At 68.9% G+C, this 45550-nt stretch carries 43 protein-coding genes and 1 riboswitch (1 of these 44 only partly in view); of the genes, 20 read left to right on the plus strand and 23 right to left on the minus strand.

What is annotated here, in order from left to right:
- The 3 genes from NNZ72_RS09685 to NNZ72_RS09695 form a co-directional block, all read right to left on the minus strand.
- Positions 1–115 carry the 5' end (the start) of a c-type cytochrome gene (locus tag NNZ72_RS09685; protein ID WP_257315084.1) on the minus strand. 329 nt of this gene lie to the left of the window's left edge, so 115 of the gene's 444 nt are visible here — the first part of the coding sequence; the start codon lies at positions 113–115; its stop codon lies off the left edge, out of view.
- Positions 116–367: 252 nt separating this feature from the next.
- On the minus strand, positions 368–970 hold the full coding sequence (locus NNZ72_RS09690; protein WP_257315085.1) for a superoxide dismutase: 603 nt from the start codon (positions 968–970) through the stop codon (positions 368–370).
- 132 nt (positions 971–1102) lie between these two features.
- Positions 1103–1984, minus strand: coding sequence for a branched-chain amino acid aminotransferase (locus tag NNZ72_RS09695; protein ID WP_257315086.1), 882 nt, complete (start codon positions 1982–1984; stop codon positions 1103–1105).
- A gap of 327 nt (positions 1985–2311) precedes the next feature.
- Here NNZ72_RS09695 and NNZ72_RS09700 point away from each other — a divergent pair, with 327 nt between their 5' ends.
- From NNZ72_RS09700 to tam, 3 genes are all read left to right on the plus strand, one after another.
- Positions 2312–3364, plus strand: coding sequence for a zinc-dependent alcohol dehydrogenase family protein (locus NNZ72_RS09700; RefSeq protein ID WP_257315087.1), 1053 nt, complete (start codon positions 2312–2314; stop codon positions 3362–3364).
- Between the two features lie 64 nt (positions 3365–3428).
- Positions 3429–4079: a haloacid dehalogenase type II gene (locus NNZ72_RS09705; protein WP_257315088.1), complete on the plus strand. Its 651-nt coding sequence runs from the start codon at positions 3429–3431 to the stop codon at positions 4077–4079.
- Position 4080: 1 nt separating this feature from the next.
- Entirely contained in the window at positions 4081–4854 is a 774-nt protein-coding gene (gene tam, locus NNZ72_RS09710) for a trans-aconitate 2-methyltransferase (protein WP_257315089.1), read from the plus strand.
- A 180-nt stretch (positions 4855–5034) separates the two neighbouring features.
- Here tam and NNZ72_RS09715 read toward each other — a convergent pair whose 3' ends face one another.
- Positions 5035–5424, minus strand: a complete 390-nt coding sequence (locus tag NNZ72_RS09715) for a hypothetical protein (RefSeq protein ID WP_257315090.1) — start codon at positions 5422–5424, stop codon at positions 5035–5037.
- A 239-nt stretch (positions 5425–5663) separates the two neighbouring features.
- On the opposite strand from NNZ72_RS09715, the gene NNZ72_RS09720 reads away from it, so the two are divergent.
- The gene (locus tag NNZ72_RS09720) at positions 5664–7220 is read left to right on the plus strand and encodes a helicase HerA-like C-terminal domain-containing protein (protein ID WP_257315134.1); all 1557 of its coding nucleotides are present in this window, start codon (positions 5664–5666) and stop codon (positions 7218–7220) included.
- A gap of 237 nt (positions 7221–7457) precedes the next feature.
- Here NNZ72_RS09720 and NNZ72_RS09725 read toward each other — a convergent pair whose 3' ends face one another.
- Entirely contained in the window at positions 7458–7880 is a 423-nt protein-coding gene (locus NNZ72_RS09725) for an organic hydroperoxide resistance protein (RefSeq protein ID WP_257315091.1), read from the minus strand.
- Positions 7881–7994: 114 nt separating this feature from the next.
- On the opposite strand from NNZ72_RS09725, the gene NNZ72_RS09730 reads away from it, so the two are divergent.
- Genes NNZ72_RS09730 through NNZ72_RS09740 form a run of 3 tightly spaced genes read left to right on the plus strand, consistent with a single transcriptional unit; the run spans position 7995 to position 10797 of the window.
- Positions 7995–8495, plus strand: a complete 501-nt coding sequence (locus NNZ72_RS09730; RefSeq protein ID WP_257315092.1) for a MarR family winged helix-turn-helix transcriptional regulator — start codon at positions 7995–7997, stop codon at positions 8493–8495.
- Positions 8492–10423: a sensor histidine kinase gene (locus tag NNZ72_RS09735; RefSeq protein ID WP_257315093.1), complete on the plus strand. Its 1932-nt coding sequence runs from the start codon at positions 8492–8494 to the stop codon at positions 10421–10423. The genes NNZ72_RS09730 and NNZ72_RS09735 overlap by 4 nt, the downstream gene beginning before the upstream one ends.
- A complete protein-coding gene (locus NNZ72_RS09740) occupies positions 10420–10797 on the plus strand; it encodes a response regulator (protein ID WP_257315094.1) in 378 nt (125 codons plus the stop codon). The genes NNZ72_RS09735 and NNZ72_RS09740 overlap by 4 nt, the downstream gene beginning before the upstream one ends.
- A gap of 41 nt (positions 10798–10838) precedes the next feature.
- On the opposite strand, the gene NNZ72_RS09745 is transcribed toward NNZ72_RS09740, so the two are convergent.
- A complete protein-coding gene (locus NNZ72_RS09745; RefSeq protein ID WP_257315095.1) occupies positions 10839–11612 on the minus strand; it encodes a L,D-transpeptidase in 774 nt (257 codons plus the stop codon).
- A 240-nt stretch (positions 11613–11852) separates the two neighbouring features.
- Complete coding sequence (locus NNZ72_RS09750) at positions 11853–13469, minus strand: cisplatin damage response ATP-dependent DNA ligase (RefSeq protein WP_257315096.1); 1617 nt, start codon at positions 13467–13469, stop codon at positions 11853–11855.
- Positions 13470–13545: 76 nt separating this feature from the next.
- Between NNZ72_RS09750 and NNZ72_RS09755 the strand changes: the two genes are divergently transcribed.
- Complete coding sequence (locus NNZ72_RS09755; RefSeq protein ID WP_257315097.1) at positions 13546–13905, plus strand: hypothetical protein; 360 nt, start codon at positions 13546–13548, stop codon at positions 13903–13905.
- An 8-nt stretch (positions 13906–13913) separates the two neighbouring features.
- Here the strand turns inward: NNZ72_RS09755 and NNZ72_RS09760 are convergent, their stop codons facing one another.
- From NNZ72_RS09760 to NNZ72_RS09775, 4 genes are all read right to left on the minus strand, one after another.
- Positions 13914–14924, minus strand: a complete 1011-nt coding sequence (locus NNZ72_RS09760) for a ligase-associated DNA damage response exonuclease (protein ID WP_257315135.1) — start codon at positions 14922–14924, stop codon at positions 13914–13916.
- A 53-nt stretch (positions 14925–14977) separates the two neighbouring features.
- A complete protein-coding gene (locus NNZ72_RS09765) occupies positions 14978–16135 on the minus strand; it encodes a calcium-binding protein (RefSeq protein WP_257315098.1) in 1158 nt (385 codons plus the stop codon).
- Between the two features lie 98 nt (positions 16136–16233).
- Positions 16234–16680 (minus strand): MarR family winged helix-turn-helix transcriptional regulator, encoded by a 447-nt coding sequence (locus tag NNZ72_RS09770; RefSeq protein WP_257315099.1) that lies wholly within the window; start codon positions 16678–16680, stop codon positions 16234–16236.
- A 66-nt stretch (positions 16681–16746) separates the two neighbouring features.
- Entirely contained in the window at positions 16747–19047 is a 2301-nt protein-coding gene (locus tag NNZ72_RS09775) for a putative bifunctional diguanylate cyclase/phosphodiesterase (RefSeq protein ID WP_257315100.1), read from the minus strand.
- Between the two features lie 262 nt (positions 19048–19309).
- On the opposite strand from NNZ72_RS09775, the gene NNZ72_RS09780 reads away from it, so the two are divergent.
- On the plus strand, positions 19310–20674 hold the full coding sequence (locus NNZ72_RS09780; RefSeq protein ID WP_257315101.1) for a TIGR03808 family TAT-translocated repetitive protein: 1365 nt from the start codon (positions 19310–19312) through the stop codon (positions 20672–20674).
- 1233 nt (positions 20675–21907) lie between these two features.
- On the opposite strand, the gene NNZ72_RS09785 is transcribed toward NNZ72_RS09780, so the two are convergent.
- Together NNZ72_RS09785 and NNZ72_RS09790 are read right to left on the minus strand one after the other, a co-directional pair.
- Positions 21908–22390 (minus strand): copper chaperone PCu(A)C, encoded by a 483-nt coding sequence (locus NNZ72_RS09785; RefSeq protein WP_257315102.1) that lies wholly within the window; start codon positions 22388–22390, stop codon positions 21908–21910.
- Positions 22391–22465: 75 nt separating this feature from the next.
- Positions 22466–22849, minus strand: coding sequence for a hypothetical protein (locus NNZ72_RS09790; protein WP_257315103.1), 384 nt, complete (start codon positions 22847–22849; stop codon positions 22466–22468).
- Positions 22850–23006: 157 nt separating this feature from the next.
- Between NNZ72_RS09790 and NNZ72_RS09795 the strand changes: the two genes are divergently transcribed.
- Entirely contained in the window at positions 23007–23666 is a 660-nt protein-coding gene (locus NNZ72_RS09795) for a glutathione S-transferase family protein (RefSeq protein WP_257315104.1), read from the plus strand.
- On the opposite strand, the gene NNZ72_RS09800 is transcribed toward NNZ72_RS09795, so the two are convergent.
- The 3 genes from NNZ72_RS09800 to NNZ72_RS09810 all read right to left on the minus strand — a co-directional run bounded on the left by NNZ72_RS09800 (position 23626) and on the right by NNZ72_RS09810 (position 26561).
- The gene (locus NNZ72_RS09800) at positions 23626–24570 is read right to left on the minus strand and encodes a LysR substrate-binding domain-containing protein (protein ID WP_257315105.1); all 945 of its coding nucleotides are present in this window, start codon (positions 24568–24570) and stop codon (positions 23626–23628) included. The two genes, NNZ72_RS09795 and NNZ72_RS09800, sit on opposite strands and share 41 nt — an antisense overlap.
- Before the next feature lie 262 nt (positions 24571–24832).
- Positions 24833–25252: a VOC family protein gene (locus tag NNZ72_RS09805; RefSeq protein ID WP_257315106.1), complete on the minus strand. Its 420-nt coding sequence runs from the start codon at positions 25250–25252 to the stop codon at positions 24833–24835.
- A gap of 304 nt (positions 25253–25556) precedes the next feature.
- Positions 25557–26561 carry an asparaginase gene (locus NNZ72_RS09810; RefSeq protein ID WP_257315136.1) on the minus strand — a complete coding sequence of 335 codons (1005 nt, stop codon included), beginning with the start codon at positions 26559–26561 and terminating at the stop codon, positions 25557–25559.
- Between the two features lie 84 nt (positions 26562–26645).
- Here NNZ72_RS09810 and NNZ72_RS09815 point away from each other — a divergent pair, with 84 nt between their 5' ends.
- The 3 genes from NNZ72_RS09815 (at position 26646) to NNZ72_RS25515 (ending at position 30123) form a co-directional block, all read left to right on the plus strand.
- Positions 26646–27383, plus strand: coding sequence for a DUF3750 domain-containing protein (locus NNZ72_RS09815; RefSeq protein WP_257315107.1), 738 nt, complete (start codon positions 26646–26648; stop codon positions 27381–27383).
- 244 nt (positions 27384–27627) lie between these two features.
- Positions 27628–29061 carry an MFS transporter gene (locus NNZ72_RS09820; protein ID WP_257315108.1) on the plus strand — a complete coding sequence of 478 codons (1434 nt, stop codon included), beginning with the start codon at positions 27628–27630 and terminating at the stop codon, positions 29059–29061.
- A 93-nt stretch (positions 29062–29154) separates the two neighbouring features.
- A complete protein-coding gene (locus NNZ72_RS25515; protein WP_257315109.1) occupies positions 29155–30123 on the plus strand; it encodes a GGDEF domain-containing protein in 969 nt (322 codons plus the stop codon).
- Positions 30124–30176: 53 nt separating this feature from the next.
- On the opposite strand, the gene NNZ72_RS09830 is transcribed toward NNZ72_RS25515, so the two are convergent.
- From NNZ72_RS09830 to NNZ72_RS09845, 4 genes are all read right to left on the minus strand, one after another.
- Complete coding sequence (locus NNZ72_RS09830; protein WP_257315110.1) at positions 30177–31178, minus strand: NAD(P)H-quinone oxidoreductase; 1002 nt, start codon at positions 31176–31178, stop codon at positions 30177–30179.
- An 81-nt stretch (positions 31179–31259) separates the two neighbouring features.
- Positions 31260–33080 (minus strand): bifunctional diguanylate cyclase/phosphodiesterase, encoded by a 1821-nt coding sequence (locus tag NNZ72_RS09835; RefSeq protein WP_257315111.1) that lies wholly within the window; start codon positions 33078–33080, stop codon positions 31260–31262.
- 140 nt (positions 33081–33220) lie between these two features.
- Positions 33221–33595, minus strand: a complete 375-nt coding sequence (crcB, locus tag NNZ72_RS09840) for a fluoride efflux transporter CrcB (RefSeq protein ID WP_257315112.1) — start codon at positions 33593–33595, stop codon at positions 33221–33223.
- A 98-nt stretch (positions 33596–33693) separates the two neighbouring features.
- A riboswitch (Fluoride riboswitch) is annotated at positions 33694–33758 on the minus strand.
- 17 nt (positions 33759–33775) lie between these two features.
- The gene (locus NNZ72_RS09845; RefSeq protein ID WP_257315113.1) at positions 33776–34324 is read right to left on the minus strand and encodes an HdeD family acid-resistance protein; all 549 of its coding nucleotides are present in this window, start codon (positions 34322–34324) and stop codon (positions 33776–33778) included.
- Positions 34325–34565: 241 nt separating this feature from the next.
- Between NNZ72_RS09845 and betI the strand changes: the two genes are divergently transcribed.
- The 3 genes from betI to betB all read left to right on the plus strand — a co-directional run bounded on the left by betI (position 34566) and on the right by betB (position 38221).
- Positions 34566–35165, plus strand: a complete 600-nt coding sequence (gene betI / locus NNZ72_RS09850) for a transcriptional regulator BetI (RefSeq protein WP_257315114.1) — start codon at positions 34566–34568, stop codon at positions 35163–35165.
- Positions 35166–35226: 61 nt separating this feature from the next.
- The gene (gene betC / locus NNZ72_RS09855) at positions 35227–36756 is read left to right on the plus strand and encodes a choline-sulfatase (protein ID WP_257315115.1); all 1530 of its coding nucleotides are present in this window, start codon (positions 35227–35229) and stop codon (positions 36754–36756) included.
- A 1-nt stretch (position 36757) separates the two neighbouring features.
- Positions 36758–38221 carry a betaine-aldehyde dehydrogenase gene (gene betB, locus NNZ72_RS09860; RefSeq protein WP_257315116.1) on the plus strand — a complete coding sequence of 488 codons (1464 nt, stop codon included), beginning with the start codon at positions 36758–36760 and terminating at the stop codon, positions 38219–38221.
- 10 nt (positions 38222–38231) lie between these two features.
- On the opposite strand, the gene NNZ72_RS09865 is transcribed toward betB, so the two are convergent.
- The gene (locus NNZ72_RS09865) at positions 38232–38597 is read right to left on the minus strand and encodes a helix-turn-helix domain-containing protein (RefSeq protein ID WP_257315117.1); all 366 of its coding nucleotides are present in this window, start codon (positions 38595–38597) and stop codon (positions 38232–38234) included.
- A gap of 6 nt (positions 38598–38603) precedes the next feature.
- Complete coding sequence (locus NNZ72_RS09870) at positions 38604–38849, minus strand: type II toxin-antitoxin system RelE family toxin (protein WP_257315118.1); 246 nt, start codon at positions 38847–38849, stop codon at positions 38604–38606.
- Between the two features lie 90 nt (positions 38850–38939).
- On the opposite strand from NNZ72_RS09870, the gene betA reads away from it, so the two are divergent.
- Positions 38940–40589 (plus strand): choline dehydrogenase, encoded by a 1650-nt coding sequence (betA, locus tag NNZ72_RS09875; protein ID WP_257315140.1) that lies wholly within the window; start codon positions 38940–38942, stop codon positions 40587–40589.
- 72 nt (positions 40590–40661) lie between these two features.
- On the opposite strand, the gene NNZ72_RS09880 is transcribed toward betA, so the two are convergent.
- Complete coding sequence (locus tag NNZ72_RS09880) at positions 40662–41909, minus strand: calcium-binding protein (RefSeq protein WP_257315119.1); 1248 nt, start codon at positions 41907–41909, stop codon at positions 40662–40664.
- A gap of 257 nt (positions 41910–42166) precedes the next feature.
- Between NNZ72_RS09880 and NNZ72_RS09885 the strand changes: the two genes are divergently transcribed.
- From NNZ72_RS09885 to cysN, 3 genes are read left to right on the plus strand one after another with little or no spacing between them, the layout of a single operon-like run.
- Positions 42167–42916: a phosphoadenylyl-sulfate reductase gene (locus tag NNZ72_RS09885; protein ID WP_257315120.1), complete on the plus strand. Its 750-nt coding sequence runs from the start codon at positions 42167–42169 to the stop codon at positions 42914–42916.
- A 47-nt stretch (positions 42917–42963) separates the two neighbouring features.
- Positions 42964–43917 (plus strand): sulfate adenylyltransferase subunit CysD, encoded by a 954-nt coding sequence (gene cysD / locus NNZ72_RS09890; protein WP_257315122.1) that lies wholly within the window; start codon positions 42964–42966, stop codon positions 43915–43917.
- Position 43918: 1 nt separating this feature from the next.
- Entirely contained in the window at positions 43919–45409 is a 1491-nt protein-coding gene (gene cysN, locus NNZ72_RS09895) for a sulfate adenylyltransferase subunit CysN (RefSeq protein ID WP_257315123.1), read from the plus strand.
- Positions 45410–45550 lie beyond the last annotated feature (141 nt).

The following is a 45550-nucleotide window of genomic DNA, read 5'->3' on the forward strand; positions in this document are numbered from 1 at the left end:
CGCCGACCTTCTTCATCATGTCCTGGCGCACGACCTGCGGCTCGCCCGCCGCGAGGACGGCGCCCGCGCCAAGGCCCGCAAGCGCGGCGGCGACGGCCAAAGTCTTGAATTTCATCAATTACTCCCGATTGTTTTCGGCATTCCGCCGGTTGGACGATGCGCCGGCATGATTGCACTTTGGGGGGCCGAGGGAAGTAAAATCTTCTTGAAACGGAAAACCCCGGCCGCGGGCGGCCGGGGTCGGGAATGCTGCTGTGCGAGGCGCGACGCCCTCCCCTCGACGGGAGGATCGGAGCGAAGCCCCGGGGCGGGGCGACGCGGCGAACGCGACGCCGGCGCCTTCCCATCACGGAGGAGGCGGAATGCCTTACTTCGTGGCTTCCTCGTAGCGCTCCAGCACGTAATCCCAGTTGACCAGGCTGTCGACGAAGGCTTCGAGGTACTTCGGCCGGGCGTTGCGGTAGTCGATGTAGTAGGAATGCTCCCAGACGTCGACGCCGAGGATCGGGGTGGCGCCGTGGACGAGCGGGTTCTCGCCGTTCGGGGTCTTGGAGATGGCGAGCTTGCCGTCCTTGACCGAGAGCCAGGCCCAGCCGGAGCCGAACTGCGTCGTGCCGGCGGCGATGAAGTCGGTGCGGAACTTGTCGTAGCCGCCGAGGTCGCTGTCGACGGCCTTCTGCAGGGCGCCCGGCAGGCTCTTGCCGCCGCCGCCCTTCTTCAGCCACTTCCAGAAATGGACGTGGTTGTAGTGCTGGCCGGCATTGTTGAACAGGCCCTGGTTGGTGCCGTAGGACTTCTTGACGATCTCCTCCAGCGAGAGGTCGGCAAGGCCCGCCTCCTCGGCCAGCTTGTTGCCGTTGTCGACATAGGCCTTGTGGTGCTTGTCGTGGTGATATTCGAGCGTCTCGCGCGACATGTAGGGGGCGAGCGCGTCGTAATCGTAGGGAAGCGGCGGAAGTTCGAAGGCCATGGTGCATTCTCCTCTTGGGCGGGCGGAATTTTCTCAATGAAATCCGTGAGTGGAACATAGGAGCGGCAACCGGGAGAGGCAACCGCCGCCGTTGCGAAATTTGCGTTACGGCAGGAAAATCCTTGCGCGCCCTCAGGCGTCGCCGTCCGAGCGCGCCCAGTCGAGGTAGAGGTCGCGCGCCTTGGCGCCGATCGTGCCGTGCGGCAGGTCGCGCTCCTCGAAGCGGGTCACCGGCGCGATCTTCGAATAGTTGCCGGAGGTGAAGATCTCGTCGGCGGCCGCGAAATCGGCGAGCGTCAGCACCGTCTCCACCACCTCGAAGCCGGCGGCGCGCAGCAGGCCGATGACGCGCGCGCGGGTGATGCCGGCGAGATAGGTGCCGTTCGCGGCCGGCGTGAAGACGACGCCGTCCTTGACGATGAAGACGTTGGAGGAGCCGGTCTCGGCGACGTTGCCGAGCATGTCGCGCACCAGCGCGTTGTCGAAGCCGCGGCGGCGGGCCTCAGTGAGGATGCGGGCGTTGTTGGGATAGAGGCAGCCCGCCTTGGCGTCGGTCGGCATCGATTCGACGGTCGGCCGGCGGAAGGGCGAAACGGTGAGCGAGGCGCCCGCCTCCGGATCGCCCATCGGCGCCTCGAACAGGCAGAGCGCGAAGCGGGTCGACTCCGGGTCGGCCTGCACCATGCCGGCCGTCCCGTGCTCGGCCCAGTACATCGGCTTGATGTAGAGCGCGGTGCGGCCGTCGAACTTCTCGATGCCCTCCCGGGCGAGGCCCTCGATCTCCTCGGCGGTCATCGTCGCCTTCAGCCCCAGCGCCTCGGCGGAGCGGTTGACGCGGCGGCAGTGCAGGTCGAGGTCGGGCGCGATGCCGTCGAACCAGCGCGCGCCGTCGAAGACGGTGGAGCCGAGCCACATGGCATGCGAGGTGGGGCCGATCAGCGGCGGGTTGCCGGAAAGCCATTCGCCGTCCACGAAGGTCCAGGTGGCGGTGCGCGGGGACGTGTCGACGGGCATGGCGGGGCTCCTTTTCGTTCTTCCTCTGCCTTCGGCCAGACGGGCGGGCTTGTCCATTCAAGATGTTGAATGGGTGCGTCAGGGAGCGTGATGGGTGACGGCGATCATGCCCCTCATCCGGCTGCCGCCACCTTCTCCCCGCAGGCGGGGAGAAGGGGAATGCGGCAACGGTTTCCACTTCCACCGTCTCCTTAGGAAGCCGGTCCGGCATCTCTCCTTCTCCCCGCCTGCGGGGAGAAGGTGCCCGGCAGGGCGGATGAGGGGCAGCGTCCTGTTCCCCTCTCCCGCAGCCCGTGCCATAGAACAGGCGACCAGGAGAGCACGGCCATGCGCGCGATGTATTACGAGGCCTTCGGGGCAACCCCCGAGATCCGCAACCTGCCGGACCCGGCGCCGGCCGAGGACGGGGTGGTGATCAAGGTCGAGGCGACGGGGCTCTGCCGCAGCGACTGGCACGGCTGGATGGGCCACGACCCGGACATCCGCCTGCCGCACGTGCCGGGCCACGAGCTCGCCGGCATCGTCGTGGCGGCCGGCAGGGCCGTCTCGCGCTTCCGGCAAGGCGAGCGCGTGACGGTGCCCTTCGTCTCCGGCTGCGGCCATTGCGGCGAATGCCGCTCGGGCAACCAGCAGGTCTGCGAGGCGCAGTTCCAGCCGGGCTTCACGCACTGGGGGTCGTTCGCCGAATATGTGGCGATCGACCATGCCGACCACAATCTCGTGCCCCTGCCGGAGAGCATCGACTTCGCCACCGCCGCGAGCCTCGGCTGCCGCTTCGCCACCGCGTTCCGCGCCGTCGTCGACCAGGCGAGGGTGACGGGCGGCGAGTGGGTCGCCGTCCACGGCTGCGGCGGCGTCGGCCTGTCGGCGATCATGATCGCCGCGGCGCTCGGGGCGAACCCCGTCGCCATCGACATTTCGCAGGAGAAACTGGATTTCGCGCGGAAGATGGGCGCGGTGGCGACGGTCGACGCGCGGGCGGTTGCCGACGTGGCGGAGGCGGTGCGCGAGATCACCGGCGGCGGCGCGCACGCCTCGCTCGACGCTCTGGGCTCGCCCGTCACCTGCTTCAACTCGATCCGGAACCTGCGCCGGCGCGGGCGGCACGTGCAGGTGGGGCTGATGCTCGCCGACCATGCGACGCCACAGATCCCGATGGCGCAGGTGATCGGCCACGAGCTCACAATCTACGGCAGCCACGGCATGCAGGCCTGGCGCTACGACGCGATGCTTTCGATGATGGCGGCCGGGCGGCTTGCGCCCGAGCGGCTGATCGGCCGGCACATCGGCCTCGACGAGGCGGTGCCGGCTCTGATGGCGATGGACCGCGCGGCCGACACCGGCATCAGCGTGATCACGCGGATGGGCCCGGCCGATTGACATTCCTCCGTCCTTGACCACCAATGCGCTGTTTTCGCAGCGCATTCCGAAGGATTCCCCGACCGTGTCCCATGCCGCCTATGTCTTCGACGCCTACGGCACCCTGTTCGACGTGCACGCCGCCGTGCGCCGGCACGCGGGCGACGTCGGGCCGGACTACCAGCGCGTCTCCGAGATGTGGCGGGCCAAGCAGCTCGAATATTCCTGGACGCGGGCGCTGATGGGGGCCTATGCGGACTTCTGGCAGCTCACCGAGCAGGCGCTCGACTACACGCTGGAGCGCATCGGCGGCGTCGACCCGACGCTCCGGCAGAAGCTGCTCGACGCCTACTGGAAGCTCGACTGCTACCCCGAGGTGCCGGCGGTGCTGAAGGCGCTGAAGGGGCGCGGCGCGCATGTGGCGATCCTCTCCAACGGCTCGCCGGACATGCTGCGCTCGGCCGTCGACAATGCCGCGCTCGGCACCGTCATCGACGACATCTTCTCCGTCGACGCGCTCCGGACCTACAAGACCGCGCCCGCCGTCTACGACCTCGTGACGACGGCCTACCGGCTCTATCCGGACGTCGTCTCCTTCCAGTCCTCCAACCGCTGGGACGTGGCGGGGGCGACGAGGTTCGGCTTCCGCACGGTCTGGATCAACCGCGCCGGCCTGCCGGACGAATATCCGGACCTGAAGCCCTCGCTGATCCTGCCCTCGCTCGAAAGCCTCTGACATGGCCTGGTCCGCCGCGCGCTACCTGGCCTTCGAGGACGAGCGGACGCGGCCGGCCCGCGACCTCCTCGCCCAGGTGCCGGCCGACCTCGTCGCCGGCACCGTCTACGACCTCGGCTGCGGGCCGGGCAACTCGACGGAACTGCTGGCGAAGCGCTTCCCCGGCCGCGGCGTGCGCGGCGTCGACAATGCCCCCGACATGCTGAAGGCGGCGCGGGCAAGGCTGCCCGGCATCGATTTCGTCGACTGCGACCTCGGGCGCTGGAGCCCGCACGAGCCGGCGGCGCTGCTCTTCGCCAACGCCTCGTTCCAGTGGCTGCCGGACCATATGGGCCATCTCTCGCGCATGATGGACGGCTTGCGGCCGGGCGGCGTGCTCGCCGTGCAGATGCCGGACAATCTCGCCGAGCCCTCGCACCTGCTGATGGAGGAGAGCGCCGTCGTCGGCCCGTGGCGGCAGGCTTTCGCCGACGGCACGCCGCGGCGAAAGCCGCTGCCGCCGCCGGCCGCCTATTTCGACGCGCTCGGGCCGAGGGCCGCGCGCCTCGACGTCTGGCACACGGTCTACAACCATCCGATGGCGGATGCGGCGGCGATCGTCGACTGGGTGCGCGCAACGGGGCTCCGGCCCTATCTCGACCGGATCTCGCCGGCGGTCCATGCCGATTTCCTCGCCGACTACGAAGGCCGTATCGCCGCGGCCTATCCGCCGATGGCGGACGGACGGCGGCTGTTGCGCTTCCCGCGGCTGTTCATTCTCGCCGTGAAGGGGTGATGGAGAGCGATTGCCCCTCATCCGGCCTGCCGGCCACCTTCTCCCCGCAAGCGGGGAGAAGGTGATTTGCCGCATCGCTTTCCCTCATCATGACCGTTTCGCAGGGCACGTCCCCTCTCCCCGCTTGCGGGGAGAGGGTTAGGGTGAGGGGCAAGACGACACGTCGGCTCCGCCCGCCCCTCAGATGAACTGGCTGAGGCCGGGGACGGAGTTCACCACCTCGTCCACCACCTCGTCGCCGGCGTGCTCGCGGGCGATCGCGATGGTCTGCTTGGCGAGACCGCCGATCTCGCCCATGCCGAGGCCCTGGCTCATCAGCTGCTGGCCGAGGCCCATCACGCCGCCGCCGCCGAGCGCGCCGAGGAGGCCGCCGAGCAGCCCCTCGCCCTGGCCTTCGCCGTTGTACTTGGCGACCAGCTCGGAGGCGCCGGGGATGGCCTCGATCATCTTTGCCACGGGGCCATCGGCCGCCTCGCGCTGGAGGAAGCCGAGCATCATGCCCATGGCCTTCTCCGCAAGCGCCGGCTCGATGCCGACGGCGTCGGCGACACGGGTGACGAGTTCGTTCATGGAATCCTCCTGGATATGCAGATTGACGTCACGGTAAGAAAGTTCTCCGGCCCGTTCAAGCCGGAAGAATCGAGGGGGCGGGACCGCCGGACGGATCGCCCGCAAAGCGTGTTGTTCCCGTGCCGGACTATCCTTATAACCTCACTGGGACGATTCAACGAAAACCTCGCGGGCGCGGCGATCCGTCCTGCCCGCGGGCGGACCAACAGGGACCAGGGAGTTTCAGCGTGGCGGAATCGATGCTTCAGGACGGCAAGCTCTATATCGGCACCAGCCGAAAGCCGGACGACAGCCCGAACAAGGGCGAATATCTCGACCTGAAGTTCGGCAACCGCCACGGCCTCGTCACCGGCGCCACCGGCACCGGCAAGACGGTGACGCTGCAGATCCTCGCCGAAGGCTTCTCCAACGCCGGCGTGCCGGTGTTCTGTGCCGACGTGAAGGGCGACCTCTCCGGCATCGGCGCGATGGGCGAGCCGAAGGACTTCCTCCTGAAGCGCGCGAGCGAGATCGGGCTCGAGCCCTACGACTTCCAGGAATTCCCGGTGATCTTCTGGGACCTCTACGGCGAGAAGGGCCACCGCGTGCGCACCACCATCTCCGAGATGGGGCCGCTGCTGCTCTCGCGGCTGATGAACGCCACCGACGCGCAGGAGGGCGTGATCAACATCGCCTTCAAGATCGCCGACCAGGGCGGCCTGCCGCTGCTCGACCTCAAGGACTTCCAGGCGCTGCTGACCTACATGGGCGAGAACGCCACGCAGCTCTCCAACCAGTTCGGCTTCATCTCCAAGGCCTCGGTCGGCTCGATCCAGCGCGAGCTCCTGATCCTCGAGCAGCAGGGGGCCGCGCAGTTCTTCGGCGAGCCGGCGCTGAAGATCTCCGACATCATGCGCACGACCAACGACGGGCGCGGGGCGATCTCGGTGCTCGCCGCCGACAAGCTGATGATGAACCCGCGCCTCTACGGCACCTTCCTGCTATGGATGCTGTCGGAGCTGTTCGAGGTGCTGCCGGAGGTGGGCGACCCGGAGAAGCCGAAGCTCGTCTTCTTCTTCGACGAGGCGCATCTGCTCTTCAACGACGCGCCGAAGGTGCTGATCGAGCGCGTCGAGCAGGTGGTGCGGCTCATCCGCTCCAAGGGCGTCGGCGTCTATTTCGTCACGCAGAACCCGCTCGACGTGCCGGAGACCGTGCTCGCCCAGCTCGGCAACCGCGTGCAGCACGCGCTGCGCGCCTATACGCCGCGCGAGCAGAAGGCGGTGAGGACGGCGGCCGACACGTTCCGCCCTAACCCGGATTTCGACTGCGCCACCGTCATCACCCAGCTCGGCACCGGCGAGGCGCTGGTCTCGACGCTGGAGGGCAAGGGCGCGCCGTCGATGGTGGAGCGCACGCTGGTCCGCCCGCCGTCGTCGCGGCTCGGCCCGGTAACCGATGCCGAGCGGCAGAAGATCATGGCGGTGAGCCCCGTCGCCGGCCTCTACGACGAGGATTTCGACCGCGAATCGGCCTACGAGATCCTGACGGAGCGGGCGAGGAAGGCGGCGGAAGCCGCCGAGCGGGAAAAGGCGGAAGCCGACGCCGCCGCCGACGAGCCCTCCGGCGGCAGCCGCTGGACGCTGCCCGGCTTCGGCGACGAGCCTGCCGCCAAGCCCGCGGCGAAGGCCGGCGGCCGCTCCGGCTACCAGCGCGAGACGGTGGCGGAGGCGGCGATGAAGTCCGTCGCCCGCAGCGTCGCCTCGTCGCTCGGACGGGCGCTGGTTCGGGGGATTCTGGGGAGCCTGCGGCGGTAGGCTGGCCTTCGCCCGCACCCTCCGGCCTGCCGGGCCTTCCCCCTTCACGGGCAAGGCTGTTGCAAAGGGATGCCAAGCCCCTCATCCGGCCTGCCGGCCACCTTCTCCTTGGCTGCGGGGAGAAGGAAGCGCGAGGCTCGGTTTTCCTCAATCTTCAGCGCTTGCGTGGGACAGGTCCCCTCTCCCCGCTTGCGGGGAGAGGGTTAGGGTGAGGGGCAGAAGGCGTGCTCGGAAAGCTCAGACCACCGTCGTCTTCACGTCGAGGTTGCCGCGGGTGGCGTGGCTGTAGGGGCAGACGACGTGGGCCTTCCTGACGAGGTCCTCGACCACGGCCTTGTCGACGCCGGGGACGGAAACCTCCAGCGCGGCCTCGATGCCGAAGCCGCCGCCGTCCTCGCGCGGGCCGATGCCGACGGTCGCCGTCACCTTCGCCTCGTCCGGGATCTTCACCTTCTCCTTGCCCGCGACGAACTTCAGCGCGCCGAGGAAGCAGGCGGAATAGCCGACGCCGAAAAGCTGCTCGGGATTGGTGCCGCGTGCCCCATCGCCGCCGAGTTCCTTCGGTACGGTGAGCGTCACGTCGACGGCGCCGTCCTCGCTCGCGCCGTGGCCGGCACGGCCGCCGGTGGCCGAAGCCTTGGTCCTGTAGAGAATGGGCATGATCGTTTCCTTCCTTGCTTCCGTTGACGATGGGTCATTAATAGCGCAAAATTAGATTGCGCACAATATGATTTTGCAAATTGCACGTCCGTCCGTTCCCTGCGACAATAAACCATGACCGACAGACCGCCGAACACGCATCCCGATCCCCTTCCCCCCGACGCGCTGGCGCTCGACCGGCAGCTCTGTTTCGCCGTCTATTCCGCCGCGCACGCCTTCAACCGAACCTACAAGCCGCTGCTCGACCCCTACGGCCTCACCTATCCGCAATATCTCGTACTGCTGTCGCTGTGGGAGGAGGACGGGCGTACGGTCAAGGCGCTCGGCGCGGCGCTGGGGCTCGATTCCGGCACGCTCTCGCCGCTCCTCAAGCGGCTGGAGGCGAGCGGCTACATCCGCCGCGCGCGCGACCGCGCCGACGAGCGGCAGGTCATCGTGACGCTGACGGGCAAGGGCCGCGCCATGCAGGAGGAGGCCGGCGCCATCCGCATGGAGATCGGCCGGGCCTCGGGCTGTTCGCTCGCCGCGCTGGAGGAGCTCAATTCGACGCTGCAGCGGCTCACCGCCAACCTGCGCGCCGGGCAAGAGGCGGACGCCGCGGAGGGCGCCGCATGAGCCTGTCGCCGGGCGCGCCGTGGCCGTGGCGCCGGCTGGCGACCGCCGCCGGTCTCTGGTGCATCGCCGTCGGCCTCGGCATGATGGCCGTCTGGCTCGCCGAGCCGGCGGGTCTCGCCGCGCGCCATCCCGGCTTCTTCGGCATGAAGTTCAACGCCGCGCTCGCCTTCACCGTCGTCGGCGCGGCCCTCCTGCTGATCCGGCGGGGATACCGGCGGGTGCCGGCGCTGATGATGGCGCCGGTCGTCCTCTACGGCGCGCTGGCGCTGTCGCAGCACCTCTTGCGCATCGACGTCGGCATCGACACGCTGCTGCACACGCCCTTCGTCGACATCGGCACCAGCGTGCCGGGGCGCATCGCCCCCAACACGGCGCTCTGCTTCATGCTGGTCGGCGCCGCCGTCGCCGTGCGCGCCCTTCGCGGCGAGGGCAGCCTGCCCCAGATCGCGCTCGGCTTCGCCGCCTTCACCATCGCCGCCGCCGCCCTCCTCGGCTATGCGATCGCGCTCGACTTCGCGCACGACTGGATCGCCTTCACGCGCATGTCGCCGCAGAGCGCGAGCTGCTTCGCGCTCGTCGGCGCGGCGCTGATCTTCGCCGACACGCGCGAGGCCGGCTATCCGCGCACGGCGCTCGCAGCCCTCCTCGGGGTCGCGACCTACCTGATCCTGCTCGCCATGACCTATCGCGAGCTCTACCGCTTCGAGGCGGCCTTCGGCCTCACCTTCTCCACCAGCGGGCCGCACGGCACGCTCTCCTCGCTGGTGCTGATCTCCGGCACGCTCTATTGCGCGCTCGTCGCCCATCTCTTCCATTCCGCCCGCAAGGCGCGGCGCATGGCGGCCGACCTCGCCGAGAACCGCGCGCGGCTCTCCGCCATCATCGACAACGCCGTCGACGGCATCATCACCATCGACGGACGCGGCACCATCCAGTCTGTCAATCCCGCCTGCACGCGCATCTTCGGCTACCGGCCGGACGAGATGATCGGCCGCAACGTCAAGATGCTGATGCCCGAGCCCTATCACAGCGCGCATGACGGCTATCTCGCCCATTACCGGGAGACCGGCGAGGCCCGCATCATCGGCCAGGGCCGCGAGGCGGAGGGCCGGCGCCGGGACGGCTCGGTCTTCCCGCTCGACCTCGCCGTCGCGAAGCTCGACCTCGGCCGGACGGTCGCCTATTCCGGCATCGTGCGCGACATCTCCGAGCGCAAGCGCTCCGAGACGGCGCTGCTGGAGGCCAATGCGGAGCTCGAGGAATTCGCCTACCGCACCTCGCACGACCTGCGCTCGCCGATCGCCTCCTCGCTCGGCCTCCTCACCATCGCGCGCGAGATGCTGGCCGACGGGGAGACGGCGGCGCTCGAGCAGACGCTCGGCCGGATGGAGCGCAACTTCCGCCGTCTCGACCACCTGATCCAGAACATCATCACGCTGACGCGCAACCGGCTGATGGAGGAGGACGCCGAGCCGATCGCCGTCCGCGCCGCCGTCGCCGAGGCGATCGACGCGCTCTCCCACCTCGACGACGTGCAGCACATCGCCATCGAGAATCACGTCGCGGACGAATTGACAATTGTCGCCAAGCCGTCGAAATTCCACGTCGCCATCGGCAACATGCTGTCCAACGCGGTCAAGTACCACGACCCGCAGGAGGCGCAGCCGAGGATCGACATCCGCGCCGACCGGCGGGCCGGCAAGGTGCGGATATCGGTGGAGGACAATGGCCTCGGCGTTCCGCCCGCAAGCCGCCACCTGCTCTTCCAGATGTTCAAGCGGCTGCACCCGAACCGGTCGTTCGGAAGCGGGCTCGGCCTTTACATATTGCGCAAGACCGCGGAGGGCATGGGCGGCACCGCGCTCTACGAGGCACGGGAGAAAGGCAGCCGGTTCGCCATCGAGCTGCCGGAGGGAGAGGGGCAATGACACTCGGTTCGATCCTCGTCGTGGACGACGACGAGAACGATCAGTTCATCTGCGAGTACACGATCCGCCGGTTCGATCCGGACATCCGCATCCTCAAGGCCTTCGACGGCGCCGAGGCGCTCGACATCCTGCGCGCCGAGACGCCCGACGCCATCATCCTCGACATCAACATGCCGGTGATGAACGGCTTCGAGTTCCTCGACCGCTACGCCGCCGAATTCGAGGAGCACGCCCCCGTCGTCGCCATGCTGACGAGCTCGCATCTCGGCAAGGACCGCGAGCGCGCCCTGCAATACGCCTTCGTCAAGAGCTATTTCGAGAAGCCGCTGACGGCGCAGCACCTGCGGGTGATGGCGGAGCTGCTGGACGGGTGACGGACGGCGGCGCGCACGCCAATACCCCCCTCTGCCCCGCCTCAGATCACCAGCACCGGCGCCTTGCCGGGCACGCGCTCGTAGAGGTCGATGACGTCCTGGTTGAGCAGGCGCACGCAGCCCGAGGAGACGGCCTTGCCGATCGAGCGCCATTCCGGCGTGCCGTGCAGGCGGTAGAGCGTGTCCTCGCCGTTCTGGAAGATGTAGAGCGCGCGCGCGCCGAGCGGGTTGTCGATGCCCGGCGCCATGCCGCCGTTGGCGGCGGAATATCTGACCAGCTCCGGCTGGCGGGCGACCATCGAATCGGGCGGCGTCCAGCGCGGCCAGGCCTGCTTCCACTGGATGACGCCGCGGCCGGACCAGGAGAAGCCCTGCCGGCCGATGCCGACGCCGTAGCGCATCGCCCGGCCGTTCGGCAGGATGAGGTAGAGGAAGCGGTTGCCGGTGTCGACGATGATCGTGCCCGGCCGCTCGGCGAAGGGGCTGTCGACCTCCTGGCGGTAGTAGCGCGCGTCGATCTGCTGGTAGGGCACGGCCGGGATGCGGTGGCCGCCGTCGATGCGCTCGGCATAGATCGAGGCGTAGTAGGAGGAATCCGGCAGCAGGCCCGTCGGCTGGCGGGCGAGGCCGTCGCGGTAGCGGATGTCGAGCTCCTCCGGCCGGCCCTCGATCGCCGTGTTGCGGAAATAGGGCGCCGTCTCGCGGCGGAAACGGTCTGTGTTCATCGAGGAGGTGCAGCCGGCGAGCCCCCCTGCCAGGGCGAGCCCGGACACTTGCAGGAAGCGGCGGCGGGAAAGCGCGGAAGTATCGGTCATGAACCTGTGGAACCCGGTTTTCTGGACGTCATTGTGGCGGGAGGAACTAACGAAACCGTCAATAGGTCCGTAACCCTGCCGCATTTATGACGAATGCGGCTGGTCTGTGGCTTGCGCGCCACGCCGCGGCCCCGCATCCTCCTGCCGGGACCTTCTTCCCGCGGGCGGGGCGACGGGGCGAGAGGCAAAGGTTTCCCGATATCGGCAAGCCGGTGCGGGCGGCGGCCGGACGAGGGGCAATCATCCGTCGATCAGCGCCATCAAGGTTTCCAGCCGGTCGGCGTCGGCGGGGCGCTTGTCGGCGCGCAGGCGGGCGATGCGGGGAAAGCGCATCGCCACCCCCGACTTGTGGCGGCCCGAGCGGGCGATGCCCTCGAAGGCCACCTCCAGCACGAAGCCGAAGCCGGGCTCGGCGCGTACGGCCCGCACCGGGCCGAAGCGCTCCACCGTGTTGTTGCGGACGTACCGGTCGAGCACGTCGAGCTCGGCGTCGGTGAAGCCGAAATAAGCCTTGCCGACCGGCACCAGCACCTCGCCCTCCGGTCCCTCGGTCCACACGCCGAAGGTGAAGTCGGAATAGTAGCCGGAGCGCTTGCCGTGGCCGCGCTGGGCATACATCATCACCGCGTCGATCGTATGGGGATCGCGCTTCCACTTGAACCACGGGCCCTTGAGCCTTCCCGCCTGGTAGGCGCTGTCGAGGCGCTTGATCATCACGCCCTCGATCACCGGGTCGGGCGGCTCGCAGCGCAGGCGGTCGAGCTCGCTCCACGACGCGAAGGGCACGAGCGGCGAGAGGTCGAAGCGGTCGTGCGGCGCCGCGTCGACGAGGGCGGCGAGGCGGGCGCGGCGCTCGACGAAGGTCTCCGCCCGCACGTCGCGCTCGCCGGCAAACAGCAGGTCGTAGGCGCGCACGAAGGCCGGATAGTCGGCGAGCATGCGCGGCGTCACCGTCTTGCGGTTCAGGCGCTGCTGCAGGTCGGAGAAGCTGCGCGTCGGGCTGTTGGACCGCGCCGTGCCGCCGACCAGCAGCTCGCCGTCGACGACGCCCTCGAAGGCCATCGCCGCGATCACGTCCGGGAAGGCGGCGGAGATGTCGTCGCCGGAGCGCGAATAGAGCCGCCGCGTGCCGCCGGCCGACGAAAGCTGCACGCGGATGCCGTCCCATTTCCATTCGGCCGCGAAATCGGCGGGATCGAGCGCGTCGAGATCGCCCTCGCCCACCGGATTGGCGAGCATGACGGAATGGAAGATCGCCGGCGTCGCCAGGACGGGGCGGTCGCTTCTCCCCTCCAGCCATGCGAACAGCGGCTCGTAGGGCGGCGCCAGCCCGTGCCAGAGCGTCTCGATCTCGCCGATGTCGCGGCCGAAGGCATCGGCGAGCGCCTGGCGGGCGAGCCGCGCCGAGACGCCGATGCGAAGCCCGCCGGTCGCGAGCTTGATGAAGGCGAAGCGGGCGGAGGGATCGAGCCGGTCGAGGAGATCGCGCACGGCGGCGCGCACCTCGGTGCGGCCGAGCGCGTTCATGCGGGCGACGACGGCGCCGAGGCGGGGCTCCCCGGCATCGGCCGGCAGCGCCTCGCGCTCCTGGTCCCAGACGAGCGCGATCGTCTCGGCGAGGTCGCCGACATAGTCGTAGGAATAGCGGAACAGCTCGGCGTCCATGCGCTCCAGCACGAGGTCGCGCAAGAGCGCCGGCTTGACGCTCGTGAGGTCGAGCGTGCCGGCGATGGCGGCAAGGCCGTAGCCGCGGTCGGGATCGGGGGTCGAGCGGAAATAGTCGGCGAGGAGCTTGAGCTTGCCGTTGCGCGAGGGGGTGAGGACGAGGCGGTCGAGGAGGGCGGCGAAGGGTTTCATGTAGAGGCTCTCAAACCCGGCTTGCTACTTTTAAAGCGCAAGTTTACGCTACGAATATCAGCTTGGAGTTAGGGCGATGCCATCAAATATTCAAAGTTTAGTGGGGAAATTTTTTGGTAATGTAGAGTTAGAGACCTGTCGAGATGCCAATGTTAGTCGCCCACGTGTCCGACCAATTTCGCAGTTCTCTCGTGAAACGAAAGTTGAATTTCCCAGACAATTACGCGAGATTTTCCCTATCGGCACTAAGTACATTGCAACCGTAAAAGTCTGTCAAAAACATGAAAATGGTGAAACAAAAGGCCAACCATATCTTAAAGCATACGATATCGCCGTTGTCGCATCTAGCGTGAAAGATGAAGGCCTTATGGCCCGCGTTAAAAAAGGCAGCATAAGCGGTCTTTCGTATGAGTATGTTTGGAAAACAAGGCAATAGATGGCGCATCAATCCCCCTCGTCCTCGTAGCCGACGAGGTGCAGCGGCCTTGCCGGGATGTCGTTGAGCGTGCACCAGCGCACCAGCGCCTCCTCGCGGCCGTGCGTGACCCAGACCTGCTCGGGCGCGAGCTCGCGGATCGTCGCGGTGAGCTCGGGCCAGTCGCAATGGTCGGAGATGACCAGCGGCAGCTCGACGCCGCCCTGCTTCGCCCGCTGGCGCACCATCATCCAGCCCGAGGCGAAGGCGACGAGCGGCTCGTTGAAACGGCGCGCCCAGCGGTCGGCGAAGGCCGACGGCGGGCCGACGACGACGGCGCCGCGGAAATCGGCGGGCCGCATCGTCTCCGTCGTGGCGGGGCGCAGGTCGCCGAGGCCGATGCCCTGCGAGACATAGTAGTCGCAGAGCCGCGCGAGCGAGCCGTGGATATAGACCGGCGCGTCGTAGCCGCAGTCGCGCAGGAGCCGGATCACCCGCTGCGCCTTGCCGAGCGAATAGGCGCCGACAAGGTGGCTGCGCTCGGGGAACTGCGCGAGCGAGGTGAGGAGCCTGCCCATCTCCGCCTTCGGCTCGGGATGGTGGAAGACCGGCAGGCCGAAGGTCGCCTCGGTGATGAAGACGTCGCAGGCGACCGGCTCGAAGGCGGCGGCGGTCGGGTCGGCCGCGCGCTTGTAGTCGCCGGAGACGACGATGCGCAGGCCCCCCTTCTCCACCGCGATCTGCGCCGAGCCGAGCACGTGGCCGGCCGGATGGAAGGAGACGGTGACGCCGGCAAGGTCGATGCGCTCGCCGAAGGCGGCGGCCTGCGCCGTGCCGCAGAAATCCGCGCCGTAGCGGATCGCCATGATGTCCAGCGTCTCGCGCGTCGCCAGCACCGCGCCGTGGCCGGCGCGGGCATGGTCCGAATGGCCGTGCGTGATCAGCGCTCGGGCGACGGGCCGCACCGGGTCGACATGGAAATCCCCGGCCGGGCAATAGAGCCCGGCGGGGGCGGGATGGAGGAGCTGGTCCGGCTTCATGGCGTGAAACATAGGCGTTCCGGCGCCGTCTGCCAGGGGGCTCGCGCGATCGCCTACAGCAGGAAATCGCCGCTGCCGAGGGAGTCGAACTTGATCTTGAAGGCGAAGTCGGCCTTGCCGTCGCCGTTGACGTCGCCGGAAATGGTGGTGACGCCGAAGCCGTCCGTCTCGGTGAGCAGCTCTCCCGCCTTCTTGCTGAAGGCGCTGTTGCCGATCATCTTGAACGCCTGGTCGCCGCGCTTCGTCGTGTCGGCGTCGATCGCGCGGAGGTCGATCTTGTCGCCCTGCGCGTGGCTGAAATCCAGGATGCTGTCCGGCGCCGAGGGCCTCGAATCCTTGATCGACGTGAAGATGAAGCGGTCGGCGCCGGCGCCGCCGGTCAGCTGGTCCTGCCCCGTTCCGCCGTAGAGCCTGTCGTTGCCGGAGCCGCCGTCGAGACTGTCGTTTCCGGAATCGCCGTAGAGGACGTCCTTGCCGGAATCGCCGAAGAGATAGTCGTTGCCGGCACCGCCGCGCAGGGTGTCGTTGCCCTCGCGGCCGGAGAGGTCGTCGTTGCCGGCCTCGCCCGTCAGCCGGTCGTTGCCTCTGCCGCCGTCGAGGACGTCGGCACCGGAGCCGCCGTAGAGCCTGTCGTCGCCCGAGCCGCCGTGCAGCGTGTCGGCGCCCGATCCGCCGTAGAGCTTGTCGTTGCCGGAGGCGCCGAGGACCCAGTCCTTGCCGGCGCCGCCGTAGACCGTGTCCTTCCCCTTGCCGCCGTCGAGGTAGTCGTCGCCGCGGTTGCCGTAGATCCGGTCGTTGCCGTCATAGCCGAGAATATAGTCGTTGCTCTTGGTGCTGTCGCCGCCCTTGAACGTGTCGTTTCCCTTGAACAGCGAGATCCAGACCTTGTGGTCGTCGGCCGTCGTCTTGGTCTTTTCCGCCTTCGCGAAGTCGCTCAGCTTCACCTTCAGGCCGGTGATGGTCAATCCGCCGGAGCCGCCGTCGGTCTTCTTCCAGGTGGAGACGTAATCTGTCGAATTGCTGCTCCCCTTCGCGAAGCCGTCGCTTCCGTACTTGAAGTTCTTGCCCAGGAACTCGACCTTGTAGCCGCTCTTGTAGGCGACCTTGAACTTCGTCTGCGTGCGGATATAGGATTTTCCGCCGTCGAAATAATCAAAAGTAAATGGAGAATTTGAAATGTGCCAAGTTCCCTTGGCAGTATACGTCACCATGGCAATCTCCCTCGGTTGTTCTTGGAATTGACCATATAGAACCAGCCCGCGCAAGGAGAAACTGCCGCGGCTTACCTTGCCGTCCGGCGCGGGAGGGGTCAGCCGAGCGCGCGCAGCCCGGCGCGCAGCGCCTCGATGTCGAAGGCGGCGAGGTCGGCGTCGACGGCGGCATGCGTCGCCGTCCAGACGGGAAGCGCCTCGGAAAGCAGGCGCCGGCCCTCCGCCGTCAGGCGCAGCAGGCGGCCGCGGCGGTCGCGCGGGTCGGGCTCGACGACGACGAGGCCGCGCCGTTCGAGCGGCTTCAGCGCCGCCGTCAGCGTGGTGCGGTCCATGGCGAGGACGGCGGCGACCGGCCCCATCGGCGGCGGCGCGGGCCGGTTCAGCGCCATCAGCAGCGAGAACTGGCCGTTGGTGAGGCCGAGCGGGCGCAGCGCCTCGTCGAAGCGCCGCGCGAGCGCGCGCGCCGCGCGCTGCACGTGCAGGCACAGGCAATGGTCGCGCACGAACAGCGTGGTCTCGTAGGGAATCAGGGCTTCGTCCGTCATAGTGCTACTGTTGATATCAACGTAACGATGTCAAGCGCCGCAATGCCGCAGGCGGCGCTCAGGCGCTCAAAGGGAGGGGATGCGCAGCAGCGCCTCGAGCGCCCGCGGCTCGACGGGCCGGCTCAGGTAGTAGCCCTGGATCTCGTCGCAGCCGGCCTCGCGCAGGAACTCCAGCTGCTCGCGGCTCTCGACGCCCTCGGCGATGACGCGCAGCTGCAGCGTATGGGCGAGCGAGACGATGGCGCGGGCGATCGCCGCGTCGTCCGGGTCGCCCGGCAGGTCCATCACGAAGGAACGGTCGATCTTCAGCCGGCCGACGGGGAAGCGCTTCAGCGAGGAGAGGCTCGAATAGCCGGTGCCGAAATCGTCGATGGCGAGGTGGACGCCGAGCCGTTCGAGCCGGTGCATGGTCTCGACGGCCTGCTGCACGTCCTGCATGATCAGGCTCTCGGTGAGCTCCAGCTCCAGGTAGCACGCCTCCAGCCCGCTTTCGGCGAGTGCCGCGGCCACCCGCTCCACCCAGTCCTTCTCCTGGAACTGGCGGGCCGAGACGTTGACGCTGACGACGATGGGCGAAAGCCCCGCCGCCTGCCAGGCCCTGTTCTGGCGGCAGGCGGCGCGTAGCGTCCAGTCGCCGATCGGGCCGATCAGCCCGGTCTCCTCGGCAAGCGGGATGAACTCGCCGGGCGACAGCAGGCCGCGCTCGGGGTGGAGCCAGCGCACCAGCGCCTCCGCGGCGAAGATGCGGCCGGTGCCGAGGTCCATCTGCGGCTGGTAGTGCAGCACGAACTCCTCGCGGGCGAGCGCCTGGCGCAGCTCCTCCTGGCGCTCCAGCTTCTCGTGCGCGCGCGTCGCCATCTCGGCGCAGAAGACCTGCACGGCGTCGCGGCCGATCTCCTTGGCGCGGTACATGGCGGCATCGGCGCGCGCCATCAGCTCGGTGGCGTTGCGGCCGTGGGCGGGATAGGCGGCGACCCCCATGCTGCAGGTCACCTGGAAGGAGCGGCCCTCGATCTCCACGGGGGCGGCGACGGCGTCGCGCACCGCCTTCAGCCGCGCCTCCACCGGCGGCTGCCCCTCGCCCGCGTCGGCGAGCAGCACGACGAACTCGTCGCCGCCGAGGCGCACGACGCTGTCGGCCGCAAGCAGGCAGCGCTGCATGCGCGCGGCGACGATGCGCAGGAGCTCGTCGCCGGCATGGTGGCCGAGGCTGTCGTTGACCAGCTTGAAATTGTCGAGGTCGAGGAAGGCGAGCGTCATCGTGCCGCCGGCATCGTCCGCCGCCTCGATGGCGGACGCCACGCGCTCGTCCAGCATCGCGCGGTTGGGAAGGCCGGTCAGCACGTCGTGATGGGCGATGAACTGGATGTGGTCCTCGGCCTGCTTGCGCTCGATGGCGATGCCGGCGATGTGGGTCGCCATGCCGACGAGCTTGCGGCATTCGGCCGACGGCTCGCCGGGCGTGCAGGAATAGAGCGCGAAGGAGCCGAGCACCTTGCCCTGGTAGGAGCGGATCGGCGCCGACCAGCAGGCGCGGTAGCCGTAGGGGACGACGCACTCGCGGATGCCCTCCCAGAGCGGGTCGGTCTGGATGTCGGAGACGATGACCGGCTCGCCGCGCCACATGGCGGTGCCGCAGGAGCCGACGCAGGGACCGATCTCGACCCCGTCGATCAGCCGGCTGTAGGCCGGGTCGAGGTTGGGCGCCGCGCCGTTGACGATATGGCGGCCGTCGGCGGCAAGCAGCAGGATCGAGCCGAAGACGCCCGGGATGTGCGCCTCGATCATCAGGATCAGCGCGGTGAAGACCTCCGTCAGCGGCTCGCCGAGCGCGATCATCTTCAGGAGCCTGGCCTGGCCGACATGCAGGCTCTCGGAGCGCTTGCGCTCGGTGATGTCGCGGGCGATCCCGACGATGCCGATCACCGTGCCGTCCTCGCCGCGGATCGGCAGCTTGGAGGTGAGCATCCACTTCATGTTGCCGCGGCAATCGCGGATCTGCTCCTCCATGTCGATCATCGGCACGCCGGTGCGCATGATCTCCTGCTCGGTCTCGTAGAAGCCGCGCGCCACCGCCTCCGGGTGCATGTCGAAATCGGTCCGGCCCTCCAGGCTCTCCAGCCCCTCGCGGCGGTTGTCCTCGGTGATCGCCCGGTTGGCGACGACGAAGCGGCTGTCGCGGTCCTTGAAGTAGAGGTAGTCCGGCACCTCGTTGATCATCGCCTCGAGGCGCAGCGCCCGCTCGTTCCCGGCGGCGGCCAGCGGCAGCAGGCGGGCGGCCTCCTCGGCCAGCCGCCGGCCGGCGGCAGCCAGCTGCAAGGCCGAGTGGACCTCGTCATTGCCAGAATGGGACGGCTTCGTCGGCATGGATGGCGCAACTCCCGGAACGCAGCACAAGGGGCCGAGGCGCCCTCTCCTCTACCCGCAACGGCGCATCCTATACCTAAAGTCGTTATCCAACCCTAAAAGGTCAACGGCGGAACCGCCGCAAGCCCCGCCTCCGCGGCAGGGAAGGGCAACCGCGGCGTGCAGCCGCCCGCGCGGCCGGAATGCTTTCCCGCGGATGTGCCATTCCGGCACGCGACCGGCTGGCACGATTCCTGCTCACCGGCTGACCAAGGAGCCTTTCATGGTTAGCAGACGGTTATTCCTCTCCGCCCTCGGCCTCGGCGGCCTTTCCGCCCCGGCGCTCGCCCGCACGCAGCGCCTGCCGGTCGTCGACGTCGACCTGCGCGGCAGCATCGACGCGGCGGCGCACGGCGTGCGCCCCGGCGCCGACGACCGCAAGAGCAAGGCCTTCTCCAGGCTGCTCGCGCAGGCGGCGGCGAAGAACATGCCGGTCTTCCTGCCGCCCGGCGACTACACCGTCTCCAACGTGACGCTGCCGGACAAGGTGCGCATCACCGGGGTCGCCGGCGCGACGCGCATCCTCTACGGCGGCGACGGCCATCTCTTCGCCGGCGACGGGCTCACGCGCGTCGAGCTCTCCAACCTCGTCATCGACGGGGCGAACCGCTGGCTGGGCGACAGCGTGGAAGGCCTCGTGCACCTTTCCGGCGTCGCCGAGGCGGTGATCGAGAACTGCGAGATCCTCGGGTCGTCGAAGACAGCGCTCAGCCTCGAACGCTGCGGCGGGCGGATCGAGAGGAACCGCATCTCGGGCGCCGCCGACTACGGCCTCTACGCCGTCGAGAGCCGCGACCTCTCCGTCGCCGCCAACCACGTCCACGACTGCGGCAACGGCGGCATCCTCGTCCACCGCTGGCAGAAGGGCCGCGACGGCACGATCGTTACCGGCAACCGCGTCGCCCGCATCTTCGCCACGCGCGGCGGCACCGGCGAATACGGCAACGGCATCAACGTCTTCCGCGCCGACGACGTGATGGTGACGAACAACCACGTCTCCGGCTGCGCCTTCTCGGCCGTGCGCGCCAACGCCGGCTCGAACGTGCAGATTTCCGGCAACACCTGCCTCGACAGCGGCGAGACGGCGATCTACTCCGAATTCGGCTTCACCGGCGCCGTCGTCAGCGGCAACCTGATCGACGGGGCGGCGAACGGCATCCTGATCGTCAATTTCGACGCGGGCGGGCGGCTTGCGGCGGTGACGGGCAACGTGGTGCGCAACCTCCGGCTCGAAGGCCCCTACGTGCACGACGGCGCGGGCTTCGGCTTCGGCATCGCCGTGGAGGCCGACACGGTCGTCACCGGCAACACGATCGAGAACGCGCCGAAATGGGGGCTGATGCTCGGCTGGGGACCCTACATGCGCGGGCTCGCCGTCAGCGGCAACCTGGTGCGCGGCTCACCGGTCGGCTGCGCCGTGACGGTGGTGGAGGAGGCCGGTCCGGCGCTGATCTCCGGCAACGTCTTCGCCGACACGCCCGAGGGCGCGATCGTCGGCTACCGCTGGAACGAGCGGGCGACGGGCGAGCTTGCCGAGGACGGCGGGGCGCATGCGCACCTGACGATCGAGAGGAACAGGACCGGCTGATGCGGTGCCGCCTCCCCTCGCCGGGGAAGGTCATATGGGCATCGAGCCGGTCCGGCTCTCTCCTTCTCCCAGCGGGGAGAAGGAGCGTGCCGCAAGCGGATGCGCCGACCCTTCCTGCCCGAACGGGCCGGCGCCGCGGTGGATGAGGGGGCGTGCGTTCCGCGTCGCTCCCTCATCCATCCTCCTGCCAACGGGCAATTGCATATGCGGTTTTGCCCCTCACCCTAACCCTCTCCCCGCGAGCGGGGAGAGGGGACTTACCCCGCGGAACGGTGACGGTTCGGGAAGACGATGCGGCAAATCCCTTCTCCCCGCTTGCGGGGAAAAGGTGCCGGCAGGCGGATGAGGGGGAGCCGAAGGCGCAAGCGCCTATCCCCTCATCCGGCCCTTCGGGCCACCTTCTCCCCGCCGGGGAGAAGGAGAGCGTGCCGCAAGCGGATGCGCCGACCCTTCCTGCCCGAACGGGCCGGCGCCGCGGTGGATGAGGGGGCGTGCGTTCCGCGCCGCTCCCTCATCCATCCTTCCTGCCAACGGGCAATTGCGCATGCGGTTTTGCCCCTCACCCTAACCCTCTCTCCGCGAGCGGGGAGAGGGGACTTGCCCCGCGGAACGGTGACGGTTCGGGAAGACGATGTGGCAAATCCCTTCTCCCCGGCGGGGAGAAGGTGCCGGCAGGCGGATGAGGGGGAGCCGAAGGCGCAAGCGCCCACCCCCTCATCCGGCCCTTCGGGCCGCCTTCTCCCCGCTGGGGAGAAGGAGAGCGTGCCGCAAGCGGATGCGCCGGCCCTTCCTGCCCGAACGGGTCGGCGCCGCGGTGGATGAGGGGGCGTGCGTTCCGCGCCGCTCCCTCATCCATCCTTCCTGCCAACGGGCAATTGCGCATGCGGTTTTGCCCCTCACCCTAACCCTCTCTCCGCGAGCGGGGAGAGGGGACTTGCCCCGCGGAACGGTGACGGTTCGGGAAGACGATGTGGCAAATCCCTTCTCCCCGGCGGGGAGAAGGTGCCGGCAGGCGGATGAGGGGGAGCCGAAGGCGCAAGCGCCCACCCCCTCATCCGGCCCTTCGGGCCGCCTTCTCCCCGCTGGGGAGAAGGAGAGCGTGCCGCAAGCGGATGCGCCGGCCCTTCCTGCCCGAACGGGTCGGCGCCGCGGTGGATGAGGGGGCGTGCGTTCCGCGCCGCTCCCTCATCCATCCCTTTCGGGCAAGGAGTTCACCCCCCTCTGGCCTGCCCCCTACTCGTGCCCGGCCTCGCCGTGGCCGGCGGCGGCGGGCTTCATCGCCTCGACCTTGAACTCGACGTCGACGGCGCCGGCCTTCTCGAAGGTGAGCGTCGCCGGGATCGCCTCGCCCTCCTTGAAGGGCTGCTTGATCGCCATGAACATGACGTGCAGGCCGCCGGGCTTCAGCTCGACGGTGGCGCCGGCCGGGATCTCGATGCCGTCCTTCAAGGGCCGCATGGTCATGACGCCGTCGGCGACGGCCATCTCGTGCAGCTGCACGTCGTCGGAGACGGAGGGCGCGGCGATGGAGACGAGCCGGTCGGCCTCCGTCCCCTTGTTGGTGACGGTCAGGAAGCCGCCGCCGACCGGCTGGCCGGGCAGTGTCGCCCGCGAGACGGGACGGTGGATGTCGAGGCTGCCGGCCGAATAGTCCTGGGCGAGCACGGCGGTGGCGGAGAGCGCGAGGGCGGCAAGCGCGGTGAGGATGCGGTTCATGGCTCTTGTCCTTTCGGGACCTTTTCGCGCCGGCCGCGGGGGCGCGGCGCATGGAATTGCACTGAGGAGAGAAAATCAGGCGGCGAGCGCCGGCGGCGCGCGCGGCGCCGCACCCGGCCGTTCGTGCCGGGCGGAGAGGACGGGGCCGGCGCGCGGGCGCGCGGCGGCCTCCCGGACGAGCGCCGGCAGTCCGTGCGGCGCGGCGGGCAGCGGCAGCAGCATGGCGCCGCCGATGCGGCAGGCCTCGCAGGCCCCGTCGGGCCTGTGGATCTTCTCCTTGCCGTCGACCATGTCGTCGATGCAGATGTCGGGGATCGTGCCGTCCGGCAGCGTGTAGGCGGCCAGGTCGACGAGCGTCGGCGCGGCGGAGACGGGCTCGTGGGCGAGGCCGACGGACAGGAGCGCGACCGCGCAGAGGATGCGCAGCATCAAGGCCCAGGATGTCGCCGGTCGTGCCATCGGTCGTCCTTTCGCCTGTTTTTTCGCCGAGACCGGGGCCCGCGTCAATGCGGCAAAACGGTGCGGCGCCATCACGACAATTGATCGACCGATCAGCGCCGTCCCCTACCCCGCCGGCGGTCCACCGCCTATGGTGGCGCATCCAAGGAGGACCCCCATGCTCACCATCTACGGCGTCTATCGCTCCCGCGCCTCGCGCACCTACTGGCTCGCCGGCGAGCTCGGCCTGCCCTTCGTCTCCGTGCCGGTGATCCAGGCGCGCCGCGTCGACGACCCGCAGGCCGCCGGCGCACCGCTCAACACGCAGTCGCCCGATTTCCTCGCCGTCAACCCGACCGGCCTCGTCCCCTGCATCGACGACGGCGGCTTCGTCATGACCGAGTCGCTGGCGATCAACCTCTACCTCGCCCGCAAGCACGGCGGGCCGCTCGCCGGCCGCACGCTGACGGAGGAGGCGGAGATGCTGCAATGGACCTTCTGGGCGGCGACGGAGGTGGAGCCGCACGCCGTGAAGATCGTGCTCGCCCACGACGCGCGCGCGGCCGAGAGCGAGGCCGGGCGGCTCGCCATCCGCGCGGCGAACAAGGCGCTGAAGAAGGCCTTCCGGCGGCTCGACGACCATCTCGCCGCCACCGGCCACGTCGTCGGCGACCGCTTCACCGTGGCCGACCTCAACCTCGCGGAGATCTTCCGCTACGCGATGAGCCAAAAGGACCTCTTCGACGCCGCTCCGAACGTCAAGGCCTGGCTCGAGAACTGCCAGGCGCGCCCGGCCTTCAGGGCGATGATGGAGAAGCGGCTTTCCGAGCCGGAATGACCCGGCCGGCGAAGCCGCCACCCTCCTCCGCCTCGATCGTGCGGCGCACCCAGTCCTTGAAGACGGCGACCTTGCGCGGCTCCGGCACGCCCGGGGCGGTGACGAAATAATAGCCCATGCCCGTCTCGACGCGGATCGGGAAGGGCGCGACCAGCCGGCCCTCCTTCAGCGCCCAGGAGGCGAGCACCGGCCAGGCGAGCAGCACGCCCTGGCCGGCGAGCGCCGCATCGAGGCAGAGCGAGGCGTCGGAGAAGACGTGGCGGACCTTCGGCGGGGCGACGTCGAAGCCGGCCGCCGCAAGCCAGCGCTCCCAGGTGAAGGCGTCGTTGCCGTCGACCACGGCGGGCTGGGCGGAGAGGTCCCCAGGCGTGCGGATCGCCTCCGCCAGCGCCGGGGCGCAGACCGGGAACATCACCTGCGGCATGAAGAACTCCGCCGTCACCCCCGGCCAGCCGCCCGGGCCGACGCGGATGGCGAGGTCGACGTCCGAGCGGGCAAGGTCGACGAGCCGCGTCGTCGCCTCGATGCGCAGGCCGATGTCCGGGTGCGCGGCGCTGAAGCGGTCGATGCGGTGGATCAGCCAGCGCGAGGCGAAGATCGGCGCCACCGAGATCGTCAGGATCGCGTCGTCGCGGCGCTGCGCCGTGGCGACGGCCTCCGACAATTCGCGGAAGGCGGCGGAGAGGCGGGCGAGGAACGGCGCGCCGAAGGCCGTCGGCTGCATGCCGCGCGGCAGCCGCTCGAAGATCGCCCGGCCGAGCTGCTCCTCCGCGCGGATCACCTGCTGGCTGACCGCGCCGGCCGTCACGCCGAGCTCGTCGGCGGCCGCCTGCAGCGAGCCGAGCCGGCCCACCGCCTCCAGCGCGCGCAGGCCGTTGAGATGGACGACATTCAGGTTGCGCATATAGATTTTCTAAACTTCTCTCGCGAACGGATCGATTGAATCCGGCCGTGGATCGGCGATCATGCGGGCATGGTACAGACGACGGGAGAAAAGGCAATGTTCAAGATTTTCTCTACCGCCCCGCGCAGGCCCGACGTCCCTTCGCAGACGCCGTCCTGGCTGCGCGACCCGCTCGCCCATCCCGCCATCGCGGCGATGGACGGGCGCGCGCTCGGCGACCTGCCCTTCGGCCTGTTCCGGCCGCCGGGCGAAGGCCGGACGGTCAGTTCGCGGGCTGATCCCCCGACTGACCCCCGGGCTGATCCATGTGCATCACCTCCCAGACATGGCCGTTGATGTCGCGGAAGCTGCAGCCGTACATCGGGCCGAACGCGATGTTCGGCATCCACTCGCGCCCGCCGGCGGAAAGCGCCTTCGCCTTGAACCGGTCCACCTCCTCGCGGCTTGCGGCGGAGATGCAGGTGAGCACCTGCGTGTCGCGCTCCGGGTCGCCGGCGGGGCCGGCCAGGAATTCCGCGAATTTCGGCTCCGTCAGCAGCATGACGAAGATGTTGTCGTCCACCCTCATGCAGGCGGCGGTGTCGTCGCTGAAGTCCTCGTTGAAGGTGAAGCCGAGCGCGTCGAAGAAGCGCCGGGTGGCGGGAAGATCCTTGACGGGCAGGTTGACGAAGATCATGCGCATGCGGGGTCTCCTCGGGGTTGCGTTGTGATGCAAGGACGTTGGGGGTTGAGGGATTCCGGCAGGCGTGCGTAGAAATTTCTCTCCTTCGGCCTGCCAGGCCCCTCATCCGGCCTGCCGGCCACCTTCTCCCCGCAGGCGGGGAGAAGGCGATTTGCCGCGCCGGTTTCCCCGACCGATGGCCGCTCGCAGGACGCGTCCCCTCTCCCCGCTTGCGGGGAGAGGGTTAGGGTGAGGGGCAAATTCGCGTAAGGACACCTTTTCCCCTGACGGGATAACGGCGGGCACGCCGATCGGGATATCTTCCCTACCCCAGCACCGCCGTCACCCGGATATCCCCGACATGCATGCCGTTCCAGTTGTGCATGGAACGATTGGCCATGGCCGTCAGCGCCGCGTGCACCTCCGGTTCCCCGGTGAAGAAGCGGGCGAGCGCGGCGGCGACCATGCTCTCGGCGGCGCGGGTGGTGCCGTCCTCGCATTTCAGCGCGATGGCGATGCCCCTTTCCGGGATCGCCGCGCAGAAGACGCCTTCCGCACCCGTCTTGGCGAAGATGCGGCCGGGGGCGATCTGCATCAGCCGCGTGCAGGCGCGCTTCGTGCCGGCGACGTAGAAGGGCTCGGCCATGCAGGCCTCGATCAGGCGGCGCGACGCCTTGGCGCGGCCGGGTTCGAGGCCGGCGCCGGTCGCCATCCTCGCGAAGCCGTGGGCGAGGCTCTTCAGCGGCACGGCATAGGTCGGGATCGAGCAGCCGTCGATGCCGCACGCGTCGCTGGCGAGCGCCGCGCCCGTCAGGCTCTCCATGACGCCGCGGATCTCCGCCTGCACGGGATGCTCGTAGCGCACGTAGCCGGCGACCTCCCTGCCGCTGTGGCAGGCGGTGCAGACGAAGCCGGCGTGCTTGCCCGAGCAGTTGTTGTGGAGCGCGCTCGGCCGCTCCAGCCCGCGCGCCTGGCCGATCAGCACGGACTGCTCGAAGGACCAGTGGGCGCCGCATTCGAGCGCCGTCCCGTCGCGGCCGGCCGCCGCCAGCATCGCGCCGGCGAGTGCCGCATGCTCCGGCTCGCCGCTGTGCGAGGAGCAGGCGAGCGCCAGCTCCTTCGCGCCGAAGCGGTAGGCGTCCGCGGCCCCGCTTTCCACGAGCGGCAGGCCCTGCATGGCCTTGACCGCCGAGCGCGGGAAGACCACGGCGTCGATGTCGCCCGCGGAGAAGACCACCTTGCCGTCGCCGTCGACGGCGACGATCATGCCGCGATGGCGGCTTTCGACGAGATCGCCGCGCGTGACCTCGACCAGCACAGGATTTGCCATGTTCATGCCCTCGAATTTCCGATTTCGCATGCGGTATTATCCGAAATCGCCGGGTTCCGGCACCCGGTTTCGGAAAGGCGCGCCATGAAATTCGTCAGGACCCTGCTTCTCGTCTTCCTCGCGGTCTACCTGATGCCGCCGCTCGCCTCGGCGGGCTACTGGTACATGCGCGAGCGGCCGCAGAGCTGGCGCGAGGCGGACTGGACCTCGGCCGGCATCCTGCCGGAGCCGGAGGAGGCGCGCGCGGCGTCGATCCACGTCTTCTCCGCCGCGACCGGCGGCATGAAGGGCGCCTTCGCGAGCCACGCCTGGATCGTCACCAAGGAAGAGAGCGCGCGTGCCTATACGCGCTACGACAAGGTCGGCTGGGGCACGCCGGTGCGGAAGAACGGCTATGCGGCGGATGCGCTGTGGTATTCCAACGCGCCGCGGCTCGTCGTCAGCGTCAGCGGCGCGGCGGCGGCGCGGCTGATCCCGAAGATCGAGGCAGCGATCGCGGCCTACCCTTACGCGAAGCCCGGCGGCTACCGCATCTGGCCGGGGCCGAACTCCAACACCTTCGTGGCGCACGTGCTGCGCAGCGTGCCGGAGCTCGGCGCGGTGCTGCCGCCCGACGCCGTCGGCCGCGACTACCTGCCGGAGGGGCGGCTCTTCGCGATCGATCCGGACGGGCGCGACGTGCATGCGACGCTCTACGGGCTCCTCGGCTTCTCCGCCGGCGTGCGCAGCGGGTTCGAGCTGCACGTGATGGGGCTCGTCGCCGGCGTGGACCTCGCAAGGCCGGCGATCAAGGTGCCGGCGGTGGGGCGGATCGGGTTGTGAGGGCTGCGATGGCGCCCCTCATCCGGCTGCCGCCACCTTCTCCCCGCAGGCGGGGAGAAGGGGCAAGAGGCAAGGGCTTCCCGCCATCGGGGCCGGTGCGGCATCTCCCTTCTCCACGCCTGCGGGGAGAGGTCCCGGCAGGGGGATGAGGGGCGAGACTACCGCCCCCCAAGAAGTACCGGCTTGCGCCCCTTCCCGCGGCATGCGAGGTCTCGTCGCTTCGTCCCGCATCCAAGGCCTTTCCATGTCCGACACCGCCATCCGTCCGAAGGAGCCCGCGCCGCGGCTTTCGAGCCTGTTCTCGCGCGCGCATGTCTTCGCCACGCTGATGCTCGGCGGCGGCATCGCGCTGCATGCGGTCGAGACCTACATCACCGCGACGCTGATGCCCTCGGTCGTGCGCGACATCGGCGGGCTGCCGCTGTTCGCCTGGGCGACGACGCTCTACGTGGCGGCCTCGGTGATGGGGGCGAGCTTCGTGGCGGTGCGGCCGGAAGGCGTGACGCTCAACCATTGCTACCGGCTCGGCGCCGTGCTGTTCGGCCTCGGCAGCCTCGTCTGCGCGCTTGCGCCGGCGATGGAGGCGCTGCTCGCCGGCCGCGCCGTGCAGGGGCTCGGCGCCGGGCTGCTCGTCGCGCTCGGCTATTCCTTCATCCGCTTCGTCTATCCCGAGCGGCTGTGGAGCGTCGCCTCGACGCTCTATGCCGCGGTCTGGGGCGTGGCGACCTTCCTCGGCCCGACCGTCGGCGGGGTGTTCGCCGCCGGCAGCGCCTGGCGCGAGGCCTTCGCGCTGCTCGTGCCGATCTGCGCGCTGATGGCCTTCGCCGCGCCGCGCCTGCTGCCCTCGGGCGAGAGCGAGCGCATCACCACCGGCGCGCCGCTCGCGCAGATCCTGCTCCTCCTCGGCGCGGTGCTGGCGCTCTCCTTCGCGGGCTCGGTGGAGGCGGCGGCGCTGCGGGCGGGCCTTGCCGGGGCGGCGGTGCTCGCGGTCGCGGCGATGGTGACGATCGAGAGGCACGCGAAGGCGCGGCTGCTGCCGGCCGGCACGGTATCGCTCTCCTCGCCGCTCGCCCGCGTCTACCTCATCATGCTGACGGTGCTCGTGGCCCTCGCCTCCGACATCTACATCCCCTATTTCCTGCAGGAGCTGCACGGGGTCCGGCCGCTCGTCTCCGGCTATATCGTCGCCCTGCTCGCGCTCGGCTGGACGGCCTCGGCCTTCCTCGTCGCGGGACTTTCCGGCCGGCGGGCGAACCGGGCGATCCTGACCGGCGCAGGCATCGAGGCGGTCGCGACCGCGCTGCTCGCCGTCACGCTGGCGCGGCACAATCCGTCCGGCGGCTACGGGCCCGTCCTCGCCGCGACGGCGCTGATCTTCGCCATGGGCTTCGGCGTCGGCCTCGGCTGGGCGCATCTCGTCACGCACGTGCTGCATCTGGCACCCGAGGGCGAGAAGGACAAGGCGTCCGCCGCCATCACGACGATGCAGGCGCTCGGCTCCGCCTTCGGCGCGGCGCTCGCCGGCGTCGTCGCCAACAGCGCGGGGCTCGCGGCACCCGGCGGCGTGGCGGGGGCCGAGACCGCGGCCTTCTGGCTCTACCTCCTGCTTTCGCTGCCGGCGCTCGCCGCCCTCATGCTGGCGCTCCGGCTGCCGGAGACCCGCGGCGGCACCGGTTGAGTGTTTGTTAACGGCGTCCGCCGGTCTTCCTTGCATTCGCGCAGCCCCGCCCGCACAAGAAGCGCCGAAGGCGAACGGAAGGAACGGGCGACGGTGAGACACGCCGAGGGCCAGCGGCTTGCAGGCGAGCGCGGCATGATCCATGCCGACGCGCTCCGTCCGCTCGCCGAGGCCCGCGGCCGCGCCGTCACCGACCTCGTCCTCGCCGGCATCGAGGCCTCCGGCGTCGCCGCCGCGCTGTTCGACCCCGACGACGCGCTCGCCTACGGCTCGCCCGCCTTCCGCGCCCTCTTCGACGTGCAGCCGGGCGCGCAGGGCTTTTCCGACATCATGCGCCATTGCCACGCGGCGGGCGTCGGCGCGCGGATGGCCGGCTCCTTCGAATCCTGGATGGCGATGGCGCGGGAGAAGCGGCGCAGCCGCCCGCACCGCACCTTCGAGATCGACATCCAGGACGACCGCTGGTGCCTGGTGAACGAGACGCTGCTCGCCGGCGGCTGGCTGTGGAGCACCTTCACCGACATCAGCATGCTGAAATCGAACGAGCGCGTGCTGAAGCTCGCCCGCGACGCCGCGCAGCTCGCCGCCGAAACCGATCCGCTGACGGGCCTCCTCAACCGCCGCGCGGCGATGGAGCGGCTCGACGCGGCGATCCGCGCCGCCGGCTGCGAGGAGGCGCCGCTGTCGCTGGTGCTGATCGACCTCGACCATTTCAAGGCGATCAACGACCGCCACGGGCACGCGACCGGCGACCGGGTGCTCCGCCATTTCGCGGCAGCCGGCCGCGGCCGCTTCCGCGGGCAGGACGTCTTCGCCCGCATCGGCGGCGAGGAGTTCATGGTGCTGATGCCCGGCACCGCGGCCGCGGAGGCCGCCCGCGCGGTCGAGCGGCTGCGCCGCCACATCGCCGGCGACACGGCCGCCCCCGCCGGCGTCTACACGCTGTCGGCGGGCGTCGCCGAGCATGACGGCGGCACGGCGGAAAGCCTGTTCGACCGGGCCGACGACGCGCTCTACCGGGCCAAGCACCGCGGCCGCGACCGCGTGGAGCGGGAGGTCTAGGGTTTTGCGCGATTGCGGAGGCGAGGCCGCGGCGCCCTTCCGCCGGAACCGCTCTAGCCGAACGTCAGCACGATCTTGCCGATATGCTCGCCGTTCTCCATCATCCGGTGGGCCTCGGAGGCCTCGGCGAAGGGCAGCACGGCGTGGACGACCGGGGCGATGCGGCCGGCGTCGAGGAGCGGCCAGACCGCCTCCAGGAGCCCGTCGCGGATCTCCGCCTTCTCGCGCGCCGTGCGCGGGCGCATCGCCGAGCCGGTGATGTGGAGCCGCTTCTGCATGATGGGCGCGAGGCTCACCTTCTCGGCGAAGGCGCCGCCGAGGAAGGCGATGATCGACAGCCGCCCGTCGAGCGCCAGCGATTTCAGGTTGCGCGCGAAATAAGCGGCGCCGATCATGTCGAGGATGACGTCGACGCCGGCCCTGCCGGTCTCCTCGGCGATCACGGCGCAGAAATCCTCCGTGCGGTAGTTGATGGCGCGGCGTGCGCCGAGATCGAGGCAGGCGAGGCATTTCTCCGGCGAGCCGGCGGTGGTGTAGACGGTCGAGCCCAGCGCCGCTGCGAGCTGGATCGCCGTGGTGCCGATGCCGCTCGCGCCGCCGTGGACGAGCACGCTCTCGCCGGGCTTCAGCCCCGCCATCATGAAGAGGTTGGCCCAGACGGTGAAGAACGTCTCCGGCAGGGCGGCGGCGCGCACCGCGTCGTAGTCCTTCGGGAAGGGCAGCGCCTGGCCGGCCGGCACCGCGCAATATTCGGCATAGCCGCCGCCGTTGGCGAGCGCGCAGACCCGCCCGCCGACGGAGAAGCCGGAGACGCCCTCGCCGACGGCGACGATCTCGCCGGCCACCTCCAGGCCGAGGACGGGGCTTGCGTCCGGCGGCGGCGGATAGTCGCCCTTGCGCTGCAGCACGTCGGGCCGGTTGATGCCGGCCGCCTCGACGCGCACGAAGAGCTCGCCCGGGCGCAGCTGCGGCAGCGGGCCGCGCGCGACGGCAAGGCGGTCGGGACCGCCGTGCTCCTTGAGCCCGACATAGGACATCGAGGCGGGTAGCGGCATGGCGTGTCTCCGTAGCTTGGAGGATTCGGACGGACGACAATAGCCGAACCGGCGGGCGAATTGAATCGCCCGCATGCGCGCTCAGCCGGCGCGGCGGCAGTCTTGCGCCGGGATATCCGGCAGGGCGGAGATCACCAGGCCGCTGCCGCTCGCCTTCGCCGCGCCCTTGAGGGCGGCGATGCGCACGCTGATCTGCCCCGGATCGCCGATCACCTCGCCCTCCGGCACGACGAGCACGGCGGCCGAGCAGCGCATCAGCGGGAAGGCCGAGGGCTGGCCCGCCCGGTCGTGGCCGCGGATGGCGCCGGCCTGCCGGTCCTCCGGCGTGTAGAGGGCGGCCGCCTCGCGGGCGAAGTCGGCGAGCAGTTCCTCGAGCGTCTCGCGCACGGCCGCGACCGACCATCCCGAGACGCCGGCGAAGAAATCGTCGCCGCCGACATGGCCGACGAAGACGTCCTCGCCGACGAAATCGCGGCGCAGGAGCGAGGCAAAGAGCGTCAGCGCGACGTCGCCCTTCTGGAAGCCGTAATGGTCGTTGAAGGGCTTGAAGTTGTCGAAGTCGAAATAGCAGAAGCAGCGGCACTGGTCGCCGTCGAGCGCGCGGTCCTGCAGGTAGTCGCGGATCGAGCGGTTGCCGGGAAGGCCCGTCAGCGGGTTCTGGTCCTCCGCCGCCCGCAGCCGCTTCTCGTTGATGATCTTCAGCAGCGAGGAGGCCGAGAGGATGCCGGCATAGCGCATGTTCTCCGTCAGGATCACGCATTCGTTGCCGCCCATGCCGGTGAAGACGTCGAGGAGCTGCTCGGCCGGCGTGTCGAGGTCGGCGATCGGCGCGGCGGTGACGAAATGCGAGATGCTCTTCTCGTAGAGCTTGTTCTTCAGGAGGTCGCGGCCGAAGGGATGATAGCTGAGCTGCTTGACGTGGTACTCGTGCAGGATGCCGCGCGGCTCGTCGTTGGCGTTGAGGACGGGAAAGAAGGTGCGGCGCGGATCGCGCCGGAAGCACTCGAAGACGGAATCCAGGCTCTCGCTCTCGCGCAGCACCGGCAGGTGCTCGATCTCGCGGCGGATGAGGATGCTGTCGAAGGCGTGCGAGCTGCGCCGGCTGCCGCCGGCGCGCGCGACATGGGCATAGACGGGGCTGAGCAGCGAGACGTCGGTGACCGGGCGGGAGACGAACCAGCCCTGCACGAGATCGCAGCCGGCCTCGCGGGCGGCGACGAACTCCGCCTCCGTCTCCACCCCCTCGGCGATGACGCGGATGCCGAGCACGTGGGCGGCATTGACCGTGTTGCGCACCAGGTGGCGCTTGCGCGCATCCGCCTCCATGCCGGAGATGAAGTGCCGGTCGATCTTGAGATAGTCGACCGGGTGGTCGCAGAGCAGCTTCAGCCCGTTGTGGCCGACGCCGAAATCGTCGATGGCGAGCTTGAAGCCGGAAAGCCTCAGCTTCTGCACGAGGGCGGAGAATTCCGGCAGCGTGTCGTTGTCGAAGCGCTCGGAGATCTCGAAGCAGATCGAGGAGGCCGGGATGCCGGCGCGGGCGAGATGCCCGGCCAGCCGGTCGATCAGGCTGGCGCCGGCCGGCACGAGGCGGGAGTCGAGATTGATGAACAGCGTGCGCGAGCGGAAATCCGGCAGGGCCGCGAAGGCGGCGATGGCGCGGCTGTTGACGGCATGCTCCAGCGCGAGGAGCTGGCCCGCCTCGTGCGCCCGGTCGATGAGGTCGAGCGGCGAGCGGAAGCCGAGGCGGTCGAAGCCGCGCATCAGCGATTCGTAGCCGAAGACGGCGCCGGTCGCCGCCTCGACGATCGGCTGGAAGGCGGTCTCGATCACCAGCTTGGCGAGCGTGACGATCTCGCCGTCGGCGAAGCGGCGCAGGGCGATGAGTTCGGCGGCGGCCATGACGGTCTCCGAAAGACGGTTCCTTTTTCACCGCATCCTCGGGCCGAGGTTTCAACAATCCGTTTCCGCAATGTGAAGCTTTCGTGAAACTTCAAAGAAGACAACACGTTACTAATTCACGCCTGCGTTGAGCGAACCGCTCAGAGGACAGTCCGCGCGAGCGCAAGGCCGAGCGACACGCCGCCGAGCGACAGCGCCACCGAGAGGACGACGTAGAGGATCGCCGCGCCGGGCGCGCCGCGCTCGAACAGCAGCGCGGTCTCCAGCGAGAAGGCGGAGAAGGTGGTGAAGCCGCCCAGCACGCCGGTGGCGAGGAAGAGCCGCATTTCCTGCGGCAGGTGGCCGCGGAAGGCGAAATAGCCGGCGACGAGCCCCATGACGAAGCTGCCGACGGCGTTGATCGCGAGCGTGCCGACGGGAAAGCCGGTGCCGAGCAGCCGCGCCGACAGCACGTTGACGCCGTGGCGCCCCGCCCCGCCGATGCCGGCGCCGAGAAAGACGATGAGATAGTTCATGTCCGTTGCCTCCAGGTTGCGCGATCCGGCACCCGGACGGGAGGACCGCGCCAGGCGGTCGCAGGACATGCTCCCGCCGTCACGGCCGTCGCTGGCCGGTTCCGGCAGGAGCCATCAGCCGGCGAGCCGGCGGTTGTCGGGAAGCTCCATTCCCATCCCACGCCCGGTTTCTAACCCGCTTCAGCGCCTGAGCGCAAGGCCGAACCAGATCAGCGCCCAGCCCTGCATGGCGAGGTCGAAGGCGAGGAACAGGCCGAGCAGCCACAGGCTGTTGATCGGCCAGCCGAGGAGGAAGACGAGGCCGGCGAGCGTGGTGACGACGCCGCCCGCCATCAGCCAGCCCCAGCCGCGCTCCGGCCGGACGCGCCAGGCGGCGAAGATGCGGAAGACGCCGGCGACCAGAAGGGCCGCCGCCATCAGCAGCGTCAGCACCGCCGAGGTCAGCACCGGATTGACGAAGGCGAGCACGCCGGCGGCGAGATAGAGCACCGCGCTCAGCGCCCAGGCGATCGTCTCGCGCCAGGCCTTGACCTGGAAGGCATGCGCCAGATGCACCGCGCCGCCGACGATCATCATGATGCCGACGTAATAGACCGAGACGACCGTCGCCCAGAACAGGTTGAGGGCGGCGATCACGCCGAAGGCGAGCAGGACGACGCCGAGGGCGACGAACCAGCCCCACTTGGCGCGGACTTCGGACAGGGGATTCATTCCGGGACTGAGCACCATGGCACACCTCGAAAACCGCATGGAAACAAGGCGGAGCCTAGAACATCCCGCGACCGGGTGGAATCACCCGATCGCAGATAAGGTGCTCCCGATTCAAAAAAACCAGCGGCCTTGGTGTGTCCGGCCGCATGCACGACGCTCCGGCACGCCGCGGCGGCCGGCGCGGCCCCCGATCGGCGCCCAGATTTTTATTGATTGATCGATCAATTAAAAATATCTTGCCCTCTCGGGGGAGGACGCGATGCCGAAGGTCGGAATGGAGCCGGTGCGGCGCAAGGCGCTGGTCGACGCAACGCTGAGAGCGGTCGGCGACCACGGGTCGCTTGCCGTCACCATGTCGGAGATCGCCCGGCACGCCGGCGTGTCGCCGGCGCTCGTGCATCACTATTTCGGCTCCAAGGAGCAGCTCGTCATCGAGACGATCCGCAGCCTGTTGCGCAAGCTCCGCGCCGATGCGGTGGCGGCGCTGGAGGAGGCCGCCACGCCGCGCGAGCGGCTTTCGGCCGTCATCCGCGTCAACTTCCAGGCGCACCAGTTCGCGCCCGAGACCGTGGCGGCGTGGCTCGCCTTCTATTCCGAGGCGCAGCGCTCCGAGGCGGTGCGGCGCCTCCTCGTCGTCTATGCGCGCCGCCTCAACTCCAACCTGCTGTCGAGCCTCAGGCGCCTCTGCCCCGCCGAGGACGCCGCCCGCATCGCCGAAGGGGCCGCGGCGATGATCGACGGGCTCTATCTCCGGCAGGGCCTCGGATCCGCCCCCGTCAGCATCGAATCGTCGATCGCGCTGACGGAGGGCTATGTGAACGCGCAGCTTCTGGCGTGCGGGGGAGGAATGCGGGAATGATGTTCTTCCATCACACCCCCTCTGCCCGGCACACCATTCTCCATACTTCAAGGACCGTCCCGTGACCGCCAGAAAGCCCAACATCCTGATCCTCATGGTCGACCAGCTCAACGGGACGCTGTTCCCGGACGGGCCGGCGGACTGGCTGCACGTGCCGCACCTCAAGGCGCTTGCCGCCCGCTCGGCGCGGTTCGCCAACAACTACACGTCCTCGCCGCTCTGCGCGCCGGCGCGCGCCTCCTTCATGGCCGGGCAGCTGCCGAGCCGCACGCGGGTCTACGACAACGCCGCCGAATACGCCTCCTCGATCCCGACCTTCGCCCATCATCTGCGCCGCGCCGGCTACTACACGGCACTCTCCGGCAAGATGCACTTCGTCGGGCCGGACCAGCTGCACGGCTTCGAGGAGCGGCTGACGACCGACATCTACCCGGCCGACTTCGGCTGGACGCCGGACTACCGCAAGCCGGGCGAACGCATCGACTGGTGGTACCACAACATGGGCTCGGTGACGGGCGCCGGCGTCGCCGAGATCACCAACCAGATGGAATATGACGACGAGGTCGCCTTCCTCGCCGGCCAGAAGCTCTACCAGCTCGCGCGCGAGAACGACGACCGGGAGCGCCGCCCCTGGTGCCTCACCGTCTCCTTCACCCATCCGCACGACCCCTATGTGGCGCGCCGGAAGTTCTGGGACCTCTATGAGGACTGCGCGCATCTGATGCCCGAGGTCGGCATGCCGGAGACGCTGGATCCGCATTCGGAGCGCATCCTGAAATCCTGCGACTATGCCAGCTTCACGATCACCGACGAGGACGTGCGCCGCTCGCGCCGGGCCTATTTCGCCAACATCTCCTATATCGACGAGAAGGTCGGCGAGCTGATCGACACGCTGACCCGCACCCGCATGCTCGACGACACGGTGATCCTGTTCTGCTCCGACCACGGCGACATGCTGGGCGAGCGCGGCCTGTGGTTCAAGATGAACTTCTTCGAGGGTTCTTCCCGCGTGCCGCTGATGATCGCCGGCCCCGGGGTCGCGCCCGGCCTGCACGCCGCACCCGTCTCCAACCTCGACGTGACGCCGACGCTCTGCGACCTCGCCGGCATCTCCATGGACGAGGTGATGCCCTGGACGGACGGGGAAAGCCTCGTGCCGGTGATCCGCGGGGCCGAGCGGACCTCGCCGGTGCTGATGGAATACGCGGCGGAGGCCTCCTATGCGCCGCTCGTCGCCATCCGCGAGGGCAAGTGGAAATACGTCCATTGCGAGCTCGATCCCGAGCAGCTCTACGACCTCGCCGCCGATCCGCGGGAGCTCGTCAACCTCGCCACCTCGGACGACCCGGTGACCAAGGCGACGCTCGCCGCCTTCCGGCAGATGCGCGAGGCGCGCTGGGACATGGCGGCCTTCGACGCGGCGGTGCGCGAGAGCCAGGCGCGGCGCTGGGTGGTCTACGAGGCGCTGAGGAACGGCGCCTACTATCCCTGGGACCACCAGCCGCTGCAGAAGGCCTCCGAACGCTACATGCGCAACCACATGAACCTCGACAACCTCGAAGAATCCAAGCGCTATCCGCGGGGAGAGTGAGATGAAAGCCCAACCGAAAGCCTCGCATTTCATCGACGGCGAGTATGTGGAGGACACGGCCGGCACGCCCTTCGAGAGCGTCTATCCGGCAACCGGCGAGGTGATCGCCAGGCTGCACGCGGCGACGCCGGCGATCGTCGAGCGCGCCGTCGCCTCGGCCAAGCGCGCGCAGAAGGAGTGGGCGGCCGTGAGCCCGACCGCGCGCGGGCGCATCCTCAAGCGCGCGGCCGAGATCATGCGCGAGCGGAACCGCGCGCTCTCCGGGCTGGAGACGCTCGACACGGGGAAACCGATCCAGGAGACGATCGTCGCCGATCCGACCTCGGGGGCGGACGCCTTCGAGTTCTTCGGCGGCATCGCCGCGGCCGGATTGAACGGCAGCCACATTCCGCTCGGGCAGGACTTCGCCTTCACCAAGCGGGTGCCGCTCGGCGTGTGCGTCGGCATCGGCGCCTGGAACTATCCGCAGCAGATCGCCTGCTGGAAGGGCGCCCCTGCGCTCGTCTGCGGCAATGCCATGGTGTTCAAGCCGTCGGAGAACACGCCGCTCGGTGCCTTGAAGATCGCCGAGATCCTGATCGAGGCCGGGCTGCCGAAGGGGCTCTTCAACGTCATCCAGGGGGATCGCGCGACGGGGCCGCTGCTCGTCGAGCATCCGGACGTGGCGAAGGTGTCGCTGACCGGCTCGGTGCCGACCGGCCGCAAGGTCGCGGCGGCGGCGGCCGGCCGGCTCAAGCACGTGACGATGGAGCTCGGCGGTAAGTCGCCGCTGATCGTCTTCGACGACGCCGATCTCGACAGCGCCGTCGGCGGGGCGATGCTCGGCAACTTCTACTCGACCGGTCAGGTCTGCTCGAACGGCACGCGCGTCTTCGTGCACAACGCCGTCAGGGACGATTTCCTCGCCCGCCTCAAGGCACGCACGGAGAGGATCGTCATCGGCGACCCGATGGACGAGGCGACGCAGCTCGGGCCGATGGTCTCCTACGCCCAGCGCGAGAAGGTGCTTTCCTATATCGAGGCGGGCAAGGCGGAGGGCGCGACGCTGGTGACGGGCGGCGGCATCCCCAACAACGTCTCCGGCGAGGGCTACTACGTGCAGCCGACCGTCTTTGCCGACGTGACGGACGGCATGACGATCGCACGCGAGGAGATCTTCGGGCCGGTGATGTGCGTGCTCGACTTCGAGGACGAGGACGAGGTGATCGCACGCGCCAACGCGACCGAGTTCGGCCTTTCCGGCGGCGTCTTCACCGCCGACCTTTCCCGCGCCCACCGCGTGGTCGACCGGCTCGAGGCCGGCACGCTCTGGATCAACACCTACAATCTCTGCCCCGTGGAGATCCCCTTCGGCGGCTCCAAGCAGTCCGGCTTCGGCCGCGAGAACTCGCTTTCCGCGCTGGAGCACTATTCGGAGCTGAAGACGGTCTACGTGGCGATGGGCAAGGTCGAGGCGCCGTATTGAGATGGGCGCCTCAGTCCGGTTCGACCTCGACAATCAGATCGTCGAGATCGACGCGCAGAGCCTTGGCGATGCGCTTGAGCACATCGACGGAGCCCGTCTTTTTCCCGGCTTCGATCTCGGAGAGATAAGGCTGGGAGATACCCGCCGCGTCGGCAAGTTCGGAGACGGTCATCTTGCGGTAGTTCCGGAAGGTGCGGATGCGGCTGTCGGTGCTCAGCAGTTCCACGACAAGCTCGTGCGGCCACGTCTCCTCGCCGGCGGCGATGCGCGCCATGATCTCGGCAGCGTGCAAGCCGTCGATCAGATCCTCGTAGTCCTCCTCGCTCAGGAGGACGTAGTTCTTGCCGTCGATCGTAATCGTCTGAACGTCGCCCATTCTGCGTCACTCCTTATAGATGCTACCGCGCGGACCGGCATCGATGACCATAATGATCACGCCTTTCTCGTCGATGATGACGCGATCCCGCCCGACACGGATACGATAGAACGGATTTCCCGCCATCTTGCGGATATCCACGACCGCGCCGCTCGCATAAGCCTCCAGTTTCGCAACGATGGCCGCACTTCGCCTCGGCTGCATGCGCGCCAAACTCTTCAAGGCGGCCGGCGTGTATTCAATGCGCTTCATGTCGCAGTTATAGCTAATAGCGATAATTTTCGCAATCGGGCCCTACAGGTTGATACCGGTTTTCCGAGCAGGAGGCACTGAGCCGTGACCATGACCGCAGATTTCGTTATCATCGGCTCCGGCTCGGCCGGATCGGCGCTGGCCTACCGGCTTTCGGAGGACGGCAGGCATACCGTCCTGGTGCTGGAATACGGCGGGTCGGACATCGGACCGTTCATCCAGATGCCGGCCGCGCTCGCCTGGCCGATGAGCATGAAGCGCTACAACTGGGGCTATCTCTCCGAGCCCGAGCCGAACCTCAACAACCGGCGCATCACCGCGCCGCGCGGCAAGGTGCTGGGCGGGTCGTCCTCGATCAACGGCCTCGTCTACGTGCGCGGGCACGCGGAGGACTTCAACCGCTGGGAGGCGCTCGGCGCGCGGGGCTGGGCCTATGCGGACGTGCTGCCCTACTACAAGCGCATGGAGACGTCGCACGGCGGCGAGGAGGGCTGGCGCGGCACGGACGGGCCGCTGCACGTCCAGCGCGGGCCGGTGAGGAACCCCCTGTTCCACGCCTTCATCGAGGCCGGGAAACAGGCGGGCTTCGAGCTGACGCAGGACTACAACGGCTCCAAGCAGGAAGGCTTCGGCCTGATGGAGCAGACGATCCACGACGGCCGGCGCTGGTCGGCGGCGAACGCCTATCTCCGGCCGGCGATGAAGCGGCCGAACGTGCGCCTCGTGCGCTGCTTCGCGCGCAAGATCGTCATCGAGGACGGGCGGGCGACGGGCGTCGAGATCGAGCGGAACGGCCGCATCGAGGTGGTGCGGGCGAACCGCGAGGTGATCGTCTCGGCCTCCTCCTTCAACTCGCCGAAGCTCCTGATGCTCTCCGGCATCGGCCCGGCGGCGCACCTGAAGGAGATGGGGATCGAGGTGAAGGTCGACCGGCCGGGCGTCGGCGCCAACCTGCAGGACCACATGGAGTTCTATTTCCAGCAGGTCTCGACCAAGCCGGTCTCGCTCTATTCCTGGCTGCCCTGGTTCTGGCAGGGCGTGGCGGGCGCGCAATGGCTGCTCTCCAAGGGCGGGCTCGGCGCCTCGAACCAGTTCGAGGCCTGCGCCTTCCTGCGTTCGGCGCCGGGCGTCAGGCAGCCGGACATCCAGTACCATTTCCTGCCGGTGGCGATCTCCTACGACGGCAAGGCGGCGGCCAAGAGCCACGGATTCCAGGTCCATGTCGGCTACAATCTCTCGAAATCGCGCGGCAGCGTGACGCTGCGCTCGGCCGACCCGATGGCCGACCCGGTGATCCGCTTCAACTACATGAGCCATCCGGAGGACTGGGAGAAGTTCCGCCACTGCGTGCGGCTGACGCGCGAGATCTTCGGGCAGAAGGCCTTCGACGAATACCGCGGGCCGGAGATCCAGCCGGGCGACAAGGTGCGCACGGACGCGGAGATCGACGCCTTCCTGCGCGAGCACCTGGAGAGCGCCTACCATCCCTGCGGCACCTGCCGGATGGGGGCGGCGGACGATCCGATGGCGGTGGTGGACCCCGAGACGCGGGTGATCGGCGTCGAGGCCCTGCGCGTCGCCGATTCGTCGATCTTCCCGCACGTCACCTACGGCAACCTCAACGCGCCCTCGATCATGACGGGGGAGAAGGCGGCCGACCACATCCTCGGCCGCGATCCGCTGCCGCGCTCCAACCAGGAGCCGTGGATCAACCCGCGCTGGCGGGAGAGCGACCGCTGAACGGCAAAACGGCCCCTCCCCGCCGGACGGGGAGAGGCCGCAGGGGGGCGGCAGGGACGGCCCCCGATCGTCTCAGAAGAAGAAGAAATCGTTGGCGTGCAGGTCGAACTTCTCCACGCCGGAGAGCAGGATCGAGCCCTTGCCGTATTCGATCAGCACGCCGGTCGCCGTGTCCTGGGCGTGGTCGAGCACGTCCGCGTAGTTCTTCAGGACGGCGTCGTCGAGGTGGATCACGTCGCCCTTGCCGCTGCCGGCCTGGAAGTCCTTGATCGTGTCCCTGCCCTCGTTCTTGCGGAAGACGAAGGTGTCCGCGCCCGCGCCGCCATAGAGCGTGTCGTTGCCGGTGCCGCCTTCCAGCCGGTCGTTGCCCGCGCCGCCGGACAGCGTGTCGTTGCCCGAGTTGCCGTAGAGCTTGTCGTTGCCGGCCTCGCCATAGAGCTTGTCGGCGCCGGAATTGCCGTAGATCAGGTCGTTGCCGGTGCCGCCCTTGATGCTGTCGTTGCCGGTCTCGCCGTAGAGGCGGTCGCTGCCGGTGCCGCCGTAGATCTTGTCGTTGCCCGAGCCGCCCTTGATGCCGTCGGCGCCGGCCTCGCCGTAGAGCCGGTCGTTGCCGGCACCGCCGTAGATCTTGTCGTTGCCGTTGCCGCCCTTGATGCCGTCGGAACCCGCCTCGCCGTAGAGCCGGTCGTTGCCGTCGCCGCCGTAGATCGCGTCGTTGCCGGCGCCGCCCTTGATGCCGTCGGAACCGGCGTCGCCGTAGAGCTTGTCGTTGCCGTTGCCGCCGTAGATCGCGTCGTTGCCGCCGGCGCCCCTCAGCGTGTCGTTGCCGTTGCCGCCGGAAAGCTTGTCCGCCTTGCCGAAGCCGGTGAAGACGTCCGCGCCGGTGCTGCCGACGAAGGAGACGGCGTTGGCCGCGACGATCTTCATGATGCCGGAGGTGTTGCCGTTCGAGACCTCGCTGAGGAGATCGCCGGCGAGCTCCTTGTCGGTGACGTTCAGGCCGGCGATGCGCAGGTCGGGCGTGATGTCGTAGTTGTTCTTGGCGTTCAGCTTGATCTTGTTGCCGAACTCGACCTTCGAGATGCTGCCCGTGACGGTGTGGGTCGGGAAGTCGTAGACCCACTTGCGGACGCCGGAGGTCAGCAGCGCGCCGTATTCCTTGTCGTTGGTCGAGGCATATTGCGTGCCGCTGAACGGATCGGTGCCGTTGAAGCCGCCGTAGCCGCTCGCGTCGAAGCTCGTGAATGCCTTGAGGTAGGCGGCAAAGTCGATGCCCTTGCCGTCCTTGTTCGCATCATAGGCCGTGATCGTGATCGCCATCGTTCGTTCCTTCCCGGCAAGGCCCGCAGGGGCCGATTAAAACCTGAATTCGCAACTCCACTATTAAATGTGACTTTTCTTGTCAAGTTAAGGAACGTCACTTTCGGCGCGGGCGGGAGGTTGTGCAGGATTTCTGCGCGGACGGCGGGATGGAGAGATATTTGCTCTCCTCCACCCCGCTTTGGAAATCGGTTTTGCTGTCCCGCCGGGGACGCGGCTGCGATAATCCGGCAACTTTTCGAAAAGGTTCCACCCGCATGACCGCAGCAACCGGAAACGGGACCGCAGAGGCCCTGAACGATCAACTCGCAAGCCTCGACCTGACGGGCCGCCTGTCGCTCGTGGCGGGGCTGCAGGGGCGCGCCGTCTTCACTACCAGCCTCGGCATCGAGGACCAGGTGATCACGGCGGCGATCGGCAGCGAGCGCCTGCCCGTCGACGTCGTCACGCTGGAGACCGGCCGGCTCTTCCCCGAGACCGTCGCCCTCATCGAGGAGACCGAGGAGCGCTACGGCATGACGATATCGCGCTACCATCCGGTCGCCGACGACATCGACGCCTATGCCGCGCGATACGGCCTCAACGGCTTCTATGAGAGCGTCGAGGCCCGCCACGCCTGCTGCAACGTGCGCAAGCTGAAGCCGCTTGCGCGCGCGCTCGAGGGCGCCGCCTTCTGGATCACCGGCCTGCGCCGCGGCCAGTCCGGCAACCGGGCGCAGACCCCCTTCGCCGAGCTCGACGCCGAGCGCGGCCTCGTCAAGATCAACCCGCTCGCCGACTGGGACATCGAGCGCATCCGCGCCTATGTCGCCGACAACGCGGTGCCGGTGAACCCGCTGCACGCGCGCGGCTATCCCTCGATCGGCTGCGAGCCCTGTACCCGCGCCATCAAGCCGGGCGAGCCAGAGCGCGCCGGCCGCTGGTGGTGGGAGAACGACGAGAAGCGCGAATGCGGCCTCCACGTTCCCGACGCCGCCTCCCCCATCCCGGCGCCGAGCGCCGCCTGAAAGACCGTCCGCCTCCTTCCAGGCGATCCAATCCGGAGCAGAACAGAATGTCCGATATCCGCACCGAAGCGGAGGCCAAGCACAACGCGACGCCGAAGCCGCCGCTCGACCCGCACCTGAAGGCGCTGGAGAACGAGGCGATCCACATCTTCCGCGAGGTCGCCGCCGAGTTCGAGCGGCCGGTCATGCTCTATTCGATCGGCAAGGATTCGTCGGTCCTCCTGCACCTCGCGCGAAAGGCCTTCTACCCGGGCCGCGTCCCCTTCCCGCTGCTGCACGTCAACACCGGCTGGAAGTTTTCCGAGATGATCGCCTTCCGCGACCGGATCGTGAAGGACTACGACCTCGACCTGATCGAGCACGTCAACCCGCGCGGTGCGGCCGAGAACGTCACGCCCTTCACGCACGGCTCGGCGCTCTACACCGACATCATGAAGACCGAGGCGCTGCGCCAGGCGCTCGACGCCGGCAAGTACGACGCGGCCTTCGGCGGCGCGCGCCGCGACGAGGAGGCCTCGCGCGCCAAGGAGCGCATCTACTCCTTCCGCACGCCCGACCACCGCTGGGACCCGCGCAACCAGCGCCCGGAGCTCTGGAACATCTACAACGGCATGATCCGCCAGGGCGAGAGCGTGCGCGCCTTCCCGCTCTCCAACTGGACCGAGGTCGACATCTGGCGCTACATCCAGGCCGAGGAGATCCCGATCGTGCCACTCTACTTCGCCAGGCGGCGCCCTTACGTGGAGCGCGACGGCATGATGATCCTCGCCGAGGACCCGCGGCTGGAATTGCTGCCCGGCGAGGTGAGGCAGGAGGGCGTGATCCGCTTCCGCACGCTCGGCTGCTTCCCGCTGACCGGCGCGATCCGCTCGAACGCCACGACGCTCGACGACATCATCGCGGAGCTCGAGACCGCCACCGTCTCCGAACGCCAGGGCCGCGCCATCGACCGCGACCAGTCCGGCTCCATGGAAAAGAAGAAACGCGAAGGGTATTTCTGAGATGACCGTTTCCGCCATTGCAACGGCAGCCGTCCTGCCGGTCGAGGAGCCAGCCGGCGAACCGGCCCGCGCGGTCCGCGATTCCCGCCCGCTCCGCCTCATCACCTGCGGCTCGGTCGACGACGGCAAGTCGACGCTGATCGGCCGCCTGCTCTGGGACACCAAGGCCGTCAAGGAAGACCAGGCGGCGACGCTCGAACGCGATTCCTCCGGCAGGCAGAACGACCTCGGCCTGCCCGACTTCGCGCTCTTGCTCGACGGCCTGCAGGCCGAGCGCGAGCAGGGCATCACCATCGACGTCGCCTACCGCTACTTCTCGACCGACCGGCGCGCCTTCATCGTCGCCGACACGCCCGGCCACGAGCAGTATACCCGCAACATGGCGACCGGCGCCTCGACGGCCGATCTCGCGGTGCTTCTGGTCGACGCGCGCGCCGGCATCCTCGAACAGACCCGCCGGCACGCCACCATCGCGACCCTGATGGGCATCCGCCAGTTCGTGCTCGCGGTCAACAAGATCGACCTCACCGGCTACGACCGCGCCCGTTTCGAGGAGCTCGCCCACGAGTTCCGGGAATTCGCGCTCACGCTCGGCGTCAAGCAGATCACGGCGATCCCGATGTCGGCGCTGAAGGGCGAGAACGTCGTCTATGACGGCAGCACGGCCATGCCCTGGTACGAGGGGCCGACGCTGGTCGAGACGCTGGAGAAGGCCACCACCCGCTCCAGCCAGACCGTCGGCTTCCGCCTGCCGGTGCAGCGCGTGTCGCGGCCGGGCGAGAGTTTTCGCGGATACCAGGGGACCGTCGCGGGCGGCTCGGTGAAGCCCGGCGATTCGGTCGTCGTGCTGCCGTCGGGCATGGTCGCGAACGTCTCGAAGATCGTCACCTTCGACCTCGTGCGCAACGCGGCCGTCGCGGGCGACGCCGTGACGCTGGTGCTCGACCGGCAGGTGGACGTGGCGCGCGGCGACATGATCGTCGCGATCGACAGCCAGCCGATGACCGGCCGCGGCTTCGACGCGCAGCTCGTGGCGCTGCAGCCGGAGGGCATCGAGCCCGGAAAGCGCTACTGGCTGAAGAGCGGCTCGCGCCGCCAGCGCGTCAGCATCGAGCCGGTGAGCCAGCTCGACCTCGCGACCTCGAAGTGGAACGCCGCCGCCCGCCTGCCGATGAACGCCATCGGCAAGGTGCATCTCGTCTTCGACGAGCAGGCGATCTTCGACGCCTACGAGCAGAACCGCACCACCGGCGCCTTCATCCTGATCGACCCCGACACCAACAACACGGTGGCCGGCGGCATGATCACCGGCCGGCGCGCCGAGATCGGCGGCATCCACAAGGACGACCAGCGCGTGCTCCTCTCGCTGCCCGCCGAGCTCGCGGAGAAGATCATGGCGAGCGAGCTCTTCTCGGGCCGCCGCCAGGACGTCGAGGTACGCCACACCAGCGCGGGCCGCGCGGCGGAGCTGCTGGCGGAGCTGGACGAGTAGGATTGGGGTTAACGCCCCCTGCCCTGCCGGGTTGTCGCATATGGAATGAGGATGGCGCCTCTTGCCCCTTCTCCCCGCCGGGGAGAGCGACTGTCTTAGCCGTCAAGCGTTTTGCCATGGTTTTCCGTCTCGGATGATTGC

Source organism: Shinella pollutisoli (assembly GCF_024609765.1).
Classification (GTDB): domain Bacteria; phylum Pseudomonadota; class Alphaproteobacteria; order Rhizobiales; family Rhizobiaceae; genus Shinella; species Shinella pollutisoli.

What these genes read in the sequence shown, in the direction of transcription:
- NNZ72_RS09760 (WP_257315135.1), bottom strand. Translation starts at nt 14,924, where the DNA reads ATGAAGCCGGACCAGCTCCTCCATCCCGCCCCCGCCGGGCTCTATTGC.
- NNZ72_RS09750 (WP_257315096.1), bottom strand. Translation starts at nt 13,469, where the DNA reads ATGAAACCCTTCGCCGCCCTCCTCGACCGCCTCGTCCTCACCCCCTCG.
- betA (WP_257315140.1), top strand. Translation starts at nt 38,940, where the DNA reads ATGACCGCAGATTTCGTTATCATCGGCTCCGGCTCGGCCGGATCGGCG.
- NNZ72_RS09745 (WP_257315095.1), bottom strand. Translation starts at nt 11,612, where the DNA reads ATGACCGATACTTCCGCGCTTTCCCGCCGCCGCTTCCTGCAAGTGTCC.
- NNZ72_RS09775 (WP_257315100.1), bottom strand. Translation starts at nt 19,047, where the DNA reads ATGCCGACGAAGCCGTCCCATTCTGGCAATGACGAGGTCCACTCGGCC.
- NNZ72_RS09695 (WP_257315086.1), bottom strand. Translation starts at nt 1,984, where the DNA reads ATGCCCGTCGACACGTCCCCGCGCACCGCCACCTGGACCTTCGTGGAC.
- NNZ72_RS09870 (WP_257315118.1), bottom strand. Translation starts at nt 38,849, where the DNA reads ATGAAGCGCATTGAATACACGCCGGCCGCCTTGAAGAGTTTGGCGCGC.
- NNZ72_RS09820 (WP_257315108.1), top strand. Translation starts at nt 27,628, where the DNA reads ATGTCCGACACCGCCATCCGTCCGAAGGAGCCCGCGCCGCGGCTTTCG.
- NNZ72_RS09740 (WP_257315094.1), top strand. Translation starts at nt 10,420, where the DNA reads ATGACACTCGGTTCGATCCTCGTCGTGGACGACGACGAGAACGATCAG.
- NNZ72_RS09865 (WP_257315117.1), bottom strand. Translation starts at nt 38,597, where the DNA reads ATGGGCGACGTTCAGACGATTACGATCGACGGCAAGAACTACGTCCTC.
- NNZ72_RS09730 (WP_257315092.1), top strand. Translation starts at nt 7,995, where the DNA reads ATGACCGACAGACCGCCGAACACGCATCCCGATCCCCTTCCCCCCGAC.
- NNZ72_RS09880 (WP_257315119.1), bottom strand. Translation starts at nt 41,909, where the DNA reads ATGGCGATCACGATCACGGCCTATGATGCGAACAAGGACGGCAAGGGC.
- NNZ72_RS09700 (WP_257315087.1), top strand. Translation starts at nt 2,312, where the DNA reads ATGCGCGCGATGTATTACGAGGCCTTCGGGGCAACCCCCGAGATCCGC.
- betB (WP_257315116.1), top strand. Translation starts at nt 36,758, where the DNA reads ATGAAAGCCCAACCGAAAGCCTCGCATTTCATCGACGGCGAGTATGTG.
- tam (WP_257315089.1), top strand. Translation starts at nt 4,081, where the DNA reads ATGGCCTGGTCCGCCGCGCGCTACCTGGCCTTCGAGGACGAGCGGACG.
- NNZ72_RS09790 (WP_257315103.1), bottom strand. Translation starts at nt 22,849, where the DNA reads ATGGCACGACCGGCGACATCCTGGGCCTTGATGCTGCGCATCCTCTGC.
- NNZ72_RS09765 (WP_257315098.1), bottom strand. Translation starts at nt 16,135, where the DNA reads ATGGTGACGTATACTGCCAAGGGAACTTGGCACATTTCAAATTCTCCA.
- NNZ72_RS09735 (WP_257315093.1), top strand. Translation starts at nt 8,492, where the DNA reads ATGAGCCTGTCGCCGGGCGCGCCGTGGCCGTGGCGCCGGCTGGCGACC.
- NNZ72_RS09885 (WP_257315120.1), top strand. Translation starts at nt 42,167, where the DNA reads ATGACCGCAGCAACCGGAAACGGGACCGCAGAGGCCCTGAACGATCAA.
- NNZ72_RS09755 (WP_257315097.1), top strand. Translation starts at nt 13,546, where the DNA reads ATGCCATCAAATATTCAAAGTTTAGTGGGGAAATTTTTTGGTAATGTA.
- NNZ72_RS09690 (WP_257315085.1), bottom strand. Translation starts at nt 970, where the DNA reads ATGGCCTTCGAACTTCCGCCGCTTCCCTACGATTACGACGCGCTCGCC.
- betI (WP_257315114.1), top strand. Translation starts at nt 34,566, where the DNA reads ATGCCGAAGGTCGGAATGGAGCCGGTGCGGCGCAAGGCGCTGGTCGAC.
- NNZ72_RS09770 (WP_257315099.1), bottom strand. Translation starts at nt 16,680, where the DNA reads ATGACGGACGAAGCCCTGATTCCCTACGAGACCACGCTGTTCGTGCGC.
- NNZ72_RS09805 (WP_257315106.1), bottom strand. Translation starts at nt 25,252, where the DNA reads ATGCGCATGATCTTCGTCAACCTGCCCGTCAAGGATCTTCCCGCCACC.
- NNZ72_RS09810 (WP_257315136.1), bottom strand. Translation starts at nt 26,561, where the DNA reads ATGGCAAATCCTGTGCTGGTCGAGGTCACGCGCGGCGATCTCGTCGAA.
- cysN (WP_257315123.1), top strand. Translation starts at nt 43,919, where the DNA reads ATGACCGTTTCCGCCATTGCAACGGCAGCCGTCCTGCCGGTCGAGGAG.
- NNZ72_RS09715 (WP_257315090.1), bottom strand. Translation starts at nt 5,424, where the DNA reads ATGAACGAACTCGTCACCCGTGTCGCCGACGCCGTCGGCATCGAGCCG.
- NNZ72_RS09795 (WP_257315104.1), top strand. Translation starts at nt 23,007, where the DNA reads ATGCTCACCATCTACGGCGTCTATCGCTCCCGCGCCTCGCGCACCTAC.
- NNZ72_RS09725 (WP_257315091.1), bottom strand. Translation starts at nt 7,880, where the DNA reads ATGCCCATTCTCTACAGGACCAAGGCTTCGGCCACCGGCGGCCGTGCC.
- NNZ72_RS09845 (WP_257315113.1), bottom strand. Translation starts at nt 34,324, where the DNA reads ATGGTGCTCAGTCCCGGAATGAATCCCCTGTCCGAAGTCCGCGCCAAG.
- NNZ72_RS09785 (WP_257315102.1), bottom strand. Translation starts at nt 22,390, where the DNA reads ATGAACCGCATCCTCACCGCGCTTGCCGCCCTCGCGCTCTCCGCCACC.
- NNZ72_RS09835 (WP_257315111.1), bottom strand. Translation starts at nt 33,080, where the DNA reads ATGGCCGCCGCCGAACTCATCGCCCTGCGCCGCTTCGCCGACGGCGAG.
- NNZ72_RS09720 (WP_257315134.1), top strand. Translation starts at nt 5,664, where the DNA reads ATGCTTCAGGACGGCAAGCTCTATATCGGCACCAGCCGAAAGCCGGAC.
- NNZ72_RS09800 (WP_257315105.1), bottom strand. Translation starts at nt 24,570, where the DNA reads ATGCGCAACCTGAATGTCGTCCATCTCAACGGCCTGCGCGCGCTGGAG.
- NNZ72_RS09830 (WP_257315110.1), bottom strand. Translation starts at nt 31,178, where the DNA reads ATGCCGCTACCCGCCTCGATGTCCTATGTCGGGCTCAAGGAGCACGGC.
- cysD (WP_257315122.1), top strand. Translation starts at nt 42,964, where the DNA reads ATGTCCGATATCCGCACCGAAGCGGAGGCCAAGCACAACGCGACGCCG.
- NNZ72_RS09815 (WP_257315107.1), top strand. Translation starts at nt 26,646, where the DNA reads ATGAAATTCGTCAGGACCCTGCTTCTCGTCTTCCTCGCGGTCTACCTG.
- NNZ72_RS09780 (WP_257315101.1), top strand. Translation starts at nt 19,310, where the DNA reads ATGGTTAGCAGACGGTTATTCCTCTCCGCCCTCGGCCTCGGCGGCCTT.
- crcB (WP_257315112.1), bottom strand. Translation starts at nt 33,595, where the DNA reads ATGAACTATCTCATCGTCTTTCTCGGCGCCGGCATCGGCGGGGCGGGG.